The following is a 57107-nucleotide window of genomic DNA, read 5'->3' as shown; positions in this document are numbered from 1 at the left end:
GTCGAGCGCGAAATAGAACGTGTGATTCGGCTCTTCCGGATTGTGCGGATGGCGACGCAGCGCTTCCTTCCAGGAAATGCGCTCGCCCTTGTACTCCATCACCTGCTCGCCCGCGGCGATGTGCTTCGCGGCAAACACGCCCTTGCCATGCACGCCGGAGCGGCGAACGGTGACCCTGCGTGAACTCATCGAATGAAATCCTTGAATAACGCTTCGCTCCCGCGCGCTCGGGATGAACATCGGGATGAAAAAAAACGCGGTGGCCTCGAAGGCGCCGCGTTCACTTGGCCGGGCGCTCACGCCCGACACACCGGTATCCTACACTCCCGGCGCGCGAAAGCTCAACCGTCCGGATGATGTTCGCCGCGTTTCAGCGTTGGCCGATGGTGATTTCGCCAAACAGGTTTTTCTGCTCGCGCGGCTGCGAGCGCCAGTACTGCGGCGGTGCGGTCACAGTCGCGCCGAGCTCGGCGGCCGCATGCCAGGGCCAGCGCGGATCGTAGAGCATCGCGCGCGCCATCGCGACGAAATCCGCCTTGCCGCTCGCGACGATCTCTTGCGCTTCCTTCGGCTCGGTGATCAGCCCGACAGCGATAGTGTTCACCCCTGTCGCTTCCTTCACGGCCTGCGCGAATGGCACCTGATAACCCGAGGACAACGGAATTTTCTGCAACGGCGACACGCCGCCCGACGAGACATCGACCCAGTCGACGCCGCGCTTCTTCAATTCCGACGCGAACGCGATCGTGTCCTCGATGCCCCATCCGCCTTCGACCCAGTCCGTCGCCGACACGCGCACGCCGACGGGCTTGTCGGCTGGAAACGCGGCGCGCACGGCATCGAAGATTTCGAGCGGATAGCGCATGCGGTTCTCGCGCGAGCCGCCGTATTCATCGGTGCGCTGATTGGCGAGCGGCGAAAGGAACTGATGCAGCAGGTAGCCATGCGCGCAGTGCACTTCGATACCGTCGATGCCGAGCCGCGCCGCACGTTTCGCCGACGCGGCGAACGCTTCCTTAACGCGAATGAGGCCGGCGGCGTCGAGCGCGAGCGGCGCGGTCTCCTCCGGCTTGTGCGGAATCGCGGATGGCGCGTAGGTCATCCAGCCGCCATCGGCCACGGAGATCAGCGCGCCGCCGTCCCACGGCGTGTGGCTCGACGCCTTGCGGCCCGCGTGCGCGAGCTGCATTGTCACCGGGATCTTCGAATACTGACGGATGGCAGCCATGACGGGACGCAGCGCGGCTTCGGTGACGTCGTCCCAAAGACCGAGATCGCCGGGGGTGATGCGCCCGTCCGGCTCGACCGCCGTCGCCTCGATGAACAACATGCCCGCGCCCGACAGCGCGAGCTGCCCGAGATGGATCATGTGCCATGCGGTGGCCTCGCCGCGCTCGGCGGAATACTGGCACATCGGCGAGACGAAGATGCGATTCGCAATCTGCAGACTGCGTAAGGTCGTGGGGGTGAACAGCGCACTCATGGCGGAGACTCGTCGCGAGGAAAGAGCGATCGAGAATAGCACCGCGCTTTTATTCACGCAGCGACCGCCTGCGCCCCAAGCTTCATACCATCACACGTCTGCGCGCTTGCTGCCGAAGCGGTCGAGCCACTCGCCGAACATCGCGCGGGCGGCACGTTCGAGATTCGCGCCATGGCGTGCGGTGTCATCGCGCAGCTTCGCGACGGTCGTGCCGCTCCTGGCGATATCGCCCGGATAGGTGACGAGCCAGCTTTCGAAGCGGTCCGCGAGCACTTCGGGATGACATTGCAACGCGAGCACGTGCTCGCCCCACGTGAACGCCTGATGCGCGCATTGATCGGTGGATGCGAGCAGCGTCGCGTTCTCGGGAAGTTCGAAGGTATCGCCGTGCCAGTGGAATACGGGAATGGGCGCGCCATCGGTTTCGAAATGACGCAACGCGGAGGCGCGGCCGGCTTCGGTCAGCGTGAGCGGCGACCAGCCGAGTTCCAGCCCGCCCGACGGATACACGCGCGCGCCGAGCGCCCGCGCGATCAGTTGCGAGCCGAGACAAATGCCGATGGTAGGCATTCCCGCCGCGATGCGCTTTTCGAGCATGGCGAGCAGCGGCGCAAGGTGCGGATAATGCGCGTCGTCGTAGGCGCCGATCGGCCCGCCGAGCACGACGAGCAGCGATGGATCGAGCGGATTGGGCGCGTCGATGCGGCCGCGCCCGACGTCCAGATAGCGCACCAGATGGCCGCGGTCGCCGAGCACGTGTTCGAGGCTGCCCAAATCTTCGAAATAGACGTGGCGAATCGCCAGGGCTTCTTGTTTCATCGGCGGCTTTCCCGGGGCGAAAGATTGACGAGTCGCGCCTCGCTGCGAAGCGCGACGGGCACAGTCTAACCGACTCGCCGCGCCGTCACAGCGCTGGATGCCGCCGAATGCCTTCCTGCCGTCGGGCGGGAATCAGCCGACCGTAGCGAAGACCTTCCAGACCTTCTTCTGCGTGGCGACGTCGGCTTCTTCGTATACCGAACAGTCGAGACGCAGGTCGGTTTCAGCCATGTCGATCTGCAGAAGCGCGCAATGATGCGGCGTCTTCTTGGGATTCTTGCTGACCTCGAAGTGCGAGCAGGTCAGACACATGCGGTGCGCCGGAATTTGTTCCTGCGCCTCGAGCTGACGGATGGTCTTCAGCAGCGTGCGATAAAACGTCACCTGCTCGTCTTCGCGCAGCGTGCCGACTGCCTTCGCCAGGAAGTCCGGCCATTGCAGCGCCTTTTTCGCCGCGGTGCGGCCGCGTGCGGTCAGGCGCACCGCGAGCGCGCGGCCGTCGTCGATCGCGCGGCGCTTCTCGACGAGACCCTTGCCTTCGAGCGTGCTCACCGCATCGCTCGTGGTGGCGGCGGTCAACGCCGTCTCACGCGCGATTTCCCCGAGACGCATCGGCCCCTTTCGCTGCATGAGCAAAACAAGAATCTCACCCTGGGTCGGCGTAAGCCCCGCACCCTCCGCCCATTCCCAAGCCTGGCTGCGCATCGCCGTGCTCAGCCGCAGCAGACCGTGGGTCACCCGCCCCGTCGCCTGCTCACCGTATACGCCTTCACTCATAGTCTTTCGCTTGTTGTTCCGCTTATAAGTTTTGACGGCTCGTTCGCGCTGACCACCGCGAACACCTCGCCCGGAACACCGTCCGCAGATGCCAAAAACCGACCCCTTGCGGACAGCCCCCGTTCTCGGTCCCCACCGTCTCAAAATTCAGGCGTGCCAAGCCAATTGCCGGTGCCTGAATGGGGACGTTGCAACCCTCATCGTTTATGCGCCGTCTTATGTTCCTGCACGGGGCGCTGTTTTCCTGCCGACTATAACGCTACATCAGCAAAGTCGCCATTCTAAGCGACATAGAACAAACGTACACCTTAATTATCCACGCATAACTGTGGATAACCCGTGGAAAAACGTCTTCTTTGTTTGTGGACGTATTCTTGATAACACATGTCGCTTCGCCGAGCGCCTTTCGGTTGTCCCGAACGTTCTCTCGCGGAGCGCGTACTACCCACACGGTTATCATTTCCCTAGTCCGTTGACTCAGCGCCGCTTTTTGACGTTTTCCACAGATTGGTGACGGACTTGTTAACTACTATTACGGACGTATACGGATTTTTTGAAGTAAACCTTAGCGGCATCGAATCGGTTCTTCTTGAAACGTTGCCGCGAGCGCTTTATTCCGCTTGCTCGCCATGCACGTGTTTCATACGGAGGGGCGCAAAGACAAAGGCCGCTTAGATTCTCATCTAAACGGCCTTTCGTCTTGATTCACCAATACTCACCGGCGTAAGCGCAGCGTTATCGACGCCACTGCAGGCATTGTTGCCTGACCGCCTCGTGCAGCGATTTCTCCTTGTCGACGACGCCGCGCAGCCACGTCGCATCGTTGATGCCACGTGCAATGTCCGCCACCTCGGCGAGCGCCGCCTGGGAGCCGAGCGCCTCGGCGTGCGGCCTGAGCACGTCCAGCGTCGCGAGAATGTCCTCGCCGATCGTCCGCCGCTCGCCCGTCTGCGGATGGATGCACGTGCCTTGCAACCCGAAGCGGCACGCCTCGAAGCGATTGAAGGTGTAGACCAGATAGTCGTCCTCGCGCGGCGTCAGCGGCTTGTCGAGCAGCAGATAGCGCGACAGCGTTTGAATGTAGCAGGCGATGGCCGCGGCACGGTCGACGGACAACGGCGTGTCCATCACGCGGACTTCGATCGTGCCGAAGCCGGGCTTCGGCCGGATATCCCAGTAGAAGTCCTTCATGCTGTTGACGACGCCCGTGTTGACCATCTTCGAGAAGTACTCCTCGAAGCCTTCCCAGGTCAGCACGAACGGCGCGCGGCCCGACAGCGGGAACGCGAACACCGAGTTCAGGCGCGCCGAGTGAAAGCCAGTATCGACGCCCTGGATATACGGCGACGACGCCGAGAGCGCGATGAAATGCGGAATGTAGCGCGACATCGAATGCAGCAGGAACAGCGCGCTGTTCGGGTCCGGGCAGCCAATGTGGACGTGCTGGCCGAACACCGTGAACTGTTTGGCAAGATAGCCGTACAGCTCGGAGATGTACTGGAAGCGCGGCGCGTCGTAGATCTGGCGGTCGCTCCATTGCTGAAAGGCGTGGGTACCTCCGCCGGCAAGTCCGACGTTGAGCTGATCCGCCGCGGCGACGAGCGTGTCACGAATCTTGCGCAGATCGGTGACGGCCTGCTCGTGCGTCGTGCAGATGCCGGTCGACAGCTCGATCATGCTTTCGGTGATTTCGGGCGTGATGTTGCCCGGAATCTTTTCGTCCTTGATGAGACGCATGAGGTCCGACGCGGCGCGGGTCAGATCGTAGTCGTGCGTATTGACGACCTGGATCTCCAGTTCGACGCCGAACGTGAACGGTTCGGAATTGATGAAAGGTTCGAGTGCCATGACGCCTCTTGAATGTTCAATGCCGGCGCGTCATTCGCGCCGCTCGCCCACCGCCGACAAACTACGGTACACCACGAAAGGCGCCACGATCTGCAGCACGACGATCGAGCACATGACGATCGCGCGCAGCGTGGGATCGTAGTCGGGATAGAGCACGTACATGTCGTCGACGAGCAGATACGCGAGCGCGGACATCGGCGTGAGCGCGACGCCGAGGGCCGCGCCCTGCTTCAGGTTCAGTCCGCTCGGCTTGGCGAAGATCAGCACGCCGACCAGCTTGCCGATGAAGCGCGCGACGATCAGCCCGAGCGCCGCCAAGCCGCCCAGCGCGATATCGCTCCAGTGAAACGACGTCAGCGTCAGCGCGAACAGGATCACGGTGAGCAGCCAGCCAGCCGAACCGAAATGCGACGGCCAGAGTTGCGGCCGCTCGTCGGCGTTCTTCACGATGATGCCGGCGGCCAGCAGCGCGAGAATCGTCGACAGCTTGAAGATGTGCGCGACCGCGATCGCCAGCAGCACCAGCCCGAACAGCGCGACGAACGAATGCTCGTCGTTTGCGGGCAGGCGGCGCACCAGCAGGTTGCACGCGCGCGCGAGCAGGAACGCGAGCACCAGTGAACCGATGAGCAGATAAAGCGGCTGCAGGATCGTGGCGAACGTGTTGCCGTAGATTTCCTGATGCAGCACGCCTGCCGCGAGTTTTTCGACCACGACCGCGTACATGCTGTTGAGCGCGGTCAGGGTAAGAAGACGCTGCGTGACCTGGCCTTCCGCGCGCAGTTCGGTCTTCAGCTGAATGACCATGGCGGGCGACGTGGCCATCGCGATGGCCGCGACCACGACCGAGGGCATCGTCGGCACATTGAGCAGCGTCAGCGCGATCAGCACGAGGCCGAACGTAAACGTCGACTCGGCGATGCTCGACAGAATCAGGTACGGATTGCGGCGAATCCAGCGCAGATCGAGCCGGCCGCCGAGCTCGAAGAGCAGCAGGCCCAGCGCGACATCGAGAAGCGGCCGCGACAGGCCGCCCGCGCTGGAGTCGATCACTCCCAGACCCGCATTGCCGGCGATCAGTCCGATCACCGCATAGCCGGTGATGCGCGGCAGTCGCCACGCGCGCCACAGCAGTTCTCCGGCAAGTCCCGCCGTGACGAGCGCGAGACCGGCCCACATAATGGCGTCGGGTTCGAGCGGCCACGCGGGCAAAAATGAAAATGCCGAATTCATCGTATTGGCTTCTCCTTCGTTGCTGCTTTAGCAGAGGGTGCACGTTGCTTTGCGCGACTCGCATCGACGGCGCGCGCTGGCGGGCGGCGCGCATCCGCCCGTCCATGCGAGCGGTGGTTCATTCAGGCGAAACGAAATGCGAACGAACACGGCGTCACGGTCTGGCCGTGCACGAATTAGACGACGCGTCCGGCTGAAAGCGGCGGGCCATGCATGCCTGCAATGTCGCACCGGAGATCCCGGATCCGTGTGACAGGGGCGATGCACGCGGCGCTCGCTCGATTACTCGGCCGAACACAGCAAACGACGTTGCGGCTTGGTTGATCAGATTCTTGGCGCGCAACCATCGTTCCATTGAAGCGGGCGCCGTGTGAACGGCGCGACGCAGGAAGAAGCGCGATTGTGCCATACCTCGGTGCCCCTGACAGAAAGTCCCAAACTCATGATTCTTATGAAGTAAAAGCGACTGCCGAGTTTGGGCCAGATTGGAAAAGCTGACCGGTTGTTCCAGTTACGGGGTTCCGGACTCTCGAACATGCTGCTGACGGTGGCCTCTCCGTCAGGTGTTTACAGGTTTACTGTATATAAACGTAGTAGTTGTTAACAAGCATCGCCCGCTTCTGTGGATAACCTATCTTTCATCTTTTGATTCAATGATTTGAAGAAAGCAGAAGCGCACCGTAAACATGTTGGCGCGCCGCGGTAAACTCGGAACAACTTTTGGACTTCGAAGACGGCCTTCAAGTTGTCCCGTTTACGTGCACAACGCGTTCACACGAGTTTCACCTTCAATCCGACGGGTTATCCACAAGTCGCCGGGGATAACTCACCATGCCGGAGTGCCCTTAGCAAGAAACGGGCTGGGTCGATGGCTTCGGCCAGATCGCGCTCGATCGGCCACGGCTCGCCCTCGATCTGCGATGCGATCAGCTCGGCCGCGAGCGTTGCCCAGACGAGGCCGCGCGAGCCGAACGCGAACGCGCCATAAAGCCCCGCCATGCGCGGCAGATCGAGCGGCCACGCGCCGGAGAGGCGGCGTGCGTCGGCTCGCGCGGCGTTTTCGTCGGCGAGCTGGCCGATCATCGGCATGCGGTCGCTGGTCACGCAGCGGAACGCGACGCGGCCTTCGCGCACGGCATCCGTCGCGAGCTCGAGCCCTGGCAACATGCCCGCGACGCGCCCGATGTTCTCGCGATGCCCCGCTTCGCGAATCTCGCGGTCAGGATCGTCTATGTCATAGGTCGCGCCGATCAGCGTGCCGCGCGCGCCGAGCGGAACCGCGTAGCCCTCGCCGATCACCGGCACGCGCAGCGCGGCCGCATGGGTATCGAGAATGCTCAGTTGGCCGCGCACGCTGCGCGTCGGCTTGCCGTACAGACCGGCGAGGCGCTGGGCATCGTGCGCGCTGGCCAGCACCATGACCGGCGCGCGCGCGATCTCCGCGCCGCCCGAATCGAACGCATGCCAGCCGTGGTCATCGTGCGCGATGCGCGCCACGTCCGTGTTCATACGCGCCGTCAGACGATCCGATGCGCAGGCAAGCTGCGCCGCGCACACCGCCGCCGGCGAAATCGCGCCGCCATGCGGGAAGAACCAGCCGCCGCGCGCGACTTCGACGCCGGCGATGCGCGATGCATCGGCTTGCGTCATCGGCTGCACGTATTCCGATGGATACGCGAAGCGCGCGATGGCGGCGGCAAGCGCATCGCCGTCGTCGGGGGTATCGGCGATCTGCAGCAGGCCCGCGTGGGTTCGTCGCAAATCGTGATGTGCTTCTTCGAGCGCGCGCCATGCGTGCAACGCATGCAGAAAGCCGGCGCGCGTGAGCCGCGCGGCGATGCTGTCGTCACGCCAGACGATCGGATGAAACACGCCCGCCGGATTGCCCGATGCATCGCGCGCGGGCAGCGCATGCCGGTCGATCAGCGTGACGCGCCAGCCGCGCGCCGCGAGTCGCGAAGTTATCGCGCAACCGGCGAGACCCGCGCCGATGACAATGGCTTCGCGCGTCTTCGCTTCGCATGTCTGCGGCGGCTCGTGGCGACGCACGCGCCAGCGCGGAGCGAACCGCGCGACCAGCGGCGCGTGCGCGACATCGGGCGCGCAAGTAAAGCCCGATGCTTCGAGCGCACGCCGCGTTTCCGTTCGCGCATCGATGCTCGTCGTCACCGAAACCGTTGCGTCATCGCCCGCGAGACGCGCGACCGCCTTGTATGACTTGCGCGCATCGCCGGTTGCGGCAGGATCGCTCGAGTCGATATGGAACGCATCGGCGCGCAGCCAGAGCTGTGACAGCAATTCCCGCACGTCAGGGCCGATTGCAAGCGTCAGCGTCACGCGCCCAGCCTCGAATTCAAGCCGATGCACGCCCGCCACGCGCATCGGCCACGCACGCGCGAGTTGCGCGGCCAGCGGTGATGCATCGTGCTCGGAAGGCGGATCATCGAGTGCATCGAGCGGCGCGAGCGCGATGACATGCAAGCGCTCGCATCGCGCGGCGTCGTCGCGCCATCGCTCCCAGATCTTGAGAAACGCGCTGCCGCGAGCGAACGGCATGCTCAGAAAAGTGAAGATGCGCTTGTGACGCCAACGCGCGGGAAGATCGTGCGGCGTGAGAAGCGAGGATTCGGTCATGCGGTGGATGAGAAGATGCCACGCGTCCGCTCGAAGCGAACGCGATCGAGTTATGCGGAAGGCGCTTTGGCGATCATCTGAGCGATGTCTTGCCGGGCGTCGTCGATGATGAGCGGCTCGACCGCATAGCCCGCGTCGCGCCATGCCGCGAGGCCGCCCAGCAGTGGCGCGACGTCGGAGAAGCCATGCGCGGCGAGTTCCCTCGCGGCCAGCGCGGCGGACACTTCGCTCGGGCAATCGCAGTACGTGACGAGCTTGCGGTCGCGGGCGATCTCCGCGAGTTGCGTCGCGGCGTCGTCGTTCAGCAGCAGCGCGCCGGGAATCGCATACGGGTCCATCGCGCGGCGTTCGTGGCGGCGCACATCGACGACGAGCGGCGGCGGCTCGCCTTCGAGCAGCGCACGCAGCGTGGCGATATCGATGCGCGCCATGCGCAGCCTGCGCATCAGCGACACGCGTCGCCACCAGCGCGCAGCGAGATAGAGCGCGAGCGCAATCACGGCGATGACGATCGCGCCGCGTCCGAGCCAGTCGAGATACGCGAGCCCGGTATCGACGAGATCCGCGAACATTGCCCCGAACACGACGCCGAGCCCGGACCAGAGCAGCGCGCCGATGGCGTCATAGAAGACGAAGCTGCCGAAGCCGATGCCGGTCGCGCCCGCAACGGGGATCGCAAGCGTCGACAGGCCCGGGATGAACTTCGACAGCGCGAGGATGCGCACGCCGAAGCGCCCGAAGAAGTCGAGACTGCGGCTCACGCAGGAGTCGCGCGAGATGGACAGCTTGCACAGGAAGCCGAGGACGCGGCTGCCATAACGGCGTCCGAGCCAGAACCAGAGCGTATCGCCGACGAGCGCGGCGGCGCTTGCGGTGACGACGATCGCCACGAGCGGGCCCCAAGCAGCCGATGGAAACAGCGCCGGAAAACCGCCCGTCACAGCGCTTGCGGAGACCGTGATCGCACCCGTCAAAACCAATGTGGGCAAGGCTGGGAGCGGAAGGCCGAGGCACTCCAGGAGAACGTTGGCAAAAACCAACGGCAGGCCGTATTCGATGATCAGCTCGCGTAGCATGGATCGGACCCAGGTGTCCTGCGTCGAAAAGCCGGCCAGGAGCCCCAAAAATATAAGGGTAAATCTTTGAAACCCTTATCCTGATTGGGTTTGCGCTGCGCTATCATACCAAGCGCCGCGTACAGAGGCGGCGCGAAGGTGACGAAGTGGAGCAACGCCGGTGAAGTGGCGCGAAAGATCGCCGATTCGTTGGGCGGACCCGCCAGAAGGCCGTCCCTACTCGACTGCACGGCTTGCGCACGTATAATCGGCGCGTTCGCGCTGTTCGTGTCAACCTAAACTGATAAAGGAACCTTAATGAACAAACAGGAATTGATCGACGCCGTGGCCGCTCAGACCGGCGCCAGCAAGGCTCAAACCGGCGAGACGCTGGACACGTTGCTCGAAGTGATCAAGAAGGCTGTATCGAAAGGTGACGCAGTGCAGTTGATCGGCTTTGGCAGCTTCGGCTCGGGAAAGCGCGCAGCGCGCACCGGCCGCAACCCGAAGACCGGCGAGTCCATCAAGATCCCGGCCGCAAAGACGGTCAAGTTTACGGCTGGCAAGGCATTCAAGGACGCAGTGAACAAGCGGTAAGCTTTTTGCCGATTGTTGAGCAGGTGAGGCTACCAGAAGTAGCCGGTTGGACATGACCCGCCTTTGGCGGGTTTTTTTTCGTGCGCGCGATGGGCATCGGTGGCTGCCCACAGATCAATGTCGATGGTCCTCGCAATCGCAATCGGGACCGTGATCGCGATCGTGGTCATGATCATGCTCCTCCACTTCCCATGCCGGGAAGGGATCGTCGAAGCGTGTCCACGCCTGTGGTCCGAGCGCCCATTCGTCATCGGTCAGAAGGCAGTCATCGAACTTGTCCTGCCATGCGGCGGGGTCGAGATCCAGACCGATCAGTACCAGTTCCTGCCGACGATCGCCAACGCTGTTGTCGTCCGGATCGCCATACCATTCAGCGACGATCTCTGCTTCGAGTTCGGGGTCATCGGCCGGCCACTCGCTGCGATCCTGCGCCGCCCACCACACGCCCGCCGGACCATGACGCACCGTGCCGCCCGCCTGCGACAGCGAACCGCCGACTTCGCTGCGCGTGGCTAGCCAGAAGAAGCCCTTCGCGCGCAACACGCCCGGCCATTCCTGGTGCAGCAGATTCCACAATCGCGCGGGATGAAACGGTCGGCGCGCCCGGTACACGAAATGGTTCACGCCGATAGCATCGGGTTCGTCGCCCGATGAATCGTCGCCGTTGAGAATCGCGAGCCAGCCGGGTGCGCTCGCGGTGGCGTCGAAATCGAAGCGTCCGGTGCTCAGTACTTCGCCCACCGGCACATAGCCGGATTGCGCCCGTAATTGAAGCGCGCGCGGATTGAGTGCGTGCAGGATGCGCGCGATCTTCTCAACCTCATCGCTGCCGGCGAGATCGGTCTTGTTGATCACGATGACATCGCAGAACTCGATCTGCGCGATGAGCATTTCGACGACCGTCTTGTCTTCGTCGTCATCAGACTGATGCGCGGCTGCAAAGCCGCGCTCCGCGAGCGAGTCCGACGAAGCGTAGTCGTGCATGAAACTCGCGGCGTCGATAACTGTGACGAAGGTATCGAGATGCGCGCGTCCCGCCAGCGTGGCGTCATCGTCGTCGCCGAATGCGAGATGCTCGGCGATCGCGATCGGGTCCGCGAAACCCGACGATTCGACGATGACGGCATCGAAGCGCTTCTGCTCCGCGATCCAGGTGATCGCGCCTTCGACCGCGTCCATCGACCGGTCGCTCAGGGTGAGCAGCAGGCAGCCGTTGGGCAGTTCGGTGGTTTGCCGGTCCGCGCCCGCGACGGACTTGCCGCAGGTCACGGCGCCGATGCGCACGCCTTCGGCGTTGGCCAGCAGGGCGTCGGCGAGTGTGGTCTTACCCGCGCCGGTGAATCCCGAGAGCACGGTAATGGGCAATGGCGTCTGGTTCATCGCAGTGGAGCGTGACGGAGAAAGGAGCGCGAGCACGAGCCCGCGCTGCCGTCGGGCGACGCGGGCCATCGAATAAGGGATTTTGCATCAAATGCGCCGGACGCGGCGCGCGGGGACAACGGACGCCCGCAGCTCAGCGCGCGGCCTGGAGCAGCTTCCAGCGACGCAGGATCTCGATGATCTGTGCCGAATACTTGTCGCGCAGCGCCGGTGTTTCGGAATGGTAAGCACCGACCGCCTGCCACGAATTGCCGTACTTGTTCATTTTCTGGCGCAGATGCCACGCGGCGACATAGACGCTCTTGCACGGCTCCATCAGCGTGCCGCTGTTGATGCCGTATTGCGCGAGCGTGTTGAGATGGATCGAATTGATCTGCATCAGCCCGTAGTCGGTCGAGCCATTGGCGTTCTTGTTGATGGCGTCGGGCTTGTTGTGCGATTCCTGCCAGGCGATTGCGCGCAGGATGAGAGGGTTGACCTTCTGGTATTTCGCCGCTTCGTCGAAGCAGTCTGCGTGCGCGGAAGCGGCGGCCAGCATCGGCACGCATAGCGCAATTAATCGCAGGATTCGTTTCATTATGTTTCTACTCCATCCGCTCATGCGGAACGTCTAGCCGCCGTTTCGGCGCCGTGGCGCCAACGCCAACAAATCAACGTCCGCGGCCGGGTTGCGTCGGGGAAAACCCACCCTTTTCGAACCGCCCGGAATGCGGAACCGACCGTATCATACCGGCTGACGATTCAGACCATAAGTTGTCTATCAGACATACGCCGTTTGGAACGCTCGAAAACCGGCACGCAGCGGATCGCGCCGGCCGCATCAGTCGACGTGTTCTAAATGTATGAATAATAAGAGTTCTGGACAGGGTACAATTCGGCTCCCGCGTGCATCGGCCGACCTTGGGAACCGCCCATTTACGGTCTATCGGCAAGTTTTTTGAAAGCTTGAGGGCGCTGGACTTTTATTGCGCGAAGCAGCTTCAGGGCGATTTGATGCGGAACGAATTTGCACAATTCCGTTACATAAAGCTGCTATCGTCACATTTTTTAAAACGACCGCGGGGACGGGCCAGCCTGTCCCGCAGCGGTTGGCAGCGCTCTCGGCTGACGAGCGGTGCTGCCTTGGCTGGCTCCTCAGAGAGCCGGCTCTGACATCACATCCATGAGAAGACAACCTATGGCACTGCGTCGCATCGCGACGGCACTGCTGGCGGCGGGACTTATCGTCGCGCAAGCCGCGCACGCGCAAGTGACGTTGAATTTCGTCAATGCGGACATCGACCAGGTCGCGAAAGCGATCGGCGCCGCCACCGGCAAAACCATCATCGTCGATCCCCGCGTCAAGGGACAACTCAATCTTGTCTCGGAGAATCCGGTACCCGAGGATCAGGCGCTGAAGACCTTGCAGTCGTCGCTGCGCATGCAGGGCTTCGCGCTGGTTCAGGATCACGGCGTCCTGAAGGTCGTGCCCGAAGCCGACGCCAAGCTGCAGGGCGTGCCCACCTATGTCGGTAACCAGCCGGCCGCGCGCGGCGATCAGGTCATCACGCAGGTTTTCCAGCTTCGCAACGAGTCGGCGAACAACCTGCTGCCGGTGCTTCGTCCGCTGATCTCGCCGAACAACACGATCGCTGCCTACCCGGCCAACAACACGCTCGTCGTCACCGATTACGCCGACAACGTGCGCCGCATCGCGGGCATCATCGCGGGCGTGGACACGGCGGCCGGACGCGAGGTGGACCTCGTCACGCTGAAGAACGCGAACGCCATCGACGTCGCCGAGCAGATGAACAAGCTGCTCGATCCCGGCACCATCGGCAGCACCGACGCCACGCTGAAAGTCACCGTCACGCCGGATGCCCGCACCAATTCGGTGATGCTCCGCGCATCGAGCAGCGCACGCCTCGCCGCCGCGAAGCAACTGGTGCAGAAGCTCGACTCGCCCACGGCGCAGCCCGGCAACATGCACGTCGTGGCGCTGCGCAACGCCGACGCGACACGCCTCGCCAAGACGCTGCGCGGCATGCTCGGCAAGGGCAGCGGCTCGGACAACACGTCTCCGACCAGTTCGAATTCGTTCGGCAACAGCGGCGGCGGGCTCAACAATAATTCGTCGACTTCCACGGGGCAGTCCGGCATGCCGCCGCTGCCCGGCGGCCTCGGCTCGTCGAGCTCCGGCACCGGCAACAATCCGATGACCGGCAGCGGCGGCAACCGCGATTCGGGCTTCTCGTCGAACAAGGACAACGACCAGGGCAGCGAACAGGGCGGCGGCATGATCCAGGCGGATTCGGCGACGAACTCGCTCATCATCACCGCGCCCGATCCGATGTACCGCAACCTGCGCGCCGTGATCGACCAGCTCGACGCGCGCCGCGCCCAGGTCTATATCGAAGCGTTGATCGTGGAACTCTCCGCGACGACCGGCGCGAATCTCGGCATCCAGTGGCAAGGCGCGCTGCTCTCGAATGGCGGCAACAACGCGCTCTACGGAAGTTCGAGCTTCGGCAGCGGCAACACCAACATTGTCGACCTGACCGCGACGGGTAACGCGATCGCGCAGAATCCGTCGTCGATCACTTCGACGACCGGCTTGCTCGCGCAGGGCCTGAACATCGGCTTGCTGCACAAATTCGGCAACCTGTTCGGTCTCGGCGGGCTGCTGCAGGCGCTGTCCACGTCGGCGGATGCAAACATCCTCTCGACGCCGAACCTGATCACGCTGGATAACGAAGAAGCGAAGATCGTCGTCGGCCAGAACGTGCCGGTCCTGACCGGTTCGTACGCGACGCCGACCGCGAACACCGCGACCTCGGTCTCCGCGTTCAACACGTTCGACCGCCGCGACGTCGGCGTGACGCTGCACGTGAAGCCGCAGATCACGGACGGCGGCGTGCTGAAGATGCAGATCTATCAGGAAGATTCGAGCGTCGATCCGACCACGAAGACCGATCCGGGTGGCGTGACCATCAATACGCGCTCCGTGCAGTCGACCATTCTGGCCGACGACGGAGAGGTCGTCGTGCTCGGCGGCCTGATGCAGGATCAGTACACCAACAACAACAGCAAGATTCCGCTGCTGGGCGACATTCCGTTCATCGGCAGCCTGTTCCGCAGCGAGAGCAAGGCTCGCACGAAGACCAACCTGATGGTGTTCCTGCGCCCGGTGATCGTGCGCGATCAGGCGACGTCCACGCAGATCGCGAACACGCGCTACGACTATCTGCGCCAGCAGCAATACGGTTCGACGACCGACAACCGCCTGGTCAAGGATCAGAACGTGCCGGTCATGCCGCCGAAGCCGCTCGGTCCGAGCGAAGGCGGCGGCGCGCCGGCACAGAACCTGCTCGACTGGAGCAACACGACGCGCGGCTCCGGCCCGAGCACGACGCTGCCGCAGAGTCCGGACGCCGGGCCCGCGCCGCAGCCGACTCAAACCGCGCCGGAATCGACCTTGCCGCCGCAAAGCTATCCGGTGCCTTCCTCGAACGGCGCGACGAACCCGATGCCGGCGAACGGCGCCACCAATCCGATGCCGGCGAATGGCGCGACCAACGTCATGCCGGGCAATGCGGCGACGGGAGTGCATCCGTGAGCACGATGAACGGCATCGACGAAAACGCGAGCGCGGCGGCATCGCCGCTGGCGGCGCGTCTCGTGCCGTACAGCTTCGCGCGCAGCGGGCAGATTCTGCTCGCGCATCACCATCCGGACGGCATCGAAGTGTGGATCAGCGACCGGACGACAGATGCGGCGCTCGCCGAAGTCGCGCGTAATTTCGGTGCGCTGTCCATCGTGCGCAAGCCCGCCGACGAGCTCGCCGCCGCGATCAATTCAGCCTACGCCCGCAACGACGGCAGCGCGGCGCAGGTGGTGGGCGAAGTGGAAGGCGAAGTCGACCTGTCGCGCCTGATGCAGGACATTCCGGAAGTCGAGGACTTGCTGGAATCGGAGGACGACGCGCCGATCATCCGCATGATCAATGCGCTGCTCACGCAGGCGGCGCGCGAACAGGCGTCGGATATTCACATCGAACCATTCGAGAATGCATCGGTCGTGCGTTTTCGCGTCGATGGCACGTTGCGCGACGTCGTGCGCCCGAAGAAGGCGCTGCACGGGGCGCTGATCTCGCGTATCAAGATCATGGCGCAGCTCGATATCGCTGAAAAACGTTTGCCTCAGGATGGTCGCATCACGTTGCGCGTGGGCGGACGTCCGGTCGACGTGCGTGTTTCCACGCTGCCGACCGGCCACGGCGAGCGCGCGGTGCTGCGTCTCCTGGAAAAGGATGCACAACGCCTGAATCTCGAAACGCTCGGCATGGCGCGCGACACGCTCGTCCACTTCGACAAGCTGATCGGCAAGCCGCACGGCATCGTGCTCGTGACCGGCCCGACCGGCTCCGGCAAGACGACCACGCTGTACGCGTCGATGTCGCGGCTGGAGACGACGACCACCAACATCATGACGGTGGAAGATCCGATCGAATACGACCTGTCGGGCATCGGCCAGACGCAGGTGAACGAGCGCATCGGCATGACCTTCGCGCGTGCGCTGCGCTCGATTCTGCGTCAGGATCCGGACATCATCATGATCGGTGAAATCCGCGACCTCGAAACCGCGCAGATCGCGGTGCAGGCTTCGCTCACCGGTCACCTGGTGCTCGCGACGCTGCACACGAACGACGCCGCCTCGGCCGTCACGCGCCTGACGGACATGGGCGTGGAGCCGTATCTGCTCGCGTCCTCGCTGCTCGGCGTGCTCGCGCAGCGGCTTGTGCGACAGCTTTGCCCGGTGTGCAAGGAAGAGCGCGTCGAGGAAGACGGCACGAAGCATTATCATCCGGTGGGCTGCGACCGATGCGGCCAGTCGGGCTATGTCGGCCGTCGCGGGGTTTATGAATTGCTGTTGATCGACGACACCATTCGCCCGCTGATCCATCGCAACGCGGCGGATGCCGAGATTCTCGAAGCGGGCCGCACGCAAGGCATGCGCACGCTGCGGGAAGACGGCGACCGCTGGCTCGCGGCGGGCGTGACATCGCTGGAAGAAGTGCTGCGCGTGACGGGCGGGGACTAAACGTATGCCGGCTTTTCGTTTCGAAGCGATCGACTCGGCGGGCAAGACGCAAAAAGGCGTGCTCGACGCCGACAGCGCCCGCGCCGCGCGCAGCCAGTTGCGCACGCAAGGGCTGACGCCGCTCATCGTCGAAGCGGCGGGTTCGCGCACGCGCGGCGAGCGGCAGCAACGCTTGTCGCTCGGACGCCGTTTGTCGCAGCGCGAGCAGGCGATCCTCACGCGCCAGCTCGCGAGCCTTTTGATCGCCGGCCTACCGCTCGGCGAGACGCTCTCGGTGCTGACCGAGCAGTCGGAGCGCGATTACATTCGCGAGCTGATGGCCGCGATCCGCGCCGAAGTGCTCGGCGGCCATTCGTTCGCCAATGCGCTTGCGCAGCATCCGAAGGATTTTCCCGAGATTTATCGCGCGCTGGTCGCGGCGGGCGAGCATACCGGCAAGCTCGGCCTCGTGCTGTCGCGCCTCGCGGACTACATCGAGCAGCGCAACGCGCTCAAGCAGAAGATCGTTCTGGCGTTCACGTATCCCGGCGTCGTCACGCTCATCGCGTTCGGCATCGTCACGTTTCTGCTGAGCTATGTGGTGCCGCAGGTCGTGAACGTATTCGCGAGCACGAAGCAGGCGCTGCCCTTCCTCACCGTCATGATGATGGCGCTCTCCGCCTTCGTCCGAAGCTACTGGTGGGCGGTGCTGATCGCCGTCGTGGTGCTCGCGTGGCTGATCAAAACCATCCTCGCGCGGCCCGGACCGCGCATGTCCTTCGACCGCTGGCTGCTGGGCGCGCCGCTCATCGGCAAGCTGGTGCGCGGCTATAACACAGTGCGCTTCGCCAGCACGCTCGCGATTCTGACCGCCGCCGGCGTGCCGATCCTGCGCGCGCTGCAGGCGGCCGGCGAAACGCTCAGCAACACGGCGATGCGCGAGAACGTCGATGACGCCATCGTGCGCGTGCGCGAAGGCTCGTCGCTGTCGCGCGCGCTCGGCAACACGAAGACGTTCCCGCCCGTGCTGGTTCACCTGATCCGCTCGGGCGAAGCCACCGGCGACGTCACCACGATGCTCGACCGCGCCTCCGAAGGCGAAGCGCGCGAGCTCGAACGCCGCACGATGTTCCTGACGAGCCTGCTCGAACCGCTGCTGATTCTGGCGATGGGCGGCATCGTGCTGGTGATCGTGCTCGCGGTGATGCTGCCGATCATCGAACTGAATAATCTGGTGCAGTAATGAACGCCCTTCAAACTCGCTTGCTGACGCTTGCCGCCCTGGCGCTTTTCTGCGTGACGGTGACGTACTGGGTCGTCACGCTCACCTCGCGCCAGACCGCGCCGCTGCCCGGCGCGGCCGCGACGCGCGCACCCTCGGTCGAGCAGGCCGCCACGATTTTTGGCGGACGGCTGGAGCGCCAGGCCAATTCGGATGTGCATCTGTTCGGCATTCTGGCGCTGCAGGGCGGCGCCGCGGCCATCGTGAGCTACGGCGGCGAGCCGGCGAAAGCCGTGTCGCTCGGCGGCGCGCTCACGCAGGGAGTGAAACTCTCGGAGGTGCGCGCGCGTTCGATCATCATCGAGCGCAACGGCGTGAAATCGGAGATCTTCCTGCCGCAGAATCCACCCGGGCCGACGATCTGGGTGCGCTGAACGGAACTCGAATCGTCCGGCGCGACGCGATGCCTCGTCAGCACCAGAAGTACGCGACGAAAGCATATCGATAGAATGACCGGTGGCTCCGCCGATGCGGAAGCCGCGATTTTTTTCAATCATCACCGGGCGCGCAGCCCGGAAACGATATTTTTCAATACCAGAGGTAGCATTCATGCAAATGTGGACACAACGCCGCATGCGAATTCAACAAGCTCAGGCGCAGGGCCGTCGACAGCGCGGCTTCACGCTGATCGAAATCATGGTCGTGATCGCGATTCTCGGCATTCTCGCCGCGCTGATCGTGCCGAAGATCATGAGCCGCCCGGACGAGGCGCGCCGCGTTGCCGCGAAGCAGGACATCGGCACCATCATGCAGGCGATGAAGCTCTACCGCCTCGACAACGGCCGCTATCCGACGCAGGAGCAAGGCCTGCGCGCGCTGATCGAGAAGCCCTCGACCGAGCCGGTGCCGAACAACTGGAAGGACGGCGGCTATCTGGAGCGTCTGCCGGCTGATCCGTGGGGCGGTCAGTATCAATATCTGAATCCTGGCGTGCACGGCGAAATCGACGTGTTCAGCTACGGCGCGGACCAGAAGGCGGGCGGCGAAGGCAACGATGCCGACGTCGGCTCGTGGCAATAGACGCCCCGGCGGTAACGGAAGGCATTTGACGTGAACACGCACGACAGGCATTCGACGAGACGGCGCAACGCGGGCTTCACGCTGCTCGAAATGCTCGTCGTGCTGGTGATCGCGGGTTTGCTCGTGTCGCTCGCGTCGCTGCAACTGACGCGCAACCCGCGCACCGACCTGAACGAGGAAGCGCAGCGTCTCGCGCTGCTGTTCGAATCGGCGGGCGACGAGGCGCAGGTGCGCGCGCGGCCGATCGCATGGCAGCCGGTCGACGGCGGCTTTCGCTTCGACATCCGCACGGAAGACGGCTGGCGTCCGCTGCGCGACGACCTGCTGCGCGCGCGCCGCTGGGAAGGCGGCGTGACCGGCGTGTCGATCCAGTTTCTCGACTCGGACAAGACCGTGAGCCGACTCGTGTTCGGCACCGAAGCCATCGACACGCCGATGGAAATCACGCTGATCTCGGCGGCGGGCCGCGCGACGATCATCGGCGGCGGCAATGGCCGCTTTCAGGTGCGTTGAGGTCTCGTCATGCTGCGCCGAAAACATCAACGCGGATTCACGATGATCGAAGTGCTCGTCGCGCTGGCGATCATCGGCGTGGCGCTCGCGGCTTCGATCCGTGCGGTCGGCTCGCTCGCGACCGGCGAGCAGGATCTGCACCGGCGGCTGCTCGCGGGCTGGAGCGCGGACAACGAGCTCGCGCAGTTGCGGCTCTCGCATCAGTTTCCGGCGATCGGCTCGCGCACCTTCGACTGCTCGCAGGGCAATCTGAAGCTCAACTGCACGCAGCGCGTGAGCCAGACGCCGAATCCGATTTTCCGGCGCGTCGAAATGTTCGTCACGACGCCGGGCCGCTCCGGCTATCTCGCGCAAATGGTCACGGTGGTGGCGAATGAAACGAACCGCTCGCTCTGACCGCCGCTTTTTCGGCAAACCCGGGCAGCGCGGTTTCACGCTGCTGGAAATGCTGATCGCGATCGCGATTCTGGCGGTGATCGCGGTGCTGTCGTGGCGCGGGCTCGATTCGGTGATCCGCGGCCGCGCGACCATCGAGAATTCGATGGAAGACGAGCGCATCGTCGCGCAACTGTTCGACCAGATGCGTATCGACGCGCGCCAGGCCGCCACCGACGACGAGGCTGGCCAGCCCGCCGTGCAGATCGGCAACGGCTCGCTGCAGATCGTGCGCGGCCTATTCGCGGCGAACACCGCGCCGCGTCTGCAGGTGGTGCGTTACCGGCTGTCGAACGGGCGTATCGTGCGTTTTGCATCGCCGCCGCTGTCGAACGTCGGCGAAGTGCGTCGCGCGCTGACCTCGGGCGATTCAGGGAACGGCTGGAGCAGCGTGCCGTTGATGGGCGGCGTGGCGTCGCTCGCGACGCGCGTCTACATTCCGGAAAAAGGCTGGACGACGAGAATGAACGACGTGCTCGCGCAGATCAACCAGAACGACAACAACCTGAAGGTTCCGCAACTCGGCAACGCGCCGCTGCCGCGCGCCGTGTCGGGCATTCAGGTCGCGGTCGGCGCGCGCAATCTGCATGTGCCGCTCACGCGCGTGTTTCTGGTCGGAGAATGACGATGCGAGCGCTCCGGCGAAAGAGAACGCAACGCGGCGTCGCGATTATCAGCGCGTTGCTGGTGGTGTCGCTCGCGGCCATTCTGGTGTCGGGCATGCTGTGGCGTCAGGAGGTGCAGATTCGTCGCATCGAGAATCAGCGGCTGCTCGCGCAGGCGCAGTGGATTTCGCGCAGCGCGCTCGACTGGACGCGTCTGATCCTGCGCTCGGAGGCCGATACCTCCCCCACCGTCACGTATCTAGGCGGCGTGTGGGGCGTGCCTATCGCGAAGACGAAGCTATCTGACTTTCTCGGGCAGATCGGCGAGGTGCGCGCGCAGCAAGGCGCATCGACCTATCTGTCCGGCTCGATCGAGGACGCGCAGGCGAAGTTCAACCTGCGCAATCTGGTCTCGACGCCCACTCCCGGCGTGCTGACCGTCAACGTCGAGCAGATTCAGGTGCTCCAGCGCCTCTTTACGATGCTCGGCGTCAACGGTTCGCTCGCCAAAACGGTGGCGCTGCAGATGCGTGCGGGCCTGCAGCGCTCCGCGACGCGCTTCCAGACGCAGGCCGGCAGCAGTACGAGCACGAACACGACGATGCCGAGCGCGCAGGCGCAGATTCAGGCGCTGGCGCAAGGCGGCGGCGCCGGCAGCGGCAACTTCACCGACGACCCCGGTCTGAAAGACGCCGACAGCAACGCGCCGGTCGCGCCGCTGCAGATGATCAGCGTCGACTCCCTGCTCGACGTGCCGGGTTTTTCGGCGGAAGCGGTCGCGAAGCTCCGGCCGTTCATCACGGTGTTGCCGACCACGAGCGCCATCAACATGAACACCGCGCCCGCCGAAGTGATCGCGGCCGTGGTGCCGGGCATGAACCTGTCGCAGGCGCAGGCGTTCGTCGCGCGCCGCGAGACGGTGTTCTTTCACGACGTCGGCAACGTGCAGCTCGCGCTGACCGGCGCGGGCGTCAAGTCGGCGACGACGATCGACCCCAACGAGCTCGACGTCACGACCAAGTATTTCGTGATCCACGGGCGCGTCGAACATGAGCGCGCGCAGCTCGAGCGCACGACGCTCGTCTATCGCGATCCGACGACGCATACGACGCGCATCGTCTACACGCGCGACACGCTTTGATGACGTGTCGCAGTTATTGATGAGAGGAAGTGGCCTTTGAGCACACTGATCGTTCTATTACCGCCGCGCGATCCCGCGGTGCGCTCGGAAGAGTGGCATCTGCCGGATCTGCCGTTTCTGCTGCTCGACAAGCGTGGCGAGCCGCAACGCATCGGCCGCTCGGCGCTCGGGCTTCTGCCGCGCGCGAACGCGACGGTGCTGATCGTCGCCGCGCGCGACACGCTGCTGCTCGCCGCTTCGGTGCCGCCGCTGAAAGGGCCGCGTCTGCGCCAGGCGCTGCCGAACGTCGTCGAGGATCAGCTGATTCAGGATCCGCAGACGTGCCATATCGCGGTCGATCCGGTCGAACTCGCGGATGGCAAGCGTGTGGTCGCGGTGATCGATCGCGGCTGGTTCCGCTTCGTGGTCGGCGCATTCGCGGGCGCGGGGCATCGCAACGTGAAGGCCGTGCCGGCCATGCGCTGCCTGCCGCTGCCTGTCGCCGCGCCCGTCGAGCCGGCGGAGGAAGGCGAGCAACCGCAAGCGCCGCCGACGCCGTTTGTGGCCAGCCTCCTAGGCCACGTCGTATCGACCGCGCCGGCGCTGATCGGCGAGATGGCCGCGCCCTCGCCCGCCGCCGTCGTGCCGCGCATCGAGATCGCGATTGCGCGCGGCGAACGCGCGGCGCTCGGCGAAGGCCTCGCTCTGCCCGCCGATTCCATCGAACCGACGCTCGCGGCGCTCGCGGGCGATCATCCCGCGACCATCTACACGCTCGTCGACCTGCCCGGCGACGAGCCGCGTCTCGCCGGTACGCGCAACGTGCCCGGCGTGGCGGGCGCAGAGCCGATCGCCTTCGAGGCGCTCGCGCGCAATGCGCTCGCGAGCCGCCTCGACCTGTGCCAGTTCGAATTCGCCGCGCAGCCGTGGCGGCTCGATCGCGCGACCATGCGGCGGCTACGCGTGCCGATCGCGCTCGTGGCGGCATCGGTCGTCGTGTCGGTCATCGGTGTGAACGTGCAATGGCTCCAGCTCGCGCGTCAGCGCGACGCCATCCGCGCACAGGAAACCGAGCTGCTGCTCAACGCTTTCCCGAAAACCACGGTCGTGCTCGACGCGCCCGATCAGATGACGCGCAACCTCGATCGCCTGCGCACGGCGTCGGGCGAATTGTCGCCGTCGGATTTTCTGTCGCTCGCGGACGGGCTGGCGCGCTCGCTCGGGCCCGTGCCGGTTAACGGCATCGCGGGGCTCGATTATCGCGAGCGGCATCTGGAAGTGACGTTCAAGCCCGAAACCAAGGTCGACCAGGATCTGACGAGGCGCCTCGCCACCAACGGCCTGAACGGTTCGATCGATAGCAATACTGGCAAATGGACTATCAGGAGCGGCCAATGAAAGCGGAAATTGGACAAGCGCTCTCCGAATTCTGGGAAGTGCGCACGCCGCGCGAGAAGACCATCCTCATGTGGGGCGGTCTCGCGCTCGGGCTGGCGCTCGTGTATCTGATTCTCTGGGCGCCGGCATTCGAAGGCCGCGCGAAGCTGCGCGACTCCCTGCCCACCATGCAGCGCCAGCTCGCGACGATGAACGCGCAGGCCAACGAGGCGCGCTCGCTCGCGCCCGCGGCGGAAGGCGTGATGCCGACCGGCGGCGCGCTGCGCGATGCGCTTTCGAAGTCGCTCGCGGACAACGGCATGCAGCCGACGCAGGTTCAGGTGATCGGCGCGGCGGTGCAGATCCAGTTGAAGAACGCGTCGTTTCCGAACTGGACGATGTGGCTCGACGACGCGCGCAAGCAGTTCAAGGTACAGGTTTCGGAGGCGCACATCACGGCGCTTAAGCCGGACGGACAAGTCGATCTGACGGCTTCGCTGCAACCGGCCGCCGCGAAATGAGTTACTGGACCCGACGTCTCCGGCTCGCGTTGCCGGCGCTGTTCGTAATGCTGATCTCGATCGGCGGGACGCTGCTCGTGATGACGCCCGCCGCGTGGATCGTGCCGCAGTTCTCGAAGGCGACGGGCGGCCACGTGAATCTGGTCGATCCGGCCGGCTCGCTGTGGCGCGGCTCGGCCACGCTGATGCTGGCCGCAGGCAGCGACGGCGCGGGTGCGACGCTCCTGCCGGGGCGCATCGAATGGACGACGGCTTTCCTGCCGCTGCTGACCGGCCGCATCCACATGACGATGCGCCAGACCGAAGCGATGCCCGACGCCGTCATCCTCGAAGCCACCACGCGCGGCGCGACGCTCACTTCGGGCCAGATCGCCGTGCCCGCGACCCTGCTTTCGGGTCTCGGCGCGCCGTTCAACACGCTCGACTTCGACGGCAACGTGCGGCTCTCGTGGACCGAATTCCGCCTGCTGAACCGCAACGCCTACGGGCAAGTGGTCGTCACGCTCGACGACATGGCCTCGCGCGTCTCGCGCGTGAAGCCGCTCGGTTCGTATCGCGTTGCGTTGCAGGCGCAGGGCGCATCCGCGACGATCGATCTTTCGACCAGCAAAGGTCCGCTGATGCTGACGGGCAACGGCTCGATCGCGCCGGAGTCGACATCGTTTCAGGGCAGCGCGACGGCCGCGCCTGAACAACGCGAAAATCTGGCGGGCCTTCTGAACCTGCTCGGCCGCCACACCGATCCGGATACGGTCGCGCTGACTTTCGTGCGCTGACCTTCAGCGGCTGGCGGTTTGAGCCGCGCTCGCGGCTGAAGCGCCAGCCGCACCCGAAGCCGCCGTCGGCGCTTCCACGCCGCCCGTCTCGCGATCCATCTGCGCGACGTCCCAGCCGCCGCCGAGCGCCTTCACCAGACCCACCGACGACACCATCCGCTGCCCCGCGATGCTCGCGAGCTTCTGCTGCGCGGTGAACGCGGTGGTCTGCGCGGTCAGCACGCTGATGTACGCGACCGTTCCCGCCTTGTACTGATTGTTGATGATGGCGAGCGCCTGCTGCGCCGATTCGACCGCCTGCTGCTGCACGACGATTTCCTTCTCCAGAATGCGCAGCGACGCGAGATTGTCTTCGACGTCCTGGAACGCCGTGAGCACCGTCTGCCGATACGTCGCGACGTTCTGATCATAGGCGGCGCGCGCGGCCTCGGTCCGCGCAGCGCGCAGGCCGCCATCGAAGATGGTCGCGGCGATGGTCGGCCCGAGCGTCCAGAAACGCGACGGCGCGCGCAGCAATTGCGACAGCACCGAGCTTTCGAAGCCGCCTTGCGCGGACAGCGTGAGCGACGGGAAATACGCGGCCATCTCGATGCCGATCTGCTCGTTCGCGGCCGCCGCCTTGCGTTCGGCGGAGGCGATATCCGGACGGCGCTCGAGAATTGCGGACGGCATCTGCACCGGCACGGTGGGCGGCGTGGCGTCGAGCGGAATCTGCGGGATGGAGAACGCGGACGCCGGCTCGCCCACCAGCACCGCGATCGCGTGCTCGTACTGTGCGCGCGCGACGCCGTTGTCGATGGCGGACGCCTGCGCGGATTGCAACTGCGTCTGCGCCTGAATCACGTCCGAGCGCGCGACGATGCCTTGCGCGTACTGGTTCTGCGTGAGCTTGAGCGATTGCTCATACGCCGCGACGGTGTCGTCGAGCAGCCTTTGTTGCGCGTCGAGCGAACGCAGCTGGAAGTAGCTCTGCGCGAGCGTGGCCTGCGCGGAAAGGCGCGCATTGGCGAGATCGGCGGCGGCGCCTTCCTGGCCGGCCTTTTGCGAGGCCACGGTGCGCGAGACGCTGCCCCACAAATCCGGTTCCCAGGTTGCATCGAGCGCGAGGCTGAACTGATTGTTGATCGCACCCGTCTGGCCCAGGCTCGAGCTGCTGGTCGAGCGGTTGCCCGAGCCGGTGCCCGAACGCGAAGCCGAAGCCGATGCGCCGATGGTGGGGAAATACGCCGCACGCGCCTCGCCGACGAGCGCGCGCGCCTGACGGTACGCCGCCGCGAACTGCGCGATGCTCTGGTTCGACTGATTCAGGCGCGTTTCGAGTTCGTCGAGGCGCGGGTCGTTATAGACGCTCCACCACGTTCCGCGATCGGCCTGATCGGCGGGCTGCGCGACCTTCCAGCCTTCTGGCGCTTCCTTGTAGCTGGCCGGGATCGCCGTTGCGGGACGCTGATAGTCGGGCCCGACCGCGCAGCCGGCGACGAACATCGAGAACATGGCGGCGAGCGCCGTGGCGCTCAGGCGGCGCGGCAAGGCGGAAGTGGAAGCGGAAAAGGCGGGACGATACGGCATCTGCTGGTCGGAATTCCTGTCGGCGCCGCTCCGTTCGATACGACGGACGCGGCAAGCCGAAATGGTAACGGAACACGACGGGCGCCTGGTTGGCGCGCCGGACGTGGTCGTGCAGACGTTAGCGTAACGGGTTCGCCGTAAGGTGGGTGTTACGCGGTGAGCGGAATCGGTTACGACGCGTTACGCGCCGCGTGCATCCGCGTGTACCGCGCTTGGGCCTCTAGCGCCCGCTGCTTCCGGGGCACGGCTGGCACGGCGCGGAGAGCAGCGGCCGGGGCGACGCGTTCTTGGGCTTGGCCGCCGCCGTCTTGCGCCGATGCCGGTTCTCGAACCATCCCATGCCCAGCACCACGAACGATCCGCCCGGCAGCAGGAACACGATCAGATACAACGCGAGTTTCCACGAACTCAGCTTCGGCGGGACGAAGTGACGGGAAGCGTTGGCGATCGTGCTGCTGACTTGGCCGAAACGTCGGCCGGCGGTGCGTGCAAAGCGGGTCATTGGATGGTCTCTCGGGCGTCGGCATGCGACGCGGCGGTGTTCAGAACATGGTCTGGGACGGCGCTGAAGGCGCGTAACTCGTTGCATGAAATAATATTGACTGTGCAAGTATTTTTCAAGATACTGTTGATTGCTTTTTCGCAACTGTTGTCTGTACGAAACGTGGCGAAGTGTCGCGCCGCGTGATCCGAATCATCGAAAGCCGCATGAACAGCGAACTGCTCTACGATCCGTCCACGATTCAGCTCGAAACGAGCCTCGGCTATTACCTCGCGAAGGCGCGCAACGTGCTCGTCGCGCGCACCGACCAGGCGCTCAAGCCGCTCGACCTTACGTCGCAGCAGATCGGGGTCATCCTGCAACTCGCGTCGGGACGGGCGCGCACGCCACTGGAGCTGTCGCGCGAGATGTCCTACGACAGCGGCTCGATGACGCGCATGCTCGACCGGCTCGAAAAGAAGGGCTTCGTGAGCCGCGCGCGCAGCGAAGCGGACCGGCGCATCGTCGAACTGGAGCTGACGGAGCGCGGGCGCGAGGCGGCCGGACGTCTGCCGGTGATCGGTGCGGCGGTGCTCAACGAGCAACTCGATGGCTTCAGCCGCGCGGAACTCGATCTTCTGATCGGCATGCTGGGGCGGATCATCGGCAATGCGCCGGGCAGCAGTTGCTTGCCATGCGTGGTCGAAGACGAATAATCTGACAAAAAATCGGCATTCAGGCGCCCATTTTGCTGTCTAGGCAGAGAATGCCGCAACAACTAGCACGTTGCGCGCGATGCAAGCTTTGAGCACGTTTCGCCGCATCCGGAGATTTGACGATGTCCACATCCGCGTCCAGCACGTCCGGCTCGCCAGACACGCCGCCCGCGCCGATGCCGCTCAAGGGCGGCATCCTCGCCCTGCTGACCATGGGCCTCGCGCTCGGCACCTTCATGGAGGTGCTCGACACGTCGATCGCGAACGTGGCCGTGCCGACCATTTCCGGCAGCCTCGGCGTGGCGACCAGCGAAGGCACGTGGGTGATTTCCTCGTATTCGGTCGCCTCCGCGATCGCCGTGCCGCTGACCGGCTGGCTCGCGCGGCGCGTCGGCGAGGTGAAGCTTTTCACGATCTCCGTGCTGCTGTTCTCGATCGCCTCGGCGCTATGCGGATTCGCGCACAACTTCGAGTCGCTGATCGCGTTCCGGCTGCTGCAGGGCCTTGTCTCCGGTCCAATGGTTCCGCTGTCGCAGACCATCCTCATGCGCAGCTATCCGCCGGAAAAGCGCGGGCTCGCGCTCGGCCTTTGGGCGATGACCGTGATCGTCGCGCCGATTTTCGGCCCGGTGATGGGCGGCTATATCACCGACAACTTCACTTGGCCGTGGATCTTCTACATCAACGTGCCGATCGGGATCTTTTCGGCGGCGATCGCGTATTTCCTGCTGCGCGGCCACGAGACGAAGACGACGCAGCAGCGCATCGACGCAGTCGGGCTGGCGCTGCTCGTGATCGGCGTCGCGAGCCTGCAGATGATGCTCGACCTCGGCAAGGACCACGACTGGTTCAGCTCGAACCTCATCGTGACGCTGGCGATCGTCTCGGCGGTGTCGCTCGCGTTCATGTTCGCGTGGGAGCTGACCGAGAAGGAGCCGGTCATCGACCTGTCGCTCTTCCGCGACCGCAATTTCGCGATGGGCGTGCTCATCACGTCGCTCGGCTTTCTCGCGTTCTTCGGCTCGGTCGTCGTGCTGCCGCTGTGGCTCCAGACCGTGCTCGGCTACACGCCGTGGCTCGCGGGCCTCGCCACCGCGCCGGTCGGCTTTCTCGCGCTGGTGCTCTCGCCGCTGATCGGGCAGAACATGCATCGGCTGAACCTGCGCGTCGTCGCGAGCTTCGCCTTCATCACGTTCGCGTTCGTGTCGCACTGGAACTCGACCTTCACGCTCGATACGCCCTTCCACGAGATCATCTATCCACGCCTGATTCAGGGCATCGGCGTCGCGTGCTTCTTCGTGCCGATGACGACGATCACGCTCTCCAGCGTCTCCGACGAACGCCTCGCGGGCGCGGCGGGCCTGTCGAACTTCCTGCGGACCTTGTCGGGCGCGATCGGCACGGCGGTCAGCACGACCTTCTGGGAAAACGACATGATCCGTCATCACGCGCGGCTCACCGAATCGGTGACGCCGTATTCGACGGGCACGACGGCTTACTCGGACCTGCTTTCAGGGCTGGGATTGTCGGGGCAGGCGCTGACGGCGCAACTGGATCGCGTGGTGTCGGCGCAGGCGTACATGATGTCGACCAACGACTTCTTCCGCATCTCGTTCTATGCGTTTCTCGTGCTGGCCGTGATGGTGTGGCTGACGCGGCCGAAGAAAGGCGCGTCAGCCTCGACGGGACATTGAGACCTTACTGCGGCGTGAGCGGCGTCGCCGACTGGCCCGGCTGGCTTTCCAGATTGAGCGGCGCGGGCTGTTCGAGCGGGCTGACCTGCACGCCGCTGGGCGCAAGCGCGGGTGCGGGCGCCGCCTGCGGCGTCGCGGCCTTGCGCAAGCCCGGACCGTTGCGGATGAACTGCTTGAAGTCAGCGCCCGCCTGCCACGGATTCGGCGAGCAGCCGAGCGGATTGTCGCAGTGGGCGGCGAAGCCGATCGTCGCGGTGCCTTCGTTGGTCGGCGTCTTGGTGATCTGATATGCGAGCGCGCGTTTGCCGCTCGACGGGCCGGCGGTCATGATGATCGAGTCGGTGATCGTCTGGATCCGGTACTCGGAGTGGTTCGTCACCCAGACTTGCGCGCGCGCCCACCACGCATCGCACTCGGGCTTGCTCATGCAGGTGAGCGGCTGCGTGGCCTGTTCCATCGTCGTGCTGCTGACCTGATCGTCCACCGCGCAGCCGCTCAACAGCGCGAGCCACGCGGCCCCCAGCGCGGCCGCGCCGAAGAACTTCTTTTTCATTGCTCCCCCGATCGTCGAAAAGTCGGCAATATTTTGACCTGTCAGGCCCGATCACGTTGCGCTGCGTTTCCCTCTGTTGCATCCACAGGTAAGGCTTGCCGGTGCGCGGCGAGGCCAACGAAGAAAAAGCTGCCTCAATTTAGCGACGCGCCTCTTCACGCGCTCGCGGGATTCACTTGTAGACCTGATAAGCAGCGACGAACGCATCGAACGATTCGGTGTCGCGGCTCTCGACTTCCACCTGTTCCACCAGCGATTTCGCCGCGAGTTCTTCCATCGCGCGCTCTTCGTCGACCGACAGCGGGCGTGCGCGAAAGTCTTGCGCGTGGCGCGCGCTCAACGCGAGCGCGAACTCGTCGAAGGATTGCTGCTCGTTGCGCATGATTTGCAGCACGCGCGCCGACGGCGTGAGCGACGCATCCGCCACGCGCGGGCGCAGCGCCTTCAGCGTGCGCGTGTGATCGTCGCGGCCGTTCAGCGCATCGAGCGTCTTCGCGACGGGCTCGATCGCGTCGAACAACTCTTCAGCCCACTGTTGCATCGGCACGCTCGCGCCGTCGCGTTGCAGCGCGAGGCCCGGCTTGCGCCCTTCCTTCGCCACCGTGGTGAAGTTGCCGTTCGCCTCGATGCTCGCCTCGGGCGGCAAAAGCGGGCTGTCCTCCAGCGCGCAGTAAAGCAGATAGGCATCGAGAAAACGCGCGGTTTCGAGCGAGATCCCGGTGGGCTCGAACGGATCGATATCCAGACAGCGCACTTCGATGTACTGTACGCCGCGCTCCGACAGCGCGTGCAGCGGACGCTCGCCCGAGTACGTCACGCGCTTCGGGCGGATCGTCGAGTAGAACTCGTTTTCGATCTGCAATACGTTGGTGTTGATCTGCACCCACTCGCCGTCGCGCTGCGTGCCGATGGCTTCGTATGGCGCGTAGGGCTGGCTCACTGCTTTCGCGAGCACGTCGAGATAGGCGTCGAGATTGTCGTAGCTCGGCAGAAGGTCGGCCTGCGCCGGATTGTTCGTGTAGCCGAGATCGCTCATCCGCAGGCTGGTGGCGTGCGACAGATAGAACGTGTCGGCGTCGAAGCTTTCGAGCGTGTGCGCCTTGCCTTCGACAAAACGCCGGTTCAGTGCCGGCGACGCGCCGAAGAGGTACATCAGCAACCAGTTCGTGCGACGGAAGTTGCGAATGAGCGCGAAGTAGCGCTCCGACTGGAATTCCTGCGCGGTGAGCGTGCTCGTGGGATCGAGCGCCTGCCACGCACGCCAGACATCTTCGCTCAGCGAATAGTTGTAGTGAATGCCGGCGATGCACTGCATCGTACGGCCGTAGCGCAGTGCGAGCCCGCGCCGGTACACATGCTTGAGCCTGCCGATATTCGACGTGCCATAAACGCCGAGCGGAATTTCGTCCTCGGGCGGCAGCGAATTGGGCATCGAGTCGTTCCAAAGGAGCTCGTCGCCCATGCGCGAATAGGCGAAGCGATGCAGCACATCGAGACGATCCAGCGTGATGGCGGCGTCGGCTTCCGCGGGCGTGATGAGTTCGACGAGCGCTTCGGAATAGTCTGTCGTGATGAGCGGATGCGTGAGCGCCGAACCGAACGCGCGCGGATGCGGCGTCATCGCGAGCTTGCCGTGCGGCGTCACGCGCAGGCTTTCCTTTTCGATGCCGCGCAAGCCTTGGCGCAGCGCGTCGGCGTGCGGGCCGGACGCGAGCGCGGCAAGCCTGCGTTCGAAGGCGCGGGCCTTGGGGTGAGCGGAATTCGTGTTTGCCATTGAAGCGTTGTGCGAGGAGCGCGAGCGGCGTGCGCCCGGTCGAATTTTAGGGTAGCGGGCACTTTAACATCTCGGTGTAAGGCGTGCTTGAGCCCAGTCCGGGCAAGGGATTGCGGGTTTTTCGGGAGATTTGCGGCGAGGCGGCGGAGCCGCGGAAAGCGGTTCGCGAGGCGATCAGGACGCTCGCCCGTCATGCCGACGGCGAGCGCCCCGATTTCATGCGACCTTGTCGGTCGGGTTATGCGAACGTTCGGTTTCGAGCAGCGCCTCCTTGCGCGACCTGCCCCAGCGATAACCCGCGATCGCGCCGTCCTTGCCGATCACCCGATGGCACGGAATCGCGAGCGCCACAGGATTCGATGCGCACGCATTCGCGACCGCCCGCACCGCGCGCGGCGAGCCGACCGACTCGGCAATCTCGGTGTAGCTGCGCGTCTGGCCGTAGGGTATGCGCCGCAGCGCTTCCCACACGCGCCGCTGAAACGCGGTCGCGCCGATATCGAGCGGCAGATCGAAACGCTCGCGTGTGCCTTGCACATACGCGCGAATCTGCGCGATGAACGGCTCCATTTTCGCGGCATCCTCGACGCGCCCGGCCCGCGCGAAGTCGTGACCGAGCTGGTCGACGAGCGCATCGGCGTCGTCGCCGAAAGCGATCTTGCAGACGCCCTTGTCGGTCGCGGCGACGAGCACGACGCCGAGCGGCGTATCCGCGGTTGCATAGCGCACGGTGAGGCCCGCGCCCTGCCGCTTGTAGGCGGACGGCGTCATGCCGAGTTCGGCGGGCACGGCTTCGTACATGCGCGACGGCGAGCCGAATCCGGCGTCGTGGGTCGCGCGCGTGACATCGTGGCCGTGCTGCAAGGCATCGCGGAGCACGCCCGCACGCTGTGCCGCCTGGTACTGACGCGGCGAAACGCCGACGATGCGCGAAAACAGCCGCTGCAAGTGGAAAGGGCTGACGTGCACGGCGTCGCTCAATTGCGCAAGCGTCATGCGTCGCTGCGGATCGGCGTCGAGAACCTTGCACGCGCGCTCGACGATAGCCAGCTCGCGCGGCAGGCTCGTGGGCTGGCAGCGCTTGCACGGGCGATATCCGGCCGCTTCGGCCGCGGCTGTCGTCGGAAAGAATTCGACGTTCTCGCGTCGCGGCGCGCGCGATGCGCACGATGGCCGGCAGAACACGCCGGTCGTGCGCACGGCGAAGAAGAAAGCGCCGTCGGCACGGTCGTCGCGCTCGACAACCGCCTGCCAGCGGCTTTCATCGGTGGTGAAAATAGGGTCTGTTGCGGTTTTCATGACGATCTCGATGGCTCCTGGGTACGAAACCAATGTAGGGCCATGCGGATCAGGTTACGCGCCGTTTCTTGCGGTGTCATCGGCGGTCGAAATCGGCGTTGTCCCAAAAAGTGACGCGCAGATGCTACAGAATGACGCCATAGGGGTTTTTACTAAAATTTCTATTGCGTCGCATCAAGCGACTGTGTAGTATTGGAACTGTCTCCTCCATGTCTCCTCCTGATATGGATTCAGCCCGCCAACCTAGGCGGGCTTTTTTTCGTCCCTACCAGGCGCGCAGACGTGAAAAAAACCGGGCATCGCAACGACGCCCGGTTTTGTCGATAACGCCCGGAAGATCAGAGCACGTAGCGCGACAGATCCTCGTCCTGCGCCACCTCGCCCAGCGCGCGATCCACATACGCCGCGTCGATCCTCACCGGCTGGCCCGTGTGATTGCCCGCTGCGAACGACACTTCTTCCAGCAGCTTCTCGATCACCGTGTAAAGCCGCCGCGCGCCGATGTTCTCGGTCTTCTCGTTCACCGAGTACGCGACTTCGGCCAGACGCCGGATGCCTTCCTGCGCGAAATCCAGCTCGACGCCTTCTGTTGCGAGCAGCGCCTTGTACTGCTTGACGAGGCTCGCATCGGTCGCATTGAGGATCGATTCGAAGTCCTCGACGGACAGCGAATCCAGCTCCACGCGAATCGGAAAACGTCCTTGCAGCTCGGGAATCAGATCGCTCGGCTTGGCGAGATGGAACGCGCCGCTCGCGATGAACAGGATGTGGTCGGTCTTGATCATCCCGTACTTCGTGTTGATGGTCGTGCCTTCGACAAGCGGCAGCAGATCGCGCTGCACGCCGGCGCGCGACACTTCCGCGCCGCCGGTTTCGCTGCGCGACGCGATCTTGTCGATTTCATCGAGAAACACGATGCCGTTCTGCTCGACGTTCTGCACCGCGCGGCTCTTGACCTCTTCGTCGTTGAGCATCTTGCCGGCTTCTTCGTCGGTGAGCAGTTTCAGCGCTTCATTCACCTTCACCTTGCGGCGCGTCTTCTTGCCGCCGCCGATGTTCGCGAACATCGAGCGGATCTGCTCGGTCATGTCTTCCATGCCCGGCGGCCCCATGATGTCCATGCCGACTTGAGGCATTTCCACGTCGAGCTCGATTTCCTTGTCGTCGAGCGCGCCTTCGCGCAGACGCTTGCGGAAGGTCTGGCGCGTCGTGTTGTCACCTTCGCTCGCGTTTTCCGAAGCCGCGCCAAAACCCACCGGCCGCGCGCTGGGTAGCAGGATGTCGAGAATGCGGTCTTCGGCGCGGTCTTCGGCCTTGGTGCGCACCTTCTTCATTTCGGATTCGCGCGTCTGCTTGACGGAAATCTCGATCAGATCGCGCACGATGCTGTCCACGTCGCGCCCGACGTAGCCCACTTCGGTGAACTTGGTCGCTTCGATCTTGATGAACGGCGCGTCCGCGAGCTTGGCGAGACGCCGCGCGATTTCGGTCTTGCCCACGCCCGTCGGCCCGATCATCAGAATGTTCTTCGGCGTGATTTCCTGACGCAGCGGTTCCGCGACCTGCTGACGGCGCCAGCGGTTGCGCAGCGCGACCGCGACCGCCTTCTTCGCGCGGCCCTGGCCGATGATGTGCTTGTCGAGTTCGGAGACGATTTCGGAGGGAGTCATGGTGGTCATCGCTGGGTTCCTTTACTCGATCGTCTCGATGACGCGATTGTGGTTGGTGTAGATGCACATGTCGCCGGCGATGGTGAGCGCCTTTTCGACGACGTCGCGTGGGGAGAGATCGGTGTTTTCGACGAGCGCCTGCGCCGCGGCTTGCGCGTACGCGCCGCCAGAACCGATCGCGGCGATGCCGTGTTCGGGGTCGAGCACGTCGCCGTTGCCGGTGATGACGAGCGTCGTGTCCTTGTCGGCGGTGATCAGCATGGCTTCGAGCCGGCGCAGCATGCGGTCGGTGCGCCAGTCTTTCGCCAGTTCGACGGCGGCGCGCGTCAGGTTGCCCTGATGTTTCTCGAGCTTCGCTTCGAAGCGGTCGAGCAGCGAGAACGCGTCGGCGGTGCCGCCGGCGAAGCCGACCAGCACCTTGCCGCCATAAATGCGGCGCACTTTCCTGGCGCCACCTTTCATGACGATGTTGCCGAGCGTCACCTGACCATCGCCGCCCAGCGCGACCTTGCCGTCGCGGCGCACGGAGACGATGGTCGTGCCGTGAAATTGTTCCATGTGCGTTCCTTGTGAAAACCAGAGGGACGCGGGGCGGCCTCTTCGAGCTACAGCCGCCGCGCAGTCGAGAATTCGATGGAGTGCACGGCGCGGGGTTCCGTCGGGCCGGAGGCCTCGGGCGGACGGCGCCGCGCACGCTTACCGCGATGAGGCTTTTGCGGTGCGCGTCGGAGTCATTTTAGGGCGACGCCGGATTTATCAAGGCGTCCGATACCGGCGCACCGCGTTTTCGGGCGGCAGAAAGCAAAAAGGCACACGGTCGACGTGTGCCCTTTTTGCTCATGGAACTGCCGTTCTGCAATTTTTCGCGGCGGCGCCTTCCCCGTGGCGGGCTGTCCCGCTACGTGGGCGTGCCTGCGGCTCAATCAGTCGCCGAAGAGTTTCTGACGCAGTTCGCGGCGTTCCTGGGCTTCGAGCGAAAGCGTGGCGGTCGGACGCGCGAGCAGACGCGGGATGCCGATCGGCTCGCCCGTTTCCTCGCACCAGCCGTAATCGCCGGACTCGATGCGCGCGAGCGACTGCTGCACCTTCTTCAGAAGCTTGCGTTCGCGGTCGCGCGTGCGCAGTTCCAGTGCATGCTCTTCCTCGATGGTCGCGCGATCCGCCGGATCCGGCACGATCACCGTTTCCCGCAGATTCTCGGTCGTCTGGCCGGCATTCTTGAGAATGTCCGCTTGCAACTGCTCGAGCCGGTTCTTAAAGAAGGCGAGTTGATCCGCGTTCATGTAGTCCTTCTCGCTCATCTTCAGGATTTCGGCTTCGGTCAAGAGTTTCGTTGTCATCTGCTTGCTTCTTCAATGTAAGGCGATGTCTTCGCAACGCCTGCACTTGCGTTGCCCGCATGCAGCGCATCGTCACGCTCGGGGCTGCGCGATACGCCGATGCGGGGCCGAACTCCTCTGGAAACCGATCTTGGATGATGCTCCGGAAAGGCCTGAGCGCATTTGGCATGGCCTGGGATTTCCGGCCCCGGTGCTTTGACTTGATTTGCCTTCCCCCGGCAAATCGAGGCATCGTCCCGACGGGACACCCCTTCTCCTAACATCCGCTGGCTGAACGTTATTGAACGCCCGTCCGACGGAACTGCCCTTCTCCAGTGGGGCTGTATTGTAACTGAACCGCAATTTCCGACGAAACCCACTGAAAACCCTGTCAAATCTCGCCGGAATTTCAAAAATATAACGCCTGAGCGTGCAAAAAGCGATGTCGGTTCGTGGTCGCGACTACATACGCACGTCGAAAGTCGGATAAGAAAAACGCCGCGCGAGCCCGTCGCGGCGGCGTTTCCCAAAAAGCCCGATTTCGCCCCGCGTGAATCGCACGATTCAAGCGAGATACGTGCCGGATTACTTGACGAGGCAGGCGTCGAGTCCATCGGTGATCAGGTCCTTCGGCAACTCAATGCCGATGAACACCATCTTGCTGTTCTTCTTCTCGATCGGCATCCATTTGCCGGCGAGATCGCTGCCCATCATCTGATGCACGCCCTGGAACACGACCTTGCGATCGACGCCCTTCATGTAAAGCACGCCTTTGTAGCGCAGCAGGCGTTCGCCATAGATCTGCAGAATGCCGCCCAGGAAGTCTTCGAGGCGGTTCGGATCGAACGGCTTGTCGCTCCGGTACACGAACGACTTGATCTTGTCGTCGTGATGCGCGTGGTGGTGATGATGACCGTGTTCGTGATCGTGACCGCAGGTGGAGTGGTCGTGGTCGTGATCATGGTCATGCGCGTGGTCATGATCGTGATCGTCTTCCGCGAGGAAATCCGGATCGATCTCGAGCTTCGAATTCAGATTGAAGCCGCGCAGGTCGAAGATTTCCTTGATGTCCGCATCGCCGAAATTCACGACGCGGACCGCCGCGCGCGGATTCATGTGCAGCAGGCGATGCTTGAGCGCTTCGAGCTCGTCCGCCGAAACCAGATCCGACTTCGTGATGAACAGACGGTCCGCGAAACCGACCTGACGCTGCACCACTTCGTGCTGATCCAGTTGCGCGTTCGCGTGTTTCGCGTCGACCAGCGTGATGATCGCGTCGAGCAGGAATTCGTCGGCGACGGTGTTGTCCATGAAGAACGTCTGCGCCACCGGGCCGGGATTCGCGAGACCCGTGGTTTCGATCACGACGCGGTCGAAATCGAGCGTGCCCGCCTTCTTGCGGTTGGCGAGGTCCTCGAGCGCGCGCGCCAGATCGCCGCGAATCGTGCAGCAGATGCAGCCGTTGCTCATCTGGATGATCTGCTCGTTCGTTTCCTGCACGAGAATTTCGTTGTCGATGTTCTCTTCGCCGAACTCGTTCTCGATCACGGCGATCTTCATGCCGTGCTGCTCGTTCAGGATGCGCTTGAGCAACGTGGTCTTGCCGCTGCCCAGAAAGCCGGTCAGGATGGTTACGGGAATCATGTCGCCTGTGTCCTTAGTAGTTCGGTGGTCGCGCCTAATCGACTATTGAAACATATTTGTCAAGCGGTCGCTCTTTGAGGCTTGCTGCCGTGGATCGCGGTTAGATAAGGGCGCTCACGCGATTTGCAACAGCAGTCCTTTCAGGTACTCGCCTTCCGGGAAAGCTGTGAGCAGCGGATGATCGACGCCCGCGCCGAGGCGCTTGAGAATGCGCGCATCGACGCGCGCGTCCGCCGCCGCGCCCGCGACGATCTTCTGAAACAGGTCCGAATCGATCGCGCCGGAGCACGAATACGTGAACAGCAGACCGCCCGGACGCAGCAATTTGAAGCCGCTCAGGTTGATGTCCTTGTACGCGCGCGCGGCGCGATCGACAGTTTCCTTCGACGGCGCGAACTTCGGCGGATCGAGCACGATCAGGTCGAAGCGCTCGCCTTCGTCGTAGAGACGGCGCAGCGTCTTGAACGCGTCGGCGTCGAGCCATTCCGCCTTCTCCGCGTCGAAGCCGTTCGCCTCGACGTTCGCGCGCGCAAGCGCCAGCGCCTCGCCGGACGAATCGACCGAGACGACGCGCGTCGCGCCGCCCTTCAGCGCGGCGAGCGAAAATCCGCCCGTGTAGCAGAAGCAGTTCAGCACTTCGCGGCCCTGCGCGTTCTGCGCCACCAGCACGCGGTTGTCGCGCTGATCCACATAGAAGCCGGTCTTGTGGCCATTGCGCACGTCGACGTGATAGCGCACGCCGCATTCGTTCGTGATGAGCGTCTCGGGCGGCGGGTCGCCGGCGAGCACGCCGGTGGTCTGTTCTAGCCCTTCCTTCTGACGGATCGACACGTCCGAGCGCTCGTAGACGTTCGGGCAGCCCGTCGCGCCGGTCAGCGCCTGCACGATGGCTTCCTTCCACGCTTCGACCCCCGTCGCCATGAACTGGCAGACGAGCTGCGCGTGCGTGTCCCGATCCGCGACGTAGTAATCGACGATCAAGCCCGGCAAGCCATCCGCCTCGCCGAAGACGAGACGCGTGGCGCCGGTGTCCTTCACCATCGTCTGCCGATGCGCGACCGCGCGCTGCACGTGGCGCTTGAAGAACGCGTGATCGACGGGCTCGCTTTCGTCGAAGGTCCAGACGCGCGCGCGAATCTGCGATTGCGGGCTATAGGACGCGCGCGCGAGAAAGCGGCCATCGGCGGCGCGCACGGTGACGGTCGCGCCCGGCGCGGGATTGCCGTCGATGCGCGCGATGGCGTTCGCGTAAATCCACGGATGGCGGCGGACCAATGACTTGTCCTTCGCCGGTTTGAGCGTGATGGTGTTCATTGCGATTCGAGTGAGGCGCATGACGCGCCGGGGAATCAATCGCGCTTCTTCGCGCGCGGATGCGCCTGATCGTAGACGCGGGCGAGATGCTGAAAATCGAGCGACGTGTAGACCTGCGTCGCCGTGATGCTCGCGTGGCCGAGCAGTTCCTGCACCGCGCGCAGGTCGCCGCTGGATTGCAGAACGTGCGTGGCGAACGAGTGACGCAGCACGTGCGGATGCACGTTCGACGGAATACCCGCCTTGAGCGCGAGCTGCTTCACGCGCGTGCGCACGACGCCAGGCGACATGCGATTGCCGCGCACCGAAAGAAAGAGCGCGTGCGGATCGAGTTTGACGAATTCGCCACGCACCGCGATCCATGCGCGCAGGGCTTCGATCGCCTTGCTGCCGACCGGCACCTGGCGGCGGCGCTTGCCTTTGCCGAGCACCGTGACTTCCGCGTTCTCCAGATCGATCCAGCCTTCCGACGTGTGTTCCTTCGAATCGACGTGGCGCACGTCGAGTCCGACCAGCTCCGCGAGCCGCAAGCCCGACGAGTAGAAGAGTTCGAGGATCGCGTGATCGCGCAGCGCCTCGGTCGTACCGGATTGCGGCGCGTCCATGAGCGCCATGGCGTTATCGACGGAAAGCGCTTTCGGCAGCGTCTTTTCGCGCTTCGGCGCGCGCACCGTCGCGACGGGATTCGCGGGCATCTCGACGCGCTCGGCGAGCCATCGATAAAACGCGCGCCACGCCGACAGCCGATGCGCGATCGAGCGCGACGACAGCCCGCCCGCGTGCGCCCGCACGACGGCGCCGCGAATGTCGGCGGCGGTGAGCGATTCGAGTGGACGGTCCTTCGCGAGCGCGCGCAGTTCGCTCAGTTCGTGTGTGTAGCCGCGCAGCGTGTGCTCGGAGAGATGCCGCTGATGCTCCAGCATCGCAAGATAAGTGGCGATGACCGCCCCCAAGGGGGCTTCCTTCGGGGCGTCAGCGGCGCTCATCTCAGTGCGGCAGCAAACGCGACAGCGCCGCGCTCGCCAGCGCGCCGATCTGCGTGAGGAAGTCGGTCGCCATGCCGTCGTGGAAGCGGCGCGGATCGGGCGAGCCCATCACGAGCAGGCCGAAGCTCGGCGCGTCCGGGCCGGCCTGCGGATCGCGCAGCGCGATCAGCGAGACGGATTCGATCTTGCGCTCCACATCCGACGGACCTTCGCTCGGCGCCACGGTAGCCGATGCCGAATTCGCCGCGCCGAGCCATTGCGCGGCCGCGAAACCGGTGTCGACGCCGCAGTATGGCGCGGCCAGACTGTTGGTGAAAATGCGCACTTCCTCGCCGACCTGACGCGCGAAATCGGCCTGCCGGAACGCTTCGTCGATGTCCCACACGCGCAGCGCCGCGTGCGGCACGTCGAATACTTCGCACAATCCACGGCTGATGGTCGCCGGCAACGCGTACGGATCGCGCTGCGAGATGACGCGCACGGTCCAGCGATTGAACTTGGTCGAGATGCTGTCGTTCTCATGGCCGTAACGCAGCAGTTCGGCGAGCCGCCGCTCGAGCTGCTTGTTCTTGTCACGCAGCATTTCCATCTGGCGCTCCTGCAGCGACACGGCGGCCTTGCCATGCGGATTCGAGAGCCGGATGGTGCCGAGCAGCTCCGCGTGCTCGACGAAGAAATCGGGATTGTCGAGCAGATAGTCGGCGACTTCGCGTGGATTCATGATGTTGTTTGTGCGTTAGACGAGGCGATCCAGCTCGATTTCGCCCTCGAAGACCGTCGTGGCGGGGCCCGCCATGAAAAGCGCGGCGGCTTCGTCCTGCGCGCCGTTCCAGCTGATCGTGAGCATTCCGCCATGCGTTTGAACGCGCACTGGCGTGTCCAGCGCGCCGCGCCGGATGCCCGCGGCCACCGCCGCGCACGCGCCCGTGCCGCACGCGAGCGTTTCGCCCGCGCCGCGTTCGAAGACGCGCAGCTTCACCGAATGACGATCGACGATCTGCATGAAGCCCGCGTTCACGCGTTTCGGAAAGCGCGCATGGCGCTCGATCAGCGGTCCTTCCTGCAAAACCTGATACGCCTCGACGTCATCGACGATCTGCACCGCGTGCGGATTGCCCATCGAGACGACGGAAATCCAGCGGGTTTCGCCGTTTACGTCGAGCGGCCAGAGCGTGTCGTTGCCTTCGCGACGGCCTTCGAGGCCCTTTGCGTCGAACGGAACCTGTGGCGGATCGAACACCGGCGTGCTCATGTCGACGACGACTTCGCCGTTCTCCTGCATCGTCAGCGTGATGATGCCGTTCTGCACCTGCACGCGCACCGTCGATGCGTCCGTTAGCCGGCGCTCGCGCACGAACTTCACGAAGCAGCGCGCGCCGTTGCCGCAATGCTCGACCTCGCCGCCATCGCAATTGAAGATGCGGTACTTGAAGTCGACGCCTTCGATGGTCGGCTTCTCCACGAGCAGCAACTGATCCGCGCCCACGCCGAAATGGCGGTTGGCGAGCGCGCGCACTTGCTCCGCGGTCAGATCGAGCGTCTGCGTGTAGCCGTCGAGCACGACGAAATCGTTGCCCGCGCCCTGCATTTTCGTGAATTTGAGTTTCATGGCCGTCATTGTATGTGACGCGCGGCGTGGCGTTTTGCGCCGCGCACGCCGCGATCGTGCTTCAGTCGCGCATCAGTAAAAGCTCGCATCGCCCGGCGGGCGCGTCTTGAAGCGCTTGTGCACCCAGTAATATTGCTCGGGCATCTCGGGAATGTGCTCTTCGAGGAACTCGTTCATGCGCCGCGCGTCGGCGTCGTCGTCGCCGGTCGGGTAGTTTTCCCACGGCTTGAAAATCTTGAGCCGATAACCCTTGTAGTTCGGCAACACCTCGCCGATGAACGGCACCACCTGCGCGCGGCCCGTCTTGGCTAGCCGGCCGACGGCGGTCAGCGTGCACGTCGGGATGCCGAAGAACGGCACGAAGGTGGAGTTGCGCATGCCGTAATCCATGTCCGCGCCCAGCATCACGGGCTTGCGGTCGCGCAGCCAGCGCAGGACGATGCGCGCGCTGTCCGCGCGGCTCGCCATGTCGGCGCCGAAGCGGGCGCGCTGCGTCTTCGCGAGTTCCTCGATCTGCGGATTCGAAAACGGCTGATACAGGGACCCGCATTGCCGATGCAGCGAATAGTTCAGAAAGATCGAACCCGCTTCGATACCCACGAAGTGAAAACCGAGAAACAGCGTGGGCGGCAGATCGGGGTCCGTCAGGTCGACGGCGCTGTCGAGCTGAATCAGCTTTTCGAGTTTCTTCGCCGAGCCGAACCATTGCACGCTGCGCTCCACGTAGCTGCGGATCGCATGCCGGAAGTGCTTCTGCGCGATGTCCTCGCGCTTTTCTTCGGACCACTCCGGGAAGCACAGCTTCAGATTCGTATGCACGATGCGCCTGCGGCGGCTCGGAATCTGGTAGAGCAGCCAGCCCAGCGCATCGCCGAAACGCGCGGTGATGCCGTACGGAATGAGGGCCAGGAACCTGAGAAAGCCGATGGCGAGCGCCACGCCGATGCGCCCTAGCATGGGAAGCTCCGGCGAGCGGATGAATGAAGCGGGACCAAGGAAGCCAAAGGGGTCAATTCTGTGAAAACAAGGGAAGCCGGTATAATAAAACCTTCGCCGAGTTAATGGACAACTTGCGGGGCGAAGCAGATCGAAGCCTTCAGCAGTTACGAAAGGTTCCGGTCTGGGAAATTGACATCCGCTAAAGCGTCGCCGCTTCAGACTCCAAACGAAGTCGGCTACGTGAATATCAACCGTACTTACTGGAGTCTGAAGCGTGTCGAACGACTACCTCTTTACTTCCGAATCCGTTTCCGAAGGCCACCCGGACAAGGTCGCCGATCAAATCTCCGACGCCATCCTCGACGCCATCCTGTCGCAGGACAAATATTCGCGCGTCGCAGCGGAAACGCTCTGCAACACCGGTCTCGTCGTCCTCGCGGGCGAAATCACGACCAACGCCAATGTCGATTACATCCAGGTCGCGCGCGACACCATCAAGCGCATCGGCTACGACAACACCGACTACGGCATCGACTACCGCGGCTGCGCGGTGCTCGTCGCGTACGACAAGCAATCGCCCGACATCAAGCAAGGCGTCGACGCCGCGCATGACGACAACCTCGATCAGGGCGCGGGCGACCAGGGCCTGATGTTCGGCTACGCGTGCGACGAAACGCCCGAACTGATGCCGCTGCCGATCCACCTTTCGCACCGCCTGGTCGAGCGTCAGGCGAACCTGCGCCGCGATGGCCGTCTGCCCTGGCTGCGCCCGGACGCGAAGTCGCAGGTCACCGTACGTTACGTCGACGGCAAGGCGCATTCCATCGACACCGTCGTGCTGTCCACGCAGCACGCGCCGGACATCGAGCTTTCGCAACTGCGCGAAGCGGTCATCGAAGAAGTGATCAAGCCGACGCTGCCGAAAGACCTCATCAAGGGCGACATCAAGTTCCTGGTGAATCCGACCGGCCGTTTCGTCATCGGCGGTCCGCAGGGCGACTGCGGTCTGACGGGCCGCAAGATCATCGTCGATACGTACGGCGGCGCGGCGCCCCACGGCGGCGGCGCTTTCTCGGGCAAGGACCCGTCGAAGGTCGACCGCTCGGCGGCTTATGCGGGACGTTATGTCGCGAAGAATATCGTCGCGGCGGGCCTCGCATCGCGCGCGCTGATCCAGGTGTCGTACGCAATCGGCGTCGCGCGCCCGACTTCGGTCATGGTCAACACGTTCGGCACCGGCCGCGTGTCGGATGCGGAAATCACCAAGCTCGTTCTCGAGCACTTCGATCTGCGTCCGAAGGGCATCATCCAGATGCTCGATCTGCTGCGCCCGATCTACGAGAAATCGGCGGCATACGGCCACTTCGGCCGCGAAGAGCCGGAATTCTCGTGGGAAGCCACCGACAAGGCGCTGATCCTTGCCGAAGCCGCCGGCACGGAGCCGGTCGCGAGCGTCGCGTAAGGCGTTCGCTGCCGTTCGTTGCAATAGCGACACGGAAAACCGGCAGGCTGCGCGCCTGCCGGTTTTTTTTCACCCGCGGCGCGTTTCTTGCATTTGCTTGATCGGCAAAACTGAACGCCTGCGGAGTCATCATGCCGTACGACACGCTTCTTTCTCCGGTCACCATCGGCAATCTCCAACTGCCGAATCGCGTCGTGATGGCGCCGCTCACGCGCAACCGCGCGTCGCAACCCGGCGACGTGCCCTCCGAAATGAACGCCCACTATTACGCGCAACGCGCGGGGGCGGGGCTCATCGTCACCGAGGCGACGCAAGTGTCCCGGCAAGGACAGGGCTATTTCGCGACGCCCGGCATCTATTCGGATCCGCAGGAGGCCGGATGGAGAGCCGTCGTCGGCGCGGTGCACGCGCGGCATGGGCGGATCGCGTCGCAGTTGTGGCATGTCGGGCGCGTGTCGCACCGGCTGCTTCAGGAAGGTGGCGCGCCGCCCGTCGCACCCTCGGCGATGCGGGCGGCCGATACCCAGGTCTTCGTGAAGCGCGACGACGGAACCTTCGGCATGATCGACGCCGACGAGCCGCGCGCGCTCGAAACCGCCGAGTTGCCGGGCATCGTCCTGCAGTTCGTGGACGCCGCGCATCGGGCGAAGCGCGCCGGCTTCGACATGATCGAGGTGCACGCGGCCAACGGCTATCTGCTGCATCAGTTCATGGCGACGGGCGCCAATCATCGCACCGACGATTACGGCGGGGGCATCGAAAACCGCGTGCGGCTCACCGTCGATGTGCTCGAAGCGGTGTCAGGCGTGATGGGCGCGAATCGCGTCGGCATCCGCATTTCGCCGAACTTCACCGGCTTCGGCCTGCAGGACGACGAAGGCGAAACGTCATCGCTGCATCTGGCGCGGGAGCTGAAGCGCATCGGCGTTGCGTATCTGCACCTGGCCGAGGCCGACTGGGCAGGCGGCGCGCCGCTGTCCGACGATTATCGGCGCGCGCTGCGTCAGGCCTTCGACGGCGCGATCATCGTATGCGGCGAATACACGGCCGAGGAAGCGAACGCGCGCATCGAGCGTGGCGGGGCCGACGCCGTGGCGTTCGGCCGCGCATATCTCGCGAATCCGGATCTGGTGGAGCGCTTCAGGAAAGACGCGCCGCTCAACGCGCCCGATGAGGCGACTTTCTATGGCGGCGGCGAAAAGGGCTACACGGATTATCCGGCGCTCGACGACGCCGGACGTGGCTGAGCCTGAGCCGCTCAGCGCGCGGCGAACGCGTACCAGCCGGCGCTGCTGGCGGAAACACGGCGCGGACGGCGGCTCGTGAGCGTCGCGGCCTTCGGTTTCGGCGACGGCGCGCGCAACTGCACCGGACGACGCAACAGCGCGCGCAAGGAAACGCGGCGCGATGCCGCACGCACGCGCAGATTGAAGAAGAAACCGCGGAACCACGACCGGATGCCATCGACCGGATGCACGTGTTTCAGCTGCTCGGCGAGCAGTTGCGTGCGGGTGGAGTGATGGCGCAACGCGCGGATCATGCCGCGACGGGCAGGACGTGCGGCGCGCGAGGCAACGCGCGAGAGGCCAATAGCGATTCGGTGGTTCATGTCGGCGGGAGGTCGGTTGCGTTACGCAAACTCGACGATAGATGTCTCAAAAATGGCGGGCAAGGCATTCGATTCAACTCGCTTCGCGGAGTTGCACCGAATTGGCGGATTCAATGTACAGGACCTTTATTACTCGGGTAAGTACGCGTTTTCCCTGCGTTTTTATGAAGCACCTGTTGATAAATATCGGCGGATGCATTGTGGCGCGGGCCTTGGCGCGGCGTCGGATTTACAATCTTCGTATTCGCGCCGATTCCGGATATAGCGTCGTCGGCATGAATCCATTCGAAAGCCGCGAGACGCTAAAACTGAAATGTCTGATCAAAATTCGTTGAAATCGAAAAAAGAACAGGTGCACGAGCTGCGTGAAAACGGCTACGTGATCGTCAAAGGGCTCGTGACGAAAGAACGTCGCGACGCGATGCGCGAAGTCGCGCGACAGCAGTTGGCGATCGCGGCCGCGCCAGTCGAATTCGAAGCCGATCTGAAATACCCCGGTGCGCCGGATTCGAAGGACGCGCCGGGCGGACACACGGTGCGTCGCCTGCTGGACGCATACGTGCGGCATCCGCTCTTCGCGGAATTCGCGACTTCGCCGGAAGTGCGCGGCTGGATGGAGGTTTATTTCGGCGAAACGCCGTATCTTTCGCGCGCGCATCACAACTGCATGATGACGAAGCACCCCGCGTACGGCAGCCTGACCGGCTGGCATCGCGACGTGCGCTACTGGGCGTTCGAGCGCGACGATCTCGTTTCCGCGTGGCTTGCTGTGGGCAACGAGACGGTCGACAACGGCGCGCTGTGGTTCGTGCCGACGTCGCACAAGCTGCCGTTCACGTCGGATCGTTTTGACGACGCGAAATTCTTCCGCTCCGATTTGCCCGAGAACGCCGCGCTGATCCGCACGGCGGTGTCGCCCGAACTCGAACCGGGCGATGTCGTGTTCTTCCACTGCAACACGCTGCATTCGGCCGGGAAGAACCTCACTGATCAGGTGAAGTTCTCGCTCGTGTACACGTATCGCGGCGCGAGCAATGCGCCGTTGCCCGGCACGCGCTCGGCGTCGAAGCCGGAAGTGGCGCTGGTCTGAGGAATCAGCGAATTGGCGGATCGCTGTGTTAGCGTTTCGAAGGAATCGCGAGCCCGATCAACCCCGCGAGCGACGCGACGATCCCGCCCGCGATCAGCCAGATGGTCTTGTTCGTGGGCGAGCCGGTGAAGAAGCGCGATACGTCGTTCGAGAGCGAATGAAACGACTGGCCGCCGAAATACAGCAGCACTACGCCGCCGACGAGCAGCGCAACGGAAATCGCTCGGGTCATAACGTGTTTTCGTCCTGTTTCGTTCTCTGAGGGCGCGTCAGCTTAGCGGGTCGGCGCGGGCGCGTCCAGTTGCGCGGCCGGGGCCGGCGCTTCGCGCGTCAACGGCTGGATCTTGCGCAGCAGGTCGGCCTGCACGTTCTGGTGATCGGTCCGGGTGGTCCACGCGCCGAGGTTGAACTTGACGCCGGTGTCGGTGTAATCGGTCACCGAAACCCACGGCGCGGAAGGCCCGTCCTGCACGATGCGCGCATCTTCGCTCATCAGCCGGCGCAGCTCGCCGAGCACGTGTTCCACCTTGAGCCCGTGTTGCGCCTGAAAATTGATCACGACGCGGCGACGGTCGTTCGCGCTGTAGTTGGTGATCGCGTTCGCCCAGATGAGACTGTTCGGCACGTACATGACGATGCCGTCCGCCTTGGTCAGACGCGTGGTGAACAGACCGATCTCGTTGACCGTGCCCGCTGTCGTGCCGATGCCCTCGATGTAATCGCCGACGCGAAACGGCCGCAGCAGCAACAGCATCAGACCGGCAGCGATATTCTGCAGCGTGCCCTGCAGCGCGAGCCCGATGGCGAGACCCGCCGCGCCGAGCACGGTGAGAATGCTGGCCGCCGCGATGCCGAACTTGCCGAGCGCGGCGACGATGGCGATGACGCGAATCGCCCACATCGCGAGGCTGGCGAGCACGGGTGTCAGCGTGGCGTCCACGTTCGTGCGAGTGAGCGTGCGGCGCAGTGCGTTGGCGACGGCGTTGGAGATCCACCAGCCCACGGCGAGAATCAGGATCGCCAGCAGAATGTCGATGCCGTAGGTCACGGCGATCGCGGAAAAGGAATCGTAGGCGGGGCGCAGTCTGTCGATCGGGTCCATCTGTCAAGCTCCTTCATGCGGAATTTGCATTGGTCAGCGTTGACCGTCGATCGTTCCCCTAACTGACCGTCCGGCCAGTGTCGAATAGCGGGACGACGCAGCGCGCCGTGCGCACCGATGGCCGATTGGCTAAGATTGACGCCCTTGGCAGGGCGCATGCGCGCGACGCGGCACGCGCGCTCGTGCGCCGAAACTGTCTGTTGCAGGTCTGTTCAATTCGCAATCCGCAGAGGAAATCCGTCATGGCCTACGAAGCAGCGTCCGAGCGATACACGCAGATGCAATACCGCACCTGCGGCAAAAGCGGGTTGAAACTACCCGCGCTGTCGCTGGGCTTGTGGCACAACTTCGGCGATACGACGCCTATCTCCACGCAACGCGAGATTCTGCGCACGTCGTTCGATCTCGGCATCACCCATTTCGACCTCGCCAACAATTACGGCCCGCCGTATGGCAGCGCGGAGACGAACTTCGGCCGCATCTTCAAGGACGACTTCCGCCCGTATCGCGACGAGCTGCTGATCTCGTCGAAGGCAGGCTGGGACATGTGGCCCGGTCCGTACGGCCAGGGCGGCGGCTCGCGCAAGTACGTGCTCGCGAGTCTCGATCAAAGCCTGAAGCGCATGGGTCTCGATTACGTCGATATCTTTTACTCGCACCGTTTCGACGCCGATACGCCGCTGGAAGAAACCGCTGGCGCGCTCGCGACGGCCGTGCATTCGGGCAAGGCGCTCTATGTCGGCATCTCGTCCTATTCGGCGTCGAAGACGCGCGAAATGGCGAAGCTGCTCGCCGAGCACAAGGTGCCGCTGCTGATCCATCAACCGTCTTACAACATGCTGAACCGCTGGATCGAAAGCGAACTGCTCGACACGCTCGACGATATCGGCGCGGGCAGCATCGCGTTTACGCCGCTCGCGCAAGGGCTTCTGACCAGCAAGTACCTGAACGGCGTGCCTCAGGATGCGCGCGTGAACAAGCCGGGCGGCGGCTCGCTCAAGCAGGAGCACCTGAGCGACGCGAACCTCGCGCACGTGCGCAAGCTCAATGAACTGGCGCAGAAGCGCGGCCAGAGCCTCGCGCAGATGGCGCTGGCGTGGGCGCTGCGCGGCGGTCGCGTGACTTCGGTGCTGATCGGTGCGAGCCGCGCGGAACAGGTCGCGGAGAACGTCGGCGCGCTGAAGAACCTCGATTTCACCAAGGAAGAACTCGCGGAAATCGACCAGCACGCGCAGGAAGGCGGCATCAATCTGTGGGAAAAGCCGTCGACGGATCAGCGGATCTAGGCGCGGCGAACGTGCGCCAAGCCTTTCTTCGGAAAGGGTATTTCGGGATAGAGCGGGTTCCGTTGCTATCATGCTGGCTCGGTGGTTTTCCGGCAGAGATTTCGATGCTCGCGGAAAGCCGCTCGCAGCCAGCGTTTCGCCAGCCAGAGACTTCAATTCAGCACGCACGTTCGCCCACGAGGCCCGCGTGCGCGCCTTTGCCGCTACTGCGTTTCACGCGGCGCCCGACGACGCCGACCGGCTATCGGGTTAAAATAGTCGATTGCGCCGGGCTGTCTGGTTTTTTCGCGCGATGTTCACGCAAGGCGCGGCGTGGATCGCATGCCTCGTGCGTCGAACTCGCATCGAACTCGCGGCAATACCAATCGATCGTTCTATCGCGCAGCGCAGCGCCTTACTGGCGCGTTCGCAGTCAGCCGCGAGCGGTCTGAGCGTCACCGCTTTCGCACAGTTAAAGCACAGTTCAAGAAGCCATGAGCAACCTTAATCCTCAAACCGTTCTGAGCGTCCATCACTGGACCGACACGCTTTTCAGTTTCACCTGCACCCGCGACAGCGCGTTCCGCTTCGAGAACGGCCAGTTCACGATGGTGGGCCTCGAAGTCGACGGCAAGCCGCTGCTGCGCGCTTATAGCCTCGCGAGCGCGAACTACGAAGAGCATCTCGAATTTCTGAGCATCAAGGTTCCCGATGGCCCGCTCACCTCGCGTCTGCAACACCTGAAGGTCGGCGATCCGGTGCTGATCGGCAAGAAGCCGACGGGCACGCTCGTCGCCGACAACCTGCTGCCCGGCAAGACGCTGTGGCTGCTGTCCACCGGCACGGGTCTCGCGCCGTTCATGTCGATCATCAAGGACCCGGAAGTTTACGACCGCTACGAGAAGATCGTCCTGACGCACACCTGCCGTTTCGTCGACGAACTCGCGTACAAGGATTTCATCACCGAGCACTTGCCGGCGCACGAGCATATCGGCGAGATCGTCTCGGAGAAGCTGATCTATTACCCGACCGTCACGCGCGAGGAATTCGCGAACCGCGGCCGCATCACCGATCTGATCGAGACGAAGAAGTTGTTCGCGGATCTCGCGGTCGAGCCGTTCTCGATCGAAAACGACCGCGTCATGCTCTGCGGCAGCCCGCACATGCTGCGCGACACCCGCGAACTGCTCGACGCAATGGGCTTCCAGGAAGGCAGCAACAACCATCCGGGTCACTACGTCGTGGAAAAGGCATTCGTCGGCTGATCGATTCAGCGCGTTTGCAAAAACCGGAGCTTCGCGCTCCGGTTTTTTTTCGCCTGGCGAAAGCGTGACGCGCGCGGCCTTGTTACAAATCGGGCGTCGTCGGTAGGTATTTTTCCTACGCATTTGATGCAGGAAACTTGGCAAACGACATGAAGTTCGTCAGCTCAGGCCTTGTCTGACATGGATTTATAATATTTTTGAGATATGATGCGTTTACTTTGAGACGGCGCGCGCGACCGCGTGGTCCGCCTTCGATGTTACAGAGTGTAAATTCAGTTACGCCGCTCGTGATAACGCCCGAGGACGTAGCTCCAGTTGCGCTCAATGCGAGGATAGTGAATGAATCCGTCGGCCATGGTCTCGCTCGATGAGAGCCCGATTCGCCGCGCCCCGCTGCGCGGGGTGCCGTCACCGGCGCCGGAATGTTCCGGCGCGTCGTTCGCCTCACCCTATTCCGCGCTGATCGACGCCAAACTCAAGGGCGATCGCCAGATTCAGCGCCTCACCGCCCGCGTCCAGGAACTTGCCGCGCTGCTCGCCGCCACGGAAGAGCGCGCGCGCCAGGCGCTCGCGCAGGACCTCCATGACGCGACCGGCGCCGCGCTCACGGTCGCCAATCTCGCGCTCGCGCGGGCCGGTCACTGGCTGCCCGCCGATGCGCCCGCCGCCCTCGCCGATGCGCTCCAGCAGGCGCGAGCGGCGCTCGCCGAAGTCTGCGAGACGAGTCATCGCGTGGTGGAAGGCCTGCAGACGCCGACCTTCGATGCCGGTTTCGCCGCCACACTCGCCGATTGGACCACGAGCTTCGGCACGCGCGCGGGGCTCATCGTCGATTTCATCTGTCCGCCCGATGCCCGGCTGGAACGCATGTCGCACGACATGTCGCTGGCGCTGTTTCGCGTCGCGCAGGAAGCGCTCGGCAATGTGGCGCGCCACGCAGGCGCCGCGCGCGCGAGCGTGAGCATCGCGCTCGACGGACAAGGCGTGACGCTCACCGTCGACGACGACGGCTGCGGCATCAGCGCCGCCGCGCGACGCAAGGGCGGACGCTTCGGCATTTCCGGCATGCGCTCGCGCTGCGAGGCGCTTGGCGGAACCTTGCGCGTGGCGGCGGCCAAGCCCGCCGGCACTACTGTGCGCGCGCGCCTGCCGTGGACGGCCGCGCGCCCAGGCCTGTTCTCGCTCGTGGTGAACGCCTGAGGCCGCCCGCGATGCTCAGAATTCTGCTCGCCGACGATCACGGCATCGTGCGCCGCGGCGTCGCGCAATTGCTGGTGGAGCGCGGCGTCGCGTCCGAGGTGATGGAGGCGGAAACCGGCATGCAAGCGCTCGCCCTCGCCGCGCGCCGCCCGCTCGATGTCGCGATGCTCGATATTTCACTGCCGGATATCAACGGCATCGATCTTTTGAAGCGCATCAAGCGCGAGTCGCCGCGCCTGCCGGTGCTGATGTTTTCGATGTATCGCGAGGATCAGTACGCGGTGCGCGCGCTGAAGGCAGGCGCGTCGGGCTATCTGTCGAAGACGGCGGACCCGGCGCTGATGATCGGTGCGATCCAGCAGGTCGCGGCGGGCCGCAAATACGTGAGTCCGGAAATGGCCGAAGCGCTCGCGACCTACGTTTCCCTCGATACCGACCGATTGCCGCACGAAAAGCTGTCGGACCGCGAATATCAGACGCTTTGCATGCTCGCGTCCGGAAAGCGGCTGACCGACATCGCGCACGCCCTATCTCTTTCGGTTAAAACGGTGAGCGTCTATCGCGCGCGGCTGCTCGAAAAGATGAAGCTCGCCAACAATGCGGAGCTGACGTTTTACGTGATGAGCAATCGTCTCGTCGACATGAATCCGGCCATCGCCGGTTAAGCATTTATCTCGCGCAAGATAAAATCCGGCGATTTTGTCAATAATCGCCGCAATAGTGCGCCACATGCCCAAGTTCTGGGCGATCTTCGAGTCTCCGATAAAATAGCGGGTTTTCCCTGAGCAGGGGCGCCCGCACGCGCCAGAAGGAGACTCATCGCAATGTCGTTGTTCCGCAAGAAAAACATCGAGCACATGCTGGCCGGCGCGCACAGCACGTCGCTCAAGAAGACGCTCGGCGCCCTCGATCTGACGTTCCTCGGCATCGGGGCGATCATCGGCACGGGGATCTTCGTGCTCACCGGCACCGGCGCCGTGCAGGCCGGGCCGGCTCTCATGGTTTCGTTCATCGTCGCGGCGATCGCGTGCTGCTTCGCCGCCCTCGCCTACGCCGAATTCTCATCGACGATTCCCGTCGCCGGCTCCATCTACACGTATTCCTACGCAACGCTCGGCGAACTCGCCGCATGGATCATCGGCTGGGATCTGATGCTGGAGTATGGGCTTGCGACTTCCGCCGTGTCGGTCGGCTGGTCGGGCTATCTGCAATCGCTCCTGGCGGGCTTCGGCATTTCGCTGCCCACCGCGCTCACCGCCGCGCCCGGCGCCCTGCCCGGTCACGCGACGTTCTTCAACCTGCCCGCGTTCCTCGTGATGATGCTCATCACGTGGCTGCTGTCGGTCGGCGTGAAGGAATCGACGCGCGTGAACAACATCATGGTCGCGATCAAGGTGACGGTCGTGCTGCTGGTGATCGCGGTGGGCGTGTTCCACGTCAAGCCGGCGAACTGGCATCCGTTCATGCCGAACGGCTGGTCCGGCGTGTTCGGCGCGGCCGCCGTGATGTTCTTCGCGTTCATCGGCTTCGATTCGGTGTCGTCGGCGGCGGAGGAAGTGAAGAATCCGAAGCGCGATCTGCCCATCGGCATCATCTCGTCGCTCGCCGTGTGCGCGGTGCTGTACGTGGCGGTCGCGGCGGTCGTGACGGGCATCGTTCCGGCGGCGCAGTTCGCGAACAATCCGCATCCGGTTTCCTTCGCGCTGCAGGTCGCGGGACAGAACTGGGTCGCGGGCTTCATCGACCTGGGCGCGGTGCTCGGCATGCTCACCGTTATCCTCGTGATGAGCTACGGTCAGACGCGCATCATTTACGCGATGTCGCGCGACGGCCTGTTGCCCGCGCGGCTCTCGAAGGTGCATCCGCGCTTCTCGACGCCCTTCCTCACGACCTGGATCGTCGGCATCTTTTTCGGGCTGATCGGCGCACTCGTGCCGCTCAATGTGCTCGCAGAACTGATCAACATCGGCACGCTCGCCGCGTTTTCGATGGTTTCCATCGCCGTGCTGATCTTGCGCCGCACGCACCCGGATCTGCCGCGCGCGTTCCGCTGTCCGGGCGTGCCCGTCGTGCCGGTTCTGGCGGTGGCGTCGTGCCTATTCCTGATGATCAATCTCCAGGCGATGACGTGGATCGCGTTCGCCATATGGCTCGTGATCGGCCTGGCGATCTACTTCCTGTACTCGCGCCGTCATTCGGTGCTCGGGCGCGCGCCGCTCGAAACGCCGGGCGCCGCGGCATCGGCGGCCGCGAAAAAACATGAGACCGTGACGCACTGAGCGTCCAGGTTCGAAAGGCAAAAGCGCCGCCCTCGAGGCGGCGCTTCGCATTTGCCGGACTCGCGGCGCGCCGATGGACGAATTGGGACGGACGTTCGCGCCAATGGCGACGCCCGCCGATTTGTGTTTTACTCAATGTCACAATCACATCACACCAGTTCCGGCTGAACGCTCACGGCGGCAGATGGCAGGTGCGTGGCGCAAGGCTGGTCAATCCCACAGCAAGTCAATTGCATGAGACGCGAGTAAGGCGCTGAAGCGCCCACTCTGGTCGCATAGGAGACAGTGAAAATGGCGCTCAGCATCAGCCTGACGGTCAACGGGAAAGCCGTGACCGCCACCGTCGAACCGCATCTTCTGCTCGTCCAGTTTCTCCGCGAACAACTCGGCCTCACCGGCACGCACGTGGGCTGCGACACCGCGCAGTGCGGCGCGTGCACCGTCCATCTGAATGGCCGCGCGATCAAGTCGTGCAACATCCTCGCCGCGCAAGCCGAGGGCATGGACGTAACAACCATCGAAGGCATGGCCAAGGACGGCCAGCTTCATCCGATGCAGGCGGCGTTCAAGGAATGTCACGGCCTGCAATGCGGCTTCTGCACGCCGGGCATGGTGATGAGCGCGTCGGCGCTCGCGGCGCAATCGCCCGATCTTTCCGAAGAGGAAGTGCGCGAACAGCTCGACGGCAATCTGTGTCGCTGCACGGGCTATCACAACATCGTCAAAGCGGTTCTCCAGGGCGCGCAGGCCATGAAAGCCAGCGCCTGAACGCGTCGCCAGATTCCCTCCGAAACGATGAATCGCGCCTTTAACAGGAGACCGCGATGAATGCCCCTGAGCAACAGAAAATGATCGGCGCTGGCGTGAAGCGCAAGGAAGACTATCGCTTCCTGACGGGCGCCGGCCAGTACACCGACGACGTCGTCATGCCGCGCCAGAGCTACGGCGTGTTCCTGCGTTCGCCGCACGCGCACGCGAAGATCAAAAGCATCGATACGGCAGCCGCGATGAAGTCGCCCGGCGTGATCGGCATCTTCACGGGCAAGGACATGGCGGGCGAGAACGTCGGCGGCTTGCCGTGCGGCTGGCTGATCCACAGCACCGACGGCTCGCCGATGCACGAGCCGCCGCATCCGGTGATCGCGCACGACAAGGTGCTGCACGTGGGCGATCAGGTCGCGCTGGTCGTCGCGGAATCGATCAAGGAAGCGAAGGATGCGCTCGAGCTGATCGAAGTCGATTACGACGAACTGCCCGCCGTGGTCGCGACCGGCACCGCGTCGGACGCGGGGCAGCCGCTGGTGCACGACAGCGTGCCGAACAACGTCTGCTACAACTGGGGCCACGGCGACAAGGCCGCGACCGACGCCGCGTTCGCGCAGGCGGCGCATGTGACGACGCTCGATATCGTGAACCAGCGCCTCGTGCCGAACGCGATCGAGCCGCGCGCCGTGAACGCGAGCTACTCGAAGCACGACGACAGCTATACGGTCTATGTCGCGAATCAGAATCCGCACGTCGAGCGCCTGCTGATGGCGGCGTTCGTGCTGCAACTTCCGGAGTCGAAGCTGCGCGTGATCGCGCCGGATGTCGGCGGCGGCTTCGGCTCGAAGATTTTTCTGTATCCCGAGGATGTCGCGCTGACGTGGGCATCGAAGAAAGTGGGGCGGCCGATCAAGTGGACCGCCGAGCGCTCCGAAGCATTTCTCTCCGACGCGCACGGCCGCGATCACGTTACCAAGGCCGAACTCGCGATCGACAAGGACGGCAAGTTCATCGGCATGCGCGTGCATACGACGGCGAACATGGGCGCGTATCTGTCGACGTTCGCATCGTCCATTCCGACCGTGCTCTACGCGACGCTGCTCGCCGGGCAATACGCGACGCCCGCGATCTACGCCGAAGTGAAAGCGGTGTTCACGAACACCGTGCCGGTCGACGCGTATCGCGGCGCGGGCCGGCCCGAGGCGACATACGTCGTCGAGCGCCTCGTGGAAACAGCGGCGCGCGAGCTGAACATCGATCCGGTGGAATTGCGGCGCCGTAACTTCATCCGCGAGTTTCCCTATGCGACGCCGGTCGGACTCACTTACGACACCGGCGATTACGACGCGTGCCTGAATCGCGCGCTGGAGCTTGCGGACGTCGCGGGATTCGCTGCGCGGCGCGAGGAATCGAAGCAGAAGGGCAAGCTGCGCGGCATCGGCTATTCGTGCTACATCGAGGCGTGCGGGCTCGCGCCGTCGAACGTGGCGGGCGCGCTGGGCGCGCGTGCCGGCCTGTTCGAAGCGGGCGAAGTGCGCGTGCATCCGACCGGCTCCGTCACCGTGTTCACCGGTTCGCACAGCCACGGTCAGGGTCACGAGACGACCTTCGCGCAAGTGGTCGCGGACCGGCTCGGCATGTCGATCGAAAACGTCGAAGTGATTCACGGCGACACCGGCCGCATTCCGTTCGGCATGGGCACGTATGGCTCGCGTTCGATCTCGGTCGGCGGTTCGGCGATCATGAAGGCGCTCGACAAGGTCGAAGCGAAGGCGAAGAAGATCGCCGCGCATCTGCTCGAAGCGGCGGCGGAGGACATCGAGTTCAAGGACGGTGTGTTCCGCGTCGCGGGCACGGACCGCACCAAGACTTTCGTCGACGTCTCGCTCGCCGCATATGTGCCGCACAACTTCCCGCTCGATCAGATGGAGCCGGGCCTCAACGAGAACGCGTTCTACGATCCGACCAACTTCACGTATCCGTCGGGCGCGTATGTGTGCGAGGTCGAAGTCGATCAGGACACCGGCGAAACGCGCATCCAGCAGTTCACGGCGGTCGACGACTTCGGCAACGTGATCAATCCGATGATCGTCGAAGGGCAAGTGCACGGCGGGCTGGGGCAGGGCATCGGCCAGGCGATGCTGGAGCGCTGCGTGTACGACGACAGCACCGGCCAGTTGCTCTCCGGCTCGTTCATGGACTACGCGATGCCGCACGCGATCGACCTGCCGAACTTCACGGTGGAAACCGCGAAGGGCACGCCGTGCACGCACAATCCGCTGGGCGTGAAGGGCTGCGGCGAAGCGGGCGCAATCGGCTCGCCGCCGGCGGTCATCAACGCGATTCTCGACGCGCTCGCGCCGCTGGGCGTGAAGGACTTGCAGATGCCCGCGACGCCCCATCGGGTCTGGACCGCGATGCGCAACGCTCAACACGCCTGAGCCAAGGAGACCGGTATGTACTCATTCGACTATCAACGTCCCGACGAAGCGAAGGCAGCGGTCACGGCGCTGTCCGCCGACGGCGACGCCAAGTTCCTCGGGGGCGGCCAGAGCCTCTTGCCGACCATGCGCCTGCGCCTCGCGCAGCCTTCCGCGCTGATCGACGTCACGCGCATCCAGTCGATGAAAAGCGTCACGCTCGATGCCGACAAGCTGACGATCGGCGGTGCGGTGTGCCATGCGGATGTCGCATCGAACGCGGATGTGAAGAAGGCGCTGCCCGGCCTCGCCGATCTCGCGGGCCGTATCGGCGACCGGCAGGTGCGCGAGCGCGGCACGATCGGCGGCTCGCTTGCCAACGACGATCCCGCCGCGTGCTATCCGTCCGCCGTGCTCGCGCTCAACGCGACGGTCGTGACGGACAGACGGCGCATCGGCGCGGACGACTTCTTCATCGACATGTACACGACCGCGCTCGAACCCGATGAACTGATCGTCGCGGTCGAGTTTCCGCTGGCCGAGCGCGCGG

At 64.2% G+C, this 57107-nt stretch carries 53 protein-coding genes (2 of these 53 only partly in view); 26 read left to right on the top strand and 27 right to left on the bottom strand.

The window, feature by feature from the left end:
* From AWB79_RS02900 to AWB79_RS02865, 8 genes are all read right to left on the bottom strand, one after another.
* Positions 1 to 189: the beginning of an SET domain-containing protein gene (locus AWB79_RS02900; protein WP_061165960.1), read on the bottom strand. 282 nt of this gene lie to the left of the window's left edge; only the first 189 of its 471 coding nucleotides appear in the window; the start codon lies at positions 187 to 189; the stop codon falls past the left edge of the window.
* 181 nt (positions 190 to 370) lie between these two features.
* Positions 371 to 1483, bottom strand: coding sequence for an NADH:flavin oxidoreductase/NADH oxidase (locus AWB79_RS02895; protein WP_061165826.1), 1113 nt, complete (start codon positions 1481 to 1483; stop codon positions 371 to 373).
* A 90-nt stretch (positions 1484 to 1573) separates the two neighbouring features.
* Positions 1574 to 2302 carry a glutamine amidotransferase gene (locus AWB79_RS02890; protein WP_061165825.1) on the bottom strand — a complete coding sequence of 243 codons (729 nt, stop codon included), beginning with the start codon at positions 2300 to 2302 and terminating at the stop codon, positions 1574 to 1576.
* Positions 2303 to 2434: 132 nt separating this feature from the next.
* On the bottom strand, positions 2435 to 3079 hold the full coding sequence (locus tag AWB79_RS02885; RefSeq protein WP_061165824.1) for a MarR family winged helix-turn-helix transcriptional regulator: 645 nt from the start codon (positions 3077 to 3079) through the stop codon (positions 2435 to 2437).
* A gap of 735 nt (positions 3080 to 3814) precedes the next feature.
* Positions 3815 to 4927, bottom strand: coding sequence for a YbdK family carboxylate-amine ligase (locus AWB79_RS02880; protein ID WP_061165823.1), 1113 nt, complete (start codon positions 4925 to 4927; stop codon positions 3815 to 3817).
* A 30-nt stretch (positions 4928 to 4957) separates the two neighbouring features.
* On the bottom strand, positions 4958 to 6160 hold the full coding sequence (locus AWB79_RS02875) for a cation:proton antiporter (RefSeq protein WP_061165822.1): 1203 nt from the start codon (positions 6158 to 6160) through the stop codon (positions 4958 to 4960).
* An 801-nt stretch (positions 6161 to 6961) separates the two neighbouring features.
* Positions 6962 to 8794 (bottom strand): bifunctional tRNA (5-methylaminomethyl-2-thiouridine)(34)-methyltransferase MnmC2/FAD-dependent 5-carboxymethylaminomethyl-2-thiouridine(34) oxidoreductase MnmC1, encoded by a 1833-nt coding sequence (gene mnmC, locus AWB79_RS02870; RefSeq protein ID WP_061165821.1) that lies wholly within the window; start codon positions 8792 to 8794, stop codon positions 6962 to 6964.
* Between the two features lie 50 nt (positions 8795 to 8844).
* A complete protein-coding gene (locus tag AWB79_RS02865) occupies positions 8845 to 9870 on the bottom strand; it encodes a VTT domain-containing protein (protein ID WP_061165820.1) in 1026 nt (341 codons plus the stop codon).
* Positions 9871 to 10167: 297 nt separating this feature from the next.
* Here AWB79_RS02865 and AWB79_RS02860 point away from each other — a divergent pair, with 297 nt between their 5' ends.
* Positions 10168 to 10446: an HU family DNA-binding protein gene (locus AWB79_RS02860; RefSeq protein WP_008352404.1), complete on the top strand. Its 279-nt coding sequence runs from the start codon at positions 10168 to 10170 to the stop codon at positions 10444 to 10446.
* Between the two features lie 114 nt (positions 10447 to 10560).
* Here AWB79_RS02860 and AWB79_RS02855 read toward each other — a convergent pair whose 3' ends face one another.
* Together AWB79_RS02855 and AWB79_RS02850 are read right to left on the bottom strand one after the other, a co-directional pair.
* The gene (locus tag AWB79_RS02855) at positions 10561 to 11826 is read right to left on the bottom strand and encodes a GTP-binding protein (RefSeq protein ID WP_061165819.1); all 1266 of its coding nucleotides are present in this window, start codon (positions 11824 to 11826) and stop codon (positions 10561 to 10563) included.
* Positions 11827 to 11959: 133 nt separating this feature from the next.
* A complete protein-coding gene (locus tag AWB79_RS02850) occupies positions 11960 to 12403 on the bottom strand; it encodes a lytic transglycosylase domain-containing protein (RefSeq protein ID WP_061165818.1) in 444 nt (147 codons plus the stop codon).
* A gap of 600 nt (positions 12404 to 13003) precedes the next feature.
* Here AWB79_RS02850 and gspD point away from each other — a divergent pair.
* The 12 genes from gspD to AWB79_RS02790 all read left to right on the top strand — a co-directional run bounded on the left by gspD (position 13004) and on the right by AWB79_RS02790 (position 24533).
* The gene (gspD, locus tag AWB79_RS02845; RefSeq protein ID WP_061165817.1) at positions 13004 to 15421 is read left to right on the top strand and encodes a type II secretion system secretin GspD; all 2418 of its coding nucleotides are present in this window, start codon (positions 13004 to 13006) and stop codon (positions 15419 to 15421) included.
* 5 nt (positions 15422 to 15426) lie between these two features.
* The gene (gene gspE, locus AWB79_RS02840; protein WP_061165959.1) at positions 15427 to 16905 is read left to right on the top strand and encodes a type II secretion system ATPase GspE; all 1479 of its coding nucleotides are present in this window, start codon (positions 15427 to 15429) and stop codon (positions 16903 to 16905) included.
* A 4-nt stretch (positions 16906 to 16909) separates the two neighbouring features.
* Entirely contained in the window at positions 16910 to 18127 is a 1218-nt protein-coding gene (gspF, locus tag AWB79_RS02835; RefSeq protein WP_061165816.1) for a type II secretion system inner membrane protein GspF, read from the top strand.
* A complete protein-coding gene (locus AWB79_RS02830) occupies positions 18127 to 18540 on the top strand; it encodes a type II secretion system protein N (protein ID WP_061165815.1) in 414 nt (137 codons plus the stop codon). The genes gspF and AWB79_RS02830 overlap by 1 nt, the downstream gene beginning before the upstream one ends.
* A gap of 175 nt (positions 18541 to 18715) precedes the next feature.
* A complete protein-coding gene (gspG, locus tag AWB79_RS02825; protein ID WP_061165814.1) occupies positions 18716 to 19186 on the top strand; it encodes a type II secretion system major pseudopilin GspG in 471 nt (156 codons plus the stop codon).
* A 30-nt stretch (positions 19187 to 19216) separates the two neighbouring features.
* Positions 19217 to 19699 carry a GspH/FimT family pseudopilin gene (locus tag AWB79_RS02820; protein WP_061165813.1) on the top strand — a complete coding sequence of 161 codons (483 nt, stop codon included), beginning with the start codon at positions 19217 to 19219 and terminating at the stop codon, positions 19697 to 19699.
* Positions 19700 to 19708: 9 nt separating this feature from the next.
* Complete coding sequence (gspI, locus tag AWB79_RS02815; protein WP_061165812.1) at positions 19709 to 20095, top strand: type II secretion system minor pseudopilin GspI; 387 nt, start codon at positions 19709 to 19711, stop codon at positions 20093 to 20095.
* Entirely contained in the window at positions 20073 to 20759 is a 687-nt protein-coding gene (locus AWB79_RS02810) for a PulJ/GspJ family protein (RefSeq protein WP_074169320.1), read from the top strand. The genes gspI and AWB79_RS02810 overlap by 23 nt, the downstream gene beginning before the upstream one ends.
* Positions 20756 to 21880: a type II secretion system minor pseudopilin GspK gene (gene gspK / locus AWB79_RS02805; protein ID WP_061165810.1), complete on the top strand. Its 1125-nt coding sequence runs from the start codon at positions 20756 to 20758 to the stop codon at positions 21878 to 21880. The genes AWB79_RS02810 and gspK overlap by 4 nt, the downstream gene beginning before the upstream one ends.
* A 36-nt stretch (positions 21881 to 21916) precedes the next feature.
* Positions 21917 to 23257 (top strand): type II secretion system protein GspL, encoded by a 1341-nt coding sequence (gspL, locus tag AWB79_RS02800; protein WP_061165809.1) that lies wholly within the window; start codon positions 21917 to 21919, stop codon positions 23255 to 23257.
* Complete coding sequence (locus AWB79_RS02795) at positions 23254 to 23757, top strand: type II secretion system protein M (protein WP_061165958.1); 504 nt, start codon at positions 23254 to 23256, stop codon at positions 23755 to 23757. The genes gspL and AWB79_RS02795 overlap by 4 nt, the downstream gene beginning before the upstream one ends.
* Positions 23754 to 24533 (top strand): type II secretion system protein N, encoded by a 780-nt coding sequence (locus AWB79_RS02790; RefSeq protein ID WP_061165808.1) that lies wholly within the window; start codon positions 23754 to 23756, stop codon positions 24531 to 24533. Before AWB79_RS02795 ends, AWB79_RS02790 begins: the two co-directional genes overlap by 4 nt.
* 3 nt (positions 24534 to 24536) lie before the next feature.
* On the opposite strand, the gene AWB79_RS02785 is transcribed toward AWB79_RS02790, so the two are convergent.
* Both AWB79_RS02785 and AWB79_RS02780 read right to left on the bottom strand, forming a co-directional pair.
* Positions 24537 to 26102 carry an efflux transporter outer membrane subunit gene (locus AWB79_RS02785; protein ID WP_061165807.1) on the bottom strand — a complete coding sequence of 522 codons (1566 nt, stop codon included), beginning with the start codon at positions 26100 to 26102 and terminating at the stop codon, positions 24537 to 24539.
* 220 nt (positions 26103 to 26322) lie between these two features.
* On the bottom strand, positions 26323 to 26604 hold the full coding sequence (locus tag AWB79_RS02780) for a hypothetical protein (RefSeq protein WP_061165806.1): 282 nt from the start codon (positions 26602 to 26604) through the stop codon (positions 26323 to 26325).
* A 206-nt stretch (positions 26605 to 26810) separates the two neighbouring features.
* On the opposite strand from AWB79_RS02780, the gene AWB79_RS02775 reads away from it, so the two are divergent.
* Both AWB79_RS02775 and AWB79_RS02770 read left to right on the top strand, forming a co-directional pair.
* Positions 26811 to 27299, top strand: a complete 489-nt coding sequence (locus tag AWB79_RS02775) for a MarR family winged helix-turn-helix transcriptional regulator (RefSeq protein WP_061165957.1) — start codon at positions 26811 to 26813, stop codon at positions 27297 to 27299.
* A gap of 122 nt (positions 27300 to 27421) precedes the next feature.
* The gene (locus AWB79_RS02770; protein WP_061165805.1) at positions 27422 to 28993 is read left to right on the top strand and encodes a DHA2 family efflux MFS transporter permease subunit; all 1572 of its coding nucleotides are present in this window, start codon (positions 27422 to 27424) and stop codon (positions 28991 to 28993) included.
* A gap of 4 nt (positions 28994 to 28997) precedes the next feature.
* Here AWB79_RS02770 and AWB79_RS02765 read toward each other — a convergent pair whose 3' ends face one another.
* The 12 genes from AWB79_RS02765 to AWB79_RS02710 all read right to left on the bottom strand — a co-directional run bounded on the left by AWB79_RS02765 (position 28998) and on the right by AWB79_RS02710 (position 42118).
* Positions 28998 to 29546: a hypothetical protein gene (locus AWB79_RS02765; RefSeq protein WP_061165804.1), complete on the bottom strand. Its 549-nt coding sequence runs from the start codon at positions 29544 to 29546 to the stop codon at positions 28998 to 29000.
* Positions 29547 to 29718: 172 nt separating this feature from the next.
* Positions 29719 to 31320 (bottom strand): glutamate--cysteine ligase, encoded by a 1602-nt coding sequence (gene gshA / locus AWB79_RS02760; RefSeq protein WP_061165803.1) that lies wholly within the window; start codon positions 31318 to 31320, stop codon positions 29719 to 29721.
* 216 nt (positions 31321 to 31536) lie between these two features.
* The gene (gene ada, locus AWB79_RS02755) at positions 31537 to 32619 is read right to left on the bottom strand and encodes a bifunctional DNA-binding transcriptional regulator/O6-methylguanine-DNA methyltransferase Ada (protein ID WP_061165802.1); all 1083 of its coding nucleotides are present in this window, start codon (positions 32617 to 32619) and stop codon (positions 31537 to 31539) included.
* Positions 32620 to 32957: 338 nt separating this feature from the next.
* Positions 32958 to 34298, bottom strand: coding sequence for an ATP-dependent protease ATPase subunit HslU (hslU, locus tag AWB79_RS02750; RefSeq protein ID WP_061165801.1), 1341 nt, complete (start codon positions 34296 to 34298; stop codon positions 32958 to 32960).
* A gap of 12 nt (positions 34299 to 34310) precedes the next feature.
* Positions 34311 to 34847 carry an ATP-dependent protease subunit HslV gene (gene hslV / locus AWB79_RS02745; protein ID WP_061165800.1) on the bottom strand — a complete coding sequence of 179 codons (537 nt, stop codon included), beginning with the start codon at positions 34845 to 34847 and terminating at the stop codon, positions 34311 to 34313.
* Positions 34848 to 35212: 365 nt separating this feature from the next.
* Positions 35213 to 35629, bottom strand: a complete 417-nt coding sequence (gene dksA / locus AWB79_RS02740; protein ID WP_061165799.1) for an RNA polymerase-binding protein DksA — start codon at positions 35627 to 35629, stop codon at positions 35213 to 35215.
* 564 nt (positions 35630 to 36193) lie between these two features.
* On the bottom strand, positions 36194 to 37252 hold the full coding sequence (locus AWB79_RS02735) for a CobW family GTP-binding protein (RefSeq protein WP_061165798.1): 1059 nt from the start codon (positions 37250 to 37252) through the stop codon (positions 36194 to 36196).
* 114 nt (positions 37253 to 37366) lie between these two features.
* The gene (locus AWB79_RS02730; protein ID WP_061165797.1) at positions 37367 to 38566 is read right to left on the bottom strand and encodes a class I SAM-dependent rRNA methyltransferase; all 1200 of its coding nucleotides are present in this window, start codon (positions 38564 to 38566) and stop codon (positions 37367 to 37369) included.
* 35 nt (positions 38567 to 38601) lie between these two features.
* The gene (gene xerC, locus AWB79_RS02725; protein ID WP_061165796.1) at positions 38602 to 39552 is read right to left on the bottom strand and encodes a tyrosine recombinase XerC; all 951 of its coding nucleotides are present in this window, start codon (positions 39550 to 39552) and stop codon (positions 38602 to 38604) included.
* Position 39553: 1 nt separating this feature from the next.
* On the bottom strand, positions 39554 to 40273 hold the full coding sequence (locus tag AWB79_RS02720; RefSeq protein WP_061165795.1) for a DUF484 family protein: 720 nt from the start codon (positions 40271 to 40273) through the stop codon (positions 39554 to 39556).
* Between the two features lie 15 nt (positions 40274 to 40288).
* Positions 40289 to 41161 carry a diaminopimelate epimerase gene (gene dapF, locus AWB79_RS02715; RefSeq protein ID WP_061165794.1) on the bottom strand — a complete coding sequence of 291 codons (873 nt, stop codon included), beginning with the start codon at positions 41159 to 41161 and terminating at the stop codon, positions 40289 to 40291.
* 72 nt (positions 41162 to 41233) lie between these two features.
* The gene (locus tag AWB79_RS02710; protein WP_061165793.1) at positions 41234 to 42118 is read right to left on the bottom strand and encodes a lipid A biosynthesis lauroyl acyltransferase; all 885 of its coding nucleotides are present in this window, start codon (positions 42116 to 42118) and stop codon (positions 41234 to 41236) included.
* Positions 42119 to 42374: 256 nt separating this feature from the next.
* Between AWB79_RS02710 and metK the strand changes: the two genes are divergently transcribed.
* Both metK and AWB79_RS02700 read left to right on the top strand, forming a co-directional pair.
* Positions 42375 to 43562, top strand: coding sequence for a methionine adenosyltransferase (metK, locus tag AWB79_RS02705; RefSeq protein WP_061165792.1), 1188 nt, complete (start codon positions 42375 to 42377; stop codon positions 43560 to 43562).
* Between the two features lie 131 nt (positions 43563 to 43693).
* The gene (locus AWB79_RS02700; RefSeq protein WP_061165791.1) at positions 43694 to 44809 is read left to right on the top strand and encodes an alkene reductase; all 1116 of its coding nucleotides are present in this window, start codon (positions 43694 to 43696) and stop codon (positions 44807 to 44809) included.
* 11 nt (positions 44810 to 44820) lie between these two features.
* Here AWB79_RS02700 and AWB79_RS02695 read toward each other — a convergent pair whose 3' ends face one another.
* The gene (locus AWB79_RS02695) at positions 44821 to 45171 is read right to left on the bottom strand and encodes a hypothetical protein (protein ID WP_198398955.1); all 351 of its coding nucleotides are present in this window, start codon (positions 45169 to 45171) and stop codon (positions 44821 to 44823) included.
* Positions 45172 to 45484: 313 nt separating this feature from the next.
* Between AWB79_RS02695 and AWB79_RS02690 the strand changes: the two genes are divergently transcribed.
* Complete coding sequence (locus AWB79_RS02690) at positions 45485 to 46261, top strand: phytanoyl-CoA dioxygenase family protein (protein ID WP_061165789.1); 777 nt, start codon at positions 45485 to 45487, stop codon at positions 46259 to 46261.
* Positions 46262 to 46289: 28 nt separating this feature from the next.
* Here the strand turns inward: AWB79_RS02690 and AWB79_RS02685 are convergent, their stop codons facing one another.
* Both AWB79_RS02685 and AWB79_RS02680 read right to left on the bottom strand, forming a co-directional pair.
* On the bottom strand, positions 46290 to 46493 hold the full coding sequence (locus tag AWB79_RS02685; RefSeq protein WP_061165788.1) for a DUF3185 family protein: 204 nt from the start codon (positions 46491 to 46493) through the stop codon (positions 46290 to 46292).
* 42 nt (positions 46494 to 46535) lie between these two features.
* Positions 46536 to 47363, bottom strand: coding sequence for a mechanosensitive ion channel family protein (locus tag AWB79_RS02680; RefSeq protein ID WP_061165787.1), 828 nt, complete (start codon positions 47361 to 47363; stop codon positions 46536 to 46538).
* Between the two features lie 242 nt (positions 47364 to 47605).
* Between AWB79_RS02680 and mgrA the strand changes: the two genes are divergently transcribed.
* The 8 genes from mgrA to AWB79_RS02640 all read left to right on the top strand — a co-directional run.
* Positions 47606 to 48649, top strand: coding sequence for an L-glyceraldehyde 3-phosphate reductase (mgrA, locus tag AWB79_RS02675; RefSeq protein WP_061165786.1), 1044 nt, complete (start codon positions 47606 to 47608; stop codon positions 48647 to 48649).
* A gap of 473 nt (positions 48650 to 49122) precedes the next feature.
* Entirely contained in the window at positions 49123 to 49893 is a 771-nt protein-coding gene (locus AWB79_RS02670) for a ferredoxin--NADP reductase (protein ID WP_061165785.1), read from the top strand.
* A 339-nt stretch (positions 49894 to 50232) separates the two neighbouring features.
* The gene (locus AWB79_RS02665; protein ID WP_061165784.1) at positions 50233 to 51093 is read left to right on the top strand and encodes a sensor histidine kinase; all 861 of its coding nucleotides are present in this window, start codon (positions 50233 to 50235) and stop codon (positions 51091 to 51093) included.
* A gap of 11 nt (positions 51094 to 51104) precedes the next feature.
* On the top strand, positions 51105 to 51758 hold the full coding sequence (rqpR, locus tag AWB79_RS02660) for a response regulator transcription factor RqpR (RefSeq protein WP_061165783.1): 654 nt from the start codon (positions 51105 to 51107) through the stop codon (positions 51756 to 51758).
* Positions 51759 to 51917: 159 nt separating this feature from the next.
* Complete coding sequence (bcaP, locus tag AWB79_RS02655; protein ID WP_061165782.1) at positions 51918 to 53372, top strand: branched-chain amino acid transporter BcaP; 1455 nt, start codon at positions 51918 to 51920, stop codon at positions 53370 to 53372.
* A gap of 291 nt (positions 53373 to 53663) precedes the next feature.
* A complete protein-coding gene (locus AWB79_RS02650; protein WP_061165781.1) occupies positions 53664 to 54140 on the top strand; it encodes a (2Fe-2S)-binding protein in 477 nt (158 codons plus the stop codon).
* A 56-nt stretch (positions 54141 to 54196) separates the two neighbouring features.
* A complete protein-coding gene (locus AWB79_RS02645) occupies positions 54197 to 56578 on the top strand; it encodes a xanthine dehydrogenase family protein molybdopterin-binding subunit (protein ID WP_061165780.1) in 2382 nt (793 codons plus the stop codon).
* 15 nt (positions 56579 to 56593) lie between these two features.
* Positions 56594 to 57107, top strand: the 5' portion of a protein-coding gene (locus AWB79_RS02640; RefSeq protein WP_061165779.1) for an FAD binding domain-containing protein. Its footprint extends 290 nt past the window's final position; 514 of the gene's 804 nt are visible here — the first part of the coding sequence; the start codon lies at positions 56594 to 56596; its stop codon lies off the right edge, out of view.

Source organism: Caballeronia hypogeia (genome assembly GCF_001544875.2).
Lineage (GTDB): Bacteria > Pseudomonadota > Gammaproteobacteria > Burkholderiales > Burkholderiaceae > Caballeronia > Caballeronia hypogeia.
Note: the sequence above shows the minus strand (reverse complement) of the source record. Positions and strands in the feature narration are given on the sequence as shown.

Coding starts and splice junctions, on each gene's coding strand:
- AWB79_RS02895 (WP_061165826.1), bottom strand. CDS start 1,483: ATGAGTGCGCTGTTCACCCCCACGACCTTACGCAGTCTGCAGATTGCG.
- AWB79_RS02890 (WP_061165825.1), bottom strand. CDS start 2,302: ATGAAACAAGAAGCCCTGGCGATTCGCCACGTCTATTTCGAAGATTTG.
- AWB79_RS02885 (WP_061165824.1), bottom strand. CDS start 3,079: ATGAGTGAAGGCGTATACGGTGAGCAGGCGACGGGGCGGGTGACCCAC.
- AWB79_RS02880 (WP_061165823.1), bottom strand. CDS start 4,927: ATGGCACTCGAACCTTTCATCAATTCCGAACCGTTCACGTTCGGCGTC.
- AWB79_RS02875 (WP_061165822.1), bottom strand. CDS start 6,160: ATGAATTCGGCATTTTCATTTTTGCCCGCGTGGCCGCTCGAACCCGAC.
- mnmC (WP_061165821.1), bottom strand. CDS start 8,794: ATGACCGAATCCTCGCTTCTCACGCCGCACGATCTTCCCGCGCGTTGG.
- AWB79_RS02865 (WP_061165820.1), bottom strand. CDS start 9,870: ATGCTACGCGAGCTGATCATCGAATACGGCCTGCCGTTGGTTTTTGCC.
- AWB79_RS02860 (WP_008352404.1), top strand. CDS start 10,168: ATGAACAAACAGGAATTGATCGACGCCGTGGCCGCTCAGACCGGCGCC.
- AWB79_RS02855 (WP_061165819.1), bottom strand. CDS start 11,826: ATGAACCAGACGCCATTGCCCATTACCGTGCTCTCGGGATTCACCGGC.
- AWB79_RS02850 (WP_061165818.1), bottom strand. CDS start 12,403: ATGAAACGAATCCTGCGATTAATTGCGCTATGCGTGCCGATGCTGGCC.
- gspD (WP_061165817.1), top strand. CDS start 13,004: ATGGCACTGCGTCGCATCGCGACGGCACTGCTGGCGGCGGGACTTATC.
- gspE (WP_061165959.1), top strand. CDS start 15,427: ATGAACGGCATCGACGAAAACGCGAGCGCGGCGGCATCGCCGCTGGCG.
- gspF (WP_061165816.1), top strand. CDS start 16,910: ATGCCGGCTTTTCGTTTCGAAGCGATCGACTCGGCGGGCAAGACGCAA.
- AWB79_RS02830 (WP_061165815.1), top strand. CDS start 18,127: ATGAACGCCCTTCAAACTCGCTTGCTGACGCTTGCCGCCCTGGCGCTT.
- gspG (WP_061165814.1), top strand. CDS start 18,716: ATGCAAATGTGGACACAACGCCGCATGCGAATTCAACAAGCTCAGGCG.
- gspI (WP_061165812.1), top strand. CDS start 19,709: ATGCTGCGCCGAAAACATCAACGCGGATTCACGATGATCGAAGTGCTC.
- AWB79_RS02810 (WP_074169320.1), top strand. CDS start 20,073: ATGAAACGAACCGCTCGCTCTGACCGCCGCTTTTTCGGCAAACCCGGG.
- gspK (WP_061165810.1), top strand. CDS start 20,756: ATGACGATGCGAGCGCTCCGGCGAAAGAGAACGCAACGCGGCGTCGCG.
- AWB79_RS02795 (WP_061165958.1), top strand. CDS start 23,254: ATGAAAGCGGAAATTGGACAAGCGCTCTCCGAATTCTGGGAAGTGCGC.
- AWB79_RS02790 (WP_061165808.1), top strand. CDS start 23,754: ATGAGTTACTGGACCCGACGTCTCCGGCTCGCGTTGCCGGCGCTGTTC.
- AWB79_RS02785 (WP_061165807.1), bottom strand. CDS start 26,102: ATGCCGTATCGTCCCGCCTTTTCCGCTTCCACTTCCGCCTTGCCGCGC.
- AWB79_RS02780 (WP_061165806.1), bottom strand. CDS start 26,604: ATGACCCGCTTTGCACGCACCGCCGGCCGACGTTTCGGCCAAGTCAGC.
- AWB79_RS02775 (WP_061165957.1), top strand. CDS start 26,811: ATGAACAGCGAACTGCTCTACGATCCGTCCACGATTCAGCTCGAAACG.
- AWB79_RS02770 (WP_061165805.1), top strand. CDS start 27,422: ATGTCCACATCCGCGTCCAGCACGTCCGGCTCGCCAGACACGCCGCCC.
- AWB79_RS02765 (WP_061165804.1), bottom strand. CDS start 29,546: ATGAAAAAGAAGTTCTTCGGCGCGGCCGCGCTGGGGGCCGCGTGGCTC.
- gshA (WP_061165803.1), bottom strand. CDS start 31,320: ATGGCAAACACGAATTCCGCTCACCCCAAGGCCCGCGCCTTCGAACGC.
- ada (WP_061165802.1), bottom strand. CDS start 32,619: ATGAAAACCGCAACAGACCCTATTTTCACCACCGATGAAAGCCGCTGG.
- hslU (WP_061165801.1), bottom strand. CDS start 34,298: ATGACCACCATGACTCCCTCCGAAATCGTCTCCGAACTCGACAAGCAC.
- hslV (WP_061165800.1), bottom strand. CDS start 34,847: ATGGAACAATTTCACGGCACGACCATCGTCTCCGTGCGCCGCGACGGC.
- dksA (WP_061165799.1), bottom strand. CDS start 35,629: ATGACAACGAAACTCTTGACCGAAGCCGAAATCCTGAAGATGAGCGAG.
- AWB79_RS02735 (WP_061165798.1), bottom strand. CDS start 37,252: ATGATTCCCGTAACCATCCTGACCGGCTTTCTGGGCAGCGGCAAGACC.
- AWB79_RS02730 (WP_061165797.1), bottom strand. CDS start 38,566: ATGAACACCATCACGCTCAAACCGGCGAAGGACAAGTCATTGGTCCGC.
- xerC (WP_061165796.1), bottom strand. CDS start 39,552: ATGAGCGCCGCTGACGCCCCGAAGGAAGCCCCCTTGGGGGCGGTCATC.
- AWB79_RS02720 (WP_061165795.1), bottom strand. CDS start 40,273: ATGAATCCACGCGAAGTCGCCGACTATCTGCTCGACAATCCCGATTTC.
- dapF (WP_061165794.1), bottom strand. CDS start 41,161: ATGAAACTCAAATTCACGAAAATGCAGGGCGCGGGCAACGATTTCGTC.
- AWB79_RS02710 (WP_061165793.1), bottom strand. CDS start 42,118: ATGCTAGGGCGCATCGGCGTGGCGCTCGCCATCGGCTTTCTCAGGTTC.
- AWB79_RS02700 (WP_061165791.1), top strand. CDS start 43,694: ATGCCGTACGACACGCTTCTTTCTCCGGTCACCATCGGCAATCTCCAA.
- AWB79_RS02695 (WP_198398955.1), bottom strand. CDS start 45,171: ATGAACCACCGAATCGCTATTGGCCTCTCGCGCGTTGCCTCGCGCGCC.
- AWB79_RS02690 (WP_061165789.1), top strand. CDS start 45,485: ATGTCTGATCAAAATTCGTTGAAATCGAAAAAAGAACAGGTGCACGAG.
- AWB79_RS02685 (WP_061165788.1), bottom strand. CDS start 46,493: ATGACCCGAGCGATTTCCGTTGCGCTGCTCGTCGGCGGCGTAGTGCTG.
- AWB79_RS02680 (WP_061165787.1), bottom strand. CDS start 47,363: ATGGACCCGATCGACAGACTGCGCCCCGCCTACGATTCCTTTTCCGCG.
- mgrA (WP_061165786.1), top strand. CDS start 47,606: ATGGCCTACGAAGCAGCGTCCGAGCGATACACGCAGATGCAATACCGC.
- AWB79_RS02670 (WP_061165785.1), top strand. CDS start 49,123: ATGAGCAACCTTAATCCTCAAACCGTTCTGAGCGTCCATCACTGGACC.
- AWB79_RS02665 (WP_061165784.1), top strand. CDS start 50,233: ATGAATCCGTCGGCCATGGTCTCGCTCGATGAGAGCCCGATTCGCCGC.
- rqpR (WP_061165783.1), top strand. CDS start 51,105: ATGCTCAGAATTCTGCTCGCCGACGATCACGGCATCGTGCGCCGCGGC.
- bcaP (WP_061165782.1), top strand. CDS start 51,918: ATGTCGTTGTTCCGCAAGAAAAACATCGAGCACATGCTGGCCGGCGCG.
- AWB79_RS02650 (WP_061165781.1), top strand. CDS start 53,664: ATGGCGCTCAGCATCAGCCTGACGGTCAACGGGAAAGCCGTGACCGCC.
- AWB79_RS02645 (WP_061165780.1), top strand. CDS start 54,197: ATGAATGCCCCTGAGCAACAGAAAATGATCGGCGCTGGCGTGAAGCGC.